Below are 55431 nucleotides of genomic sequence, written 5' to 3'. Positions count from 1 at the left end.
GATGCCACCGTCGATCAGCAGCCTGCCGTCGCGCATGACCGGGCGGAACACGGCGGGTATGGCCGCTGACGCCGCCAGTGCCGAGTGCAGGTCGCCATCGTCGAAGACGGCCAGCTTGTGGCCGAAATAGTCCGTCGCCGTCACCTTCAGCGGAATTTTGAGCTCGGCAAAAGTTTCGGGAATGGCTTCGGGCAGGAAGGCCTTCAGGATGCGTTCGACGTTGAACTGGCTGACGCGGACCTGCATGGCTTCGGCGATCGTGCCCGGCCTCGCCCGCCACATGCGGCTCGCCACCTGGGCGCGGCGGCCGAGGATCGCGCGGGCATAGTCGTGGATGTCCTTGCCGGTCATTCCAGCGGCCATGCCGGCGCCCATGATGGCGCCGATCGACGAGCCGGCAATCGCCACGGGCCTGATGCCCAGTTCGTCCAGCGCCTCGATGACATGGATATGCGCCAGCCCGCGCGCACCGCCGCCGCCGAAGGCGATGCCGAAGGTCGGGCTCATCCCTTGCCGGCCCCTGCCAGTTTCGGGCCGATGACCATGATGGTCGGCTCTGCGGTCAGCAGCTTTTTCGCCGCCGCCTTGACCTGGTCGAGCGTCACCGCGTTGATGTAGCTCGCGCGGCGCTGCATGTAGTCGATGCCGAGACCGTCGAGCTGCAGCTCGACCAGCGTCGAGGCAATGGCACTCGACGAATCCAGGTTGTTGATGGCGTAGGCGCCGATCATGTATTTCTTGGTCGCCGCCAACTCCGCTTCGGTCGGGCCTTCATCAGCGAGTTGCTCGACCACATCGCGGACGACACCCAGCGTCTCGGCCGCCCGGTCCGAGCGGGTCCCGGTGCTGACGATCAGCGCATTGGCGTGGTCCTGGTTGATCAGCGAGGAGTTGACGCTATAGGCCAGCCCCCGCTTTTCGCGCACCTCCTGGAACAGGCGCGAGGTGAAGGTGCCGCCGCCGAGGATCTCGTTCATCAGCACGGCGGGAAAGAAATCCGCCGCCTTGCGCTTCACTCCGGGATAGGCGAGTTGCAGGGAGGTCTGGGGCAGGTCGTAGTCGACCTCGACATGCTGCGCCAGCTTGGGGTCGATATCGGCCACGGGAGCGAGCGCCTGGTTTTGCGGCAGGCCGCCAAACACCATGTCGAGTTTCTTCTTCAGCGTCTCGGGGTCGATGGCGCCAACCACGGCGACATGCAGGCCGCCGCGCGCGAACACCGCCCTGTGCAGGGCTTTCAGGTCGTCCGGCTTGATGGTGGCGATGCTCTCCCTGGTGCCCTCGTCCGAGCGGGAATAGGGATGGTCGCCGTAGAGTGCCCGCGCCCATTTGCTCTGCGCTACCGTATCGGGGTCGTTCTCGCCGGCGATGATGCCGGACAGTATCTGAGCCCGGATGCGGTCGATCGGCAACTGGTCGAAGCGCGGCTCGTTGACCGCCAGCCGCAGGAGGTCGAACGCCTCGTCGCGCTGCTCGGCCAGCATGCGCATCGAGCCGTAGGTGCCGTCGCGGCTCTCTTCGAAACTCATCTCGGCACCGGCATCGTCGAGCTTGATCTGGAAGTCTTCCGAGTCCAGCGGCCCGGCGCCTTCGTCGAACAGGCCGGTCATCAGGTTGGCCAACCCTTCCTTGCCCGGCGGATCCTGCGTCGAGCCACCGCCGAAGACGAAACGGATGGCGACGACCGGCACGGAATAGTCCTCCACCAGCCAAGCGGTGATGCCCTTTGGCGAGGTGACGGACTGGATGTCCATCGCGCGCGCCGTGAGTGCCGGCAGGATCAGGAAGACGATGGAGAGGAAGAGGGTTACGAGGGCGGCGAGCGCTCTTCCTTCTCCTCTTGTGGGAGAAGGTAAGGGCGCGCCGGCGTGCATCGCGTTCGTGTTCGTCATCAAATCAATTCCCCGCCTGTTGCTGCGGCAAGAGATAACCGGTCGTCGACCGGGCAAGCACCAGATAGCGCGCGGCGACGGCCTTGACGTCTTGGGCGGTGACCTTGCCGATGCGATCCGGCCATTGCTGGACGTCCTGCACATTGCCGCCGGTGGCCAGCGTCGAGCCGTAGATGTTGGCCATGGAATCCTGCTTGTCGCGGGCAAAGACCATCGACCTGATATAGCGGTCCTTGGCCTTTGCCAGTTCCGAGGGCGTCACGCCATCCCTGACGATGCGAGCCACTTCGGCATCGACCGCCGCCTCGATATCGACGAGCTTGGCATCGCCGCGCGGCGAGCCGTAGATGGTGAAATTGGTGTCGTCGAGCATGGTGCCCTGGAAATAGGCGCCGGCGTTGGAGGCGATGCCTTGCTGCACGACGAGTGCCTGGTAGAGCCGGCTGCGGTTGCCGCCGCCGAGGATTTCCGCCAGCAGATCGAGCGCTTCCGCCTCGCCCGGCTTGCCCGAATGATAGGACGGCACCACCCATTGGGTGGAAAAGCTCGGCACGCTGACGCGGGCATCGGCGAGCGTTACCGTGCGCCTGGTGTTCTGCTCCGGTTCCACCGGGCGGATGCGCGGCGGCAAATCGGGGCCGCGCGCGACCTTGCCATAGGTCTTTTCGGCAAGCGCCCGCACCGTGTCAGGTTCGACATCGCCGGCCACGATCAGCACGGCGTTGTTGGGCCGGTAGTATTTGTCATAGAAGGCGGTGGCGTCGGTGCGGTTCAGCTGCTGCATTTCCTGCATCCAGCCGATGACCGGAATGCGATAGGGCTGGTTCTGCCACAGCGTGGCGTCGACCTCCTCGTCCAGCACCGCCTCGGGATTGTTGTCGATGCGCGAGCGGCGCTCCTCGAGGATGACGTCGCGCTCGGTCTTGATGACATCGTCGGTAAGGATGAGGTTGCGCATGCGGTCGGCCTCGAAGCTCATCATCAGCTCGAGCGCCGACGGCACAACCGTCTCATGGAAGGCCGTGTAGTCGTAAGAGGTGAAGGCGTTGTTGGAGCCGCCGATGTCTGAGACGGCGCGGTCGAACTCGCCGGCCGCATGATGGGTCGTCGCCTTGAACATCAGGTGCTCGAAGAAATGGGCAATGCCGGACTTGCCCGGCGGCTCGTCGGCGCTGCCGATCTTGTACCAGACCATATGGGTGACGATCGGCGCGCGGTGGTCGGGAATGACGACGACCTCCAAGCCGTTGTCGAGCAGGAAATCCGTGACCTTGAACGTGGCTGGAATCGTATCGGGCAAGACGAGGCTCTCGGCCAGCGCCGGACCGGTCATGACGAAAGCCAGCGAGGTCGCCAGCAGAGTCCCGCGCAGCCATTCAGCTCTAGATGTCATCAATGCTCCGATTTCCTTGGCAGACGATAGGCAGGGTATGGACCACAAGCAAAGTGAATTGTTGGCCATCTTGCCGTCAAAGGCGGCGGCAAAGAGGCCGGGCGTCAAAAGCTATCAGCCCGCCTCGATGAAGCGGATCACGGTCTCGCCATAACTGCGCTCATCCAGCACGGAAAAGCCGGGGCCTGGCTCGAAGGGCGCCACTGCGGCCTCCTCGACCACGCACAGCGCGCCGGGACGGAGCCAGCCGCCGGCCTTGGCCGACTGCAGGGCACGCTCGCCAAGACCCTTGCCGTAGGGCGGGTCGGCGAAGACGAGGCCGAAGGGCGCAAGCGTGCCGGCCTCGCCGAGGCCGGTGGCATCACGGCGGAAGATCTTGGTACGGCCGGTCAGGCCGAAGGCCTCGACATTGTCGCGGATCAGGCCGCGGCCTTCGGCCGATTCCTCGATGAAGACGCCGTAAGACGCACCTCGCGACAGTGCTTCCAGCCCGAGCGCACCGGTGCCGGCGAACAGGTCGAGCACGCGCGCTCCGTCCAGTTTCTCCGCGAAGCGATGCGCCAGCACATTGAAGACGGCCTCGCGGGTGCGATCGGTCGTCGGACGGATGGCGCTTGAGCGAGGCGTCGCCAAGGGACGCCCGCGAAACTCACCGCCGACGATTCTCATCTCGCTTTGGGCCTCATTTCGTTCTGGGACCCTTCGGGCCGCCGCGCGGCCGCTCGTCGCCGCCCGGCTCGCCTCTCGGCTTGCCGAATGGTTTTGCGCCGGCCGGGTTGCCGTAGGACGGCTTGAACGACGCCTTGCGCGCCTTGGCGTCAGCGGCCTTGGCGGCGTCGGCTTCAGCCCTGCCCTTGCCGATCGGCCGCGCGCCCGGCGCCATCCAGACATTGGCCTTGCGCTGGCCGGGCGGCTCGATCGGCCGCTGCTCGCGCTCGGATTTCTTGCCACCGGGCTTGCCGCCAAAAGCACCACGCGGTTTGTCGCCAAAGCCGCCGCGCGGCTTGTCGCCAAAATTGCCGCGGGGCTTGTCGCCAAAGCTGCGCTCGGGCCGCGGGCCGCGTTCGCCGAAACTCTTTTCCGGTCCGGAGCTTCTGTCGGGACTGGTCGACAGTTTGCCCAATGCCTCGTCGCGGCTGCCTTCGCGGCGTTTGCGGTTCTTGATCAAACCGCCCTCGCCGATCGGACGGCGCTCGCCGTCACGGGTGAATTTTGGCCGTTCCGGCTCCGGCTCGCGGATTTCGGTGCGACGCACCGGCTTGTTGGAAAACGGCTTGGTAACCTCGGCGTCGAAATTGGCGCCGGATTCCTCGACCAGGCGCTCGCCAAGCTGGTCGCGCAGCACCCTGCCCTTGATCTCCAGCACATGGCCCTCGGCGAGGTCATCGAGCTGGAACGGACCGTAGGAGATGCGGATCAGCCGCGTCACATCAAGGCCGAGCGAGCCGAGGATGTTCCTGACCTCGCGGTTCTTGCCCTCGCGCAGGCCGATCGTCAGCCAGGCATTGGTACCCTGCTCACGGTCGAGCGTCGCTTCGATGGCGCCGTAAAAGACGCCGTCGACGGCAATGCCTTCGCGCAGGCCGGCAAGCGCGCTCTCCTCGACCTTGCCGTGGACGCGCACGCGGTAGCGGCGCAGCCAGCCGGTGGCCGGCAGTTCGAGCACGCGCGAAAGGCCGCCATCATTGGTAAGCAGCAGCAGCCCTTCGGTGTTGATGTCGAGCCGGCCGATGGTCATCAGCCGCGGCAGTTCGGCCGGCAGCACGTCGAAGACGGTCTTGCGACCCTCGGGATCGCGGTTGGTGGTGACCACGCCTGCCGGCTTGTGGAACAGGAACAGGCGGGTGCGCTCGATCGGCGGGATTTCCATGCCGTCGAGATGGATGATGTCATCAGGCATCACATTGAAGGCCGGCGACGTCAGGGCGCGGCCATTGACCTTGACGCGACCGGCGGCGATCAGCTCCTCGGCATCACGGCGCGAGGCCAGGCCGGCGCGCGCCAGCCGTTTGGCGATGCGTTCGCCTGCCTCTTCCGTCGCTTCCGCGGAATGCGGGCGCGGCCTGAAGCCGGCGCCGGATGCAGTTTGCGGCCGATTGCTGAAGTCGCGCTTGGGACGATCGCTGAAATCGCGCTTGGGGCGATCAGCGAAATCGCGCTTCGGTCGATCGGCGGCGTCGCGCGGCGCACGGTCGCCAAAATCGCGCTTGGGACGGTCGAAGCGCTTTTCGCCGCCTGCCCCTGCAGCCGGGCGGTCGCCACGAGGCGCATAGGGTTTGCGTGGCCCTTCGCGCTTCTCATAGGGCTTGCCTTCGGGGCGCGGGCCTTTGTGGAATGGTCTCTCACCGCGCGGAGCGTCACCCTCACCGGCTTCGCGCGGCTTGTAGTCGCGCTTCGGCCGTTCGCCTTCAGCCGCCATCGGCCGGCCGCCGCGCGGTGCGTAGGGCTTGCGTGGTCCTTCGCGCTTTTCATACGGCTTGCGCTCGCCTTCAGTCGCCATCGGACGGTCGCCACGCGGTGCGTAGGGCTTGCGTGGTCCCTCACGCTTCTCAAAAGGCTTGCCTTCGGGACGCGGTCCTTTGCTGAATGGCCTGTCGCCGCCCTTGAAGTCGCGCTTCGGCCGCTCGCCCTCGGCAGCCGTCGGCCGATCGCCGCGGGGAGCGTAAGGTTTCTTGGCACCAAAGGACGGCTTGCCGCCCTTGCCGGCGGCGCCATCACGGCCGCGGGGTCCCGCCGCTTTCGAGCCGCTCCTGGCCGGACCCTTTTTGGGTCGGAATTTCTTGTCGTTGTCGTCCATGTGGCCTTTGTCCGTTTGCGCTGCTACAGCGTGGCGCATCCTCTCGGGCGCGCAACGAACGCTGTAGCACTTTGATTTGGCGCATGATCATTTCCGAAAATCGAGTCCGATTTTCGGGTTGATGCGCTCAATAACAGGATCATCAGAGTTTGTCAGGGAAAAGTGGAGACCGGTTTTCCGGCAAGACAAACGAAAACCAAAAGCCTGGGGTGGCGAGGAGATAATCGGATTGGACACCGAGTGAAGCGACCGGATTTCATGGCGATGGCGCTGAAAGAGGCGGAAGCGGCAGCCTTGCGCGGCGAAGTGCCGGTCGGCGCCGTCATCGCCAACGGCGGCACGGTCATTGCCAGTGCCGGCAACCGCACCCGCGAGCTTGCCGACCCCACGGCGCATGCCGAGATGCTGGTCATCCGCGAAGCCTGCCGCAAGCTGTCAGCCGAGCGGCTGACCGGCCATGATCTCTATGTAACGCTGGAGCCGTGCGCCATGTGCGCCGGCGCTATTTCCTTTGCCCGGCTGCGCCGGCTTTATTTCGGCGCCGCCGATGACAAAGGCGGCGCGGTGGTCAATGGCGTGCGCTTCTTCGCCTCGCCAACCTGCCACCACACGCCCGACATCTATCCAGGCATCGGCGAGACCGAAGCGGCCCTATTGCTCAAAGGATTTTTCGAGGAACGGCGCGGCTGAACCGGGCGCAAGGCCCGTCAGCGGCAGGCAACGCAGACCGTCCGTTTTTAGAGCGACGGCAGCCAGTCGAACCAGCCACTGCCCTTCTTGCCCTCCGCCTCTTTCTTCAGGCGGCGTTCCTTCTTGTACTCGTCCTCGCCAAGCTCGTTCTGCGGCGCCGTGCCGGCTGCGACACGATACTGCACCGGCGGTTCGCTCAGATATTTGCGGGTGTTCGGGTCGCCCTGCTTGCTGTCGGCAAGCCGGCGCTGGATCTCGGCGGCGCGACCCTTGTCTGAATCGGCTGGGCTCCACGCCGGCGGGTGGCTCGAGCCTGAATCCGCCATTGCCTTCTTCACCGAGGCCGGGTCGGTCTGCACATCGTCGACGATCTCCGACTGGTAAGCCGGGTCGTTCTGGTGGGCGGTGGCGTCGGCGCGCAAGCGGGCGCGGCGCTGCTCGGGCGATTCGGGCCATTCGGCGCTCGCCGTCTCGATGTTGTCCTGCGGCGCCGGCAGCGCTTCCTTCTGGCCTGGCACCGGTTTCACCAGCGTCGGACGCGGCTTGTAATCGATCTGTTCCTTGTGCTTCGGCGCGATCGAAAAGGCGCCGGTCAGATCGCCAGCCAGCTGTTCGCCGGCGGTCTTGTCGGTGCCATAGGTCGGAGAGCCCATGCAGCCGGACAAAGCCAGGCCCGATGCGACAAGCGGCGCCAGCAGCGCCAGGCGCGCTTTATATCTCTCGGTCATGCCAAAAAGTCCCACTCTAGACAGCCTCTCGATTGCCACCGGCGTTATGACCGGTCCCCATCGTCCAAGCACTTGCGACTGAAATCCGGCGACAATTTGTCTTCCGGAGTTTCGCGTGTTTACCTCAACCAGTCGTTAAGGGCAACGCGCGGGCGGTTTTCGCCCGCCCGGCGTGGCATTTGTGCACACATCAACCTGGCTGGCCGGCCTGTTAAAGCCGGCCAAGCGCCTTCAATTCGTGCAGCACCGCCGCATCGCGCGCCGAAACGTCGGGGAATTCCGGATCCTGACCGACATCCGCGGTGTAGCGCCAGGAGCGTGCGCATTTCACCAGGCCGCGATCCTCGGCCTTTTCGACCACCACGGCGACACCCCTGACGTCGTCAAGCGTGAAGGCTCCCGCAGGCGCTTGGCCATGAGCGATTACCAGATCGCTGGTGATCGCCATCTCGGCCATGTCGACATCCGATATCGCCGCTTCGAGTGCCGCATCGTTGATGGTGACGACCGGCACCGCCTCCAGCGACGACCCAATCACCTTCTGGGCGCGCGCGATCTCCAGCGCGCCGGTGACGACGCGTCGCACCTGCCGCACCTTGCGCCACTTTTCGGCCAGCGCCTCGTTCTTCCAGTCCGCCGGGATTTGCGGGAACTGGTCGAGATGCAGCGAGACGGCGTCAGGATGACGGTCAAGCCAGGCCTCTTCCATGGTGAAGGGCAGCATCGGAGCCAGCCATTTCGCCAGACAGTCGAAGAGATGGCGCACCACTTGCACCGAAGCCTTACGCTTCACGCTCGACGGCGCGTCGCAGTAGAGCGCGTCCTTGCGGATGTCGAAGTAGAAGGCCGACAGTTCGACCACCATGAAATCGAGCAGTGCGCGGGTGATGCGCTTGAATTCGAAGGCGTCATAGCCCGCGCGCACGATCTCATCCAGCTCGGAGAGCCGGTGCAGCATCAGCCGCTCCAGCTCCGGCATTTTCTCCAGCGGCACCTCCGCGCCATCGTCATGGGCAAGCGTGCCCAGCATCCAGCGGATGGTGTTGCGCAGCTTGCGGTAGGCGTCGATGTTGGTCTGCAGCACATTCTTGCCGAGGCGCTGATCCTCCCAATAGTCCGTCGTCACCACCCACAAGCGCAGGATGTCGGCGCCCGACTGCTTGATGACGTCCTGCGGCACCACGGTGTTGCCAAGCGACTTGGACATCTTGCGGCCGTCCTCGTCCATGGTGAAGCCATGGGTGACGACGGTGTCGTAAGGCGCCCTGCCCCTGGTGCCGCAGCTTTCCAGCAGCGAGGAGTGGAACCAGCCGCGATGCTGGTCGGAGCCTTCGAGATAGACGTCGGCCGGCCATTTCAGATCCGGACGATCCTCCAGCGTGAACGCGTGGGTCGAGCCCGAATCGAACCAGACGTCCAGGATGTCCATCACCTGCATCCACCTGGAAGCATCGTGATTGCCGAGGAAGCGTTCCCTGGCGCCGGCGGCGAACCAGGCGTCGGCACCCTCCTTCTCGAATGCGTCCATGATGCGCTGGTTGACCGCCTCGTCCTTCAGCACATTGCCGTCGGCATCTGCGAAGACGGCGATCGGCACGCCCCAGGCGCGCTGGCGCGACAGCACCCAGTCGGGGCGCTCCTCGATCATTGCGCGGATGCGGTTCTGGCCGGCGGCGGGCACGAAACGGGTGTCGTCGATCGCTTTCAGCGCGCGGCTGCGCAGCGTCGAGCCGTCGCCGAGATCCTTGTCCATATAGACGAACCATTGCGGCGTGTTGCGGAAGATGATCGGCTTCTTCGACCGCCAGGAATGCGGGTAGGAGTGTTTCATTCGGCCGCGCGCGAACAGCGCATTGCGCTTGATCAGCTCGTCGATGACGGCCTGGTTGGCATTGCCCTTCTTGCCGTTGTCGTCGATGACGCGCGCCGGTCCACCCTCGCGGTCCGGTCCGAAACCCGGCGCGTCCTTGGTGAAGAAGCCGCCGTCGTCGACGGTGAACGGGATGGCGCTGTCGATGCCGCGTGCGCGCAGATCCACCGCCGCATCCATCCAGGCGTCAAAGTCCTCGCGGCCGTGACCGGGAGCTGTGTGGACGAAGCCGGTGCCGGCGTCGTCGGTGACATGGTCGCCGACGAGCATCGGCACGGCAAATTCGTAGCCGCCGCCAAGCCCCTTGAACGGATGCGAAAGCGTAAGGCTTCCAAGCTCTTGCGCCGAAACGCTGCGAAATCGATCCAGGGTGACCTTGGCCTTGGCCGAGGAGTCTTCGGCCAATGCATCGGCAAAAATCAGCTTTTCACCCGGCTGCGGGCCGAACGCGTTCTCGGCCGCCGTTACCTCGTAGAGGCCGTAGCTGATGCGCGGCGAATAGTTGACTGCCCGGTTGCCCGGGATCGTCCACGGCGTCGTCGTCCAGATGACGACATGGGCCTGCAGCAGATCGAGCGCTCCTTCCGTCAGTTTGGTCTCGCCCCCTTCGATTGGGCGGACGAGGCTGGCGACCGGAAACTTCACCCAGATCGTGTCGGACTCATAGTCTTGATACTCGACCTCGGCTTCGGCAAGCGCCGTGCGCTCGACCACGCTCCACATCACGGGCTTCGAGCCGCGATAGAGCTGGCCCGACATGGCGAATTTCAACAGCTCGCCGGCGATGCGCGCCTCGGCGTGGAATGCCATCGTCGTATAGGGATTCTTGAAGTCGCCGATGACGCCGAGCCGCTGGAACTCACCGCCCTGCACCGAAATCCAATGCGCGGCGAATTCACGGCATTCCTTGCGGAATTCGTTGACCGGCACCTCGTCCTTGTTCTTGCCCTTGGCGCGATACTGCTCCTCGATCTTCCATTCGATCGGCAGACCGTGGCAATCCCAGCCGGGCACATAGTTCGAGTCATAGCCGCGCATCTGGAACGAGCGGGTGATGACGTCCTTGAGGATCTTGTTCAGCGCGTGGCCGATATGGATGTTGCCGTTGGCGTAGGGCGGGCCGTCATGCAGCACGTATTTCGTGCGGCCGGCAGCACTTTCGCGCAGCTTGCGGTAGAGGTCCATATCCTGCCAGCGCTTGACCAGCAGCGGCTCCTTCTCCGGCAAGCCGGCGCGCATCGGGAAATCCGTTTGCGGCAGATAAAGCGTCTTGGAATAATCGATCGTTTCTTTGGTGTCGGTCATCGCTGTATCGGTCATTGGTCTGCCATGTGCATTTGCCCGGCAGCAAAGGAGCTCGGGCGTTGAACTATACTTTTTGCGCATGTCGTTTTCCCAAAACCGGGGCCACTTTTGGGCGACATGCCTTATGATCTGGAAAAAGCGCGAGAGGCCGCGCGCAACATTCCCGGCGGCTCCGGCGACCGTTCAGGCCGCCCGGAACACCGGGCTCATAATTCGTATCGTCAGCCTGCAAAGGCGCGAAAAGCTCGTCATGCCCCGGCTTTTAGCGGAGATGAGCGCAGGAATAAAGCGTCTCGTTCGATTCACTTACATCGTGAAATCGAAGCGATAGGTGGTCGACACGCCGATCATGAACTGATTGCGGTCGCCGCGTTCCTTGACCAGGCTGGAATCGGCGGCCGGTCCCATCAGGCGCGAATATTCGCCAAACAGGCTGGCGGTCATCGGCTCGGTCACCTTCCAGGTTATGGCGCCGCCGAGGCCGGTCGATTTCAGGCCGCCACCGGGGTGATATTCGCTAAGGCCCGAGGCCACGGCTTCCTGCGCATTGACGCCATAATAGGCGTCGAAATAGTTGGCCGAGGCGAAGGAAACGCGCGGACCGCCCGAAATCCTGAGGGTTGGCGTCACATCGTAGAAGGCGTCGGCAGCGATGTCGGCGACAAAGCCGTTGTGAGCGCGAATGCCGTGGCGAAGTTCGGCGCGGGCACGCAGCCAATCGGTCGGATAGAATTCGAAGAAGCCGCCAGCCTCGCCGCCCCAGCGCACCGGATCGAGGCCCTTCAGTTCATCGGCGTTGTCATCGTCACGGGAAAACAGGAACTTGCCGGTCAGGCCGGCACGGACACTGCCATCGTCGACCAGCGCCAGCGAGATGTTGTCGTTGCGCGAGGTGAAGCGTGCCGCCGGTCCGGCCTTGCCCAACGAGATGATCGGAGAAGCGCTGAGCAGGTACTTCTTGCCGCCCTCGAAGTTCGGCGCCACCATGCCCGTGGCGCCAACTGTCAGATACCAGTCACCGGACAACCAGTTGCCCTCGCCCGCATTGGCAGTGCCCGCCCAACCGAGCAGCGCTGCGGCCAACACCAGAGAGATTTTTCCGACCGGACTCATGGCCACTCCACTAACACGACGCACACCGTTACCGATGACAGCTTTGACGGCCGTTTGGTAAAATTTGATTTAAACCCGAGACATCGGCTGGGTTTGCGACGATCCCTCACTGCCGGCCATCGACTGGACGCTGACCGGCGCCGGGACTAACGTCCGGCAGCATCCCGCAGCCCTTGGTGGAGACCGCGACAATGACCCTGAATGGCGACGCCTTGAAAATCGCGATCGAACAGACCCGGACAAAATGGGGGTGGTTTGTCGCGCTCGGCGTGCTGCTGCTCATCTTCGGCGGCATTGCATTCGGCAATCTGTTCATCGCCACTGTGGCTTCGGTCTATGTCGTGGGATGGCTGATGCTGGTGGCGGGCGTCATCGAGATCGTGCATGCGTTCGGGGTCAAGACGTGGGGCCGCTTCTTCTATTGGCTGCTCAGCGGATTGCTCTATGCCGTCGCAGGCTTCTTCGCTTTCAACAATCCGCTGCTTGCCTCGGCGGTGCTCACGTTCCTGCTGGCGATCGCGCTGGTCGCGTCAGGCGTGCTCAGGGCATGGGTCGGCTACAGCCACCGGCCGCAACGCGGCTGGGGCTGGGTCGTTGCGGCCGGTGTCGTCAGCGCACTTGCCGGCCTGATCATCGCCATGGGCTGGCCGGTCAACAGCCTGTGGGTGCTCGGGCTCTTCCTGGCGATCGACCTGATCTTCCAAGGCTGGACCTTTATTGCCGTCGGTTTGGCGCTGAAAAGGTAGTGTCCCGTTTGCGCATGATCTGGTCCGAAAACTGGCTCCCACTTTTCGGGATCATGCTTCAAAAGGCTATGGCTGCGTCAAGGTCGGAGAGCGGTTTGACGCCGGCAAGCAGCGTGCGCGCCTCGGCTTCATCGCGCTTCATCTGCGCGACCAGCGCGTCGAGCCCTTCGAACTTCACCTCGGGGCGCAGGAACCCGAAGAAGGAAACTCGGCAGATCTCGCCATAGAGATCCCCGGAGAAATCAAAGACGAAGGTTTCCAGCAGCGGCGCACCATTGTCGTCAACCGTCGGGCGACGGCCGAAGCTGGCGACACCATCGTGAAGCGTGCCATCAGCGCGGCGAAAGCTGACGGCATAGATGCCCTCCTTGAGGGCGGCTTCGGCTGACAGCCTCATATTCGCGGTCGGAAAGCCAAGTGTGCGGCCGAGTTGCTGGCCGCCGACCACCTCGCTTTCGACGGTGAAGCGATAGCCGAGCAGTCCGGCAGCCTCGGCCACCTCGCCCTCGCTCAGCAACCCGCGGATGCGGCTGGACGAGATCACCTCGGCGCCCTCGTCACGGAAGGCGTCGACGAGCGTTACGCCGAAGCCGTGACGCTCGCCGGCTGCCATCAGGTAGGCCGGACCGCCTTGACGATCCTTGCCGAAATGGAAATCGAACCCGGTCACGGAGTGGGTTATGCCAAGGTTCTTTTCCAGCACATCGGTCACGAATGCTTCTGCCGACAGCGAGGCGAAGTCGCGTGTGAACGGCTGTTCGACGAGCGCGGCAAAACCCAGCAGGGACAGGAGCCGCGCTTTCATCGGCGGCGGCGTCAGCACGAACAACGGTATATCAGGCCTGAAAATCTTGCGCGGGTGCGGTTCAAATGTCAGCACCAGGGCCGGCACCCCGCGCCGCCCGGCTTCAGTCAATGCCCGCTCGAGCACCGCCTGATGACCGCGATGGACGCCATCGAAATTGCCGATCGCCACCACGCCGCCGCGCAGGTCGGCGGGCAGCGGTTCGGTTGCGAGAATGTGCTGGAAAGCTGCCATAGTCACCTACCGCAGTCTGGGAATGACGGCCACCGGACGATATCCATGCTTTTCCAGGAAGGCCGCCAGCCTTGCCGGATCCGGTTGCAGTGCATCGCCATAGTCACGGGCATGGATACCGCCGGAGACATAGAGAACGTCGAAGCCATTGTCGGCGGCGCCCTTCACATCCGTCATCATGCCGTCGCCGATGGCCAGCACCTGGCCGCGCTCGACCGGCCGGCCGAGAAGCTCCACAACCTCCTTCATGGCGACGTTGTAGATCGGCGCGTAGGGTTTTCCGGCGATCAATGTGCGGCCGCCGAGTTGGGCATAATCGCGTGCCAGCGCGCCGGCACACCAGATGAGGCGTTCGCCACGCTCGACCACGATGTCAGGATTTGCACAGATGAAGGGCAGGTTCCTGGCGCGCAGCCGCCGCAGAAGCTCGGCGTAATCCTCGGGCTTCTCAACCTCGTCATCGAATAGACCGGTGCAGACGACGCCGGACGCCTCGAATTCCTCGACAAGTTCGACGTCGAGACCTTCATAGAGGGTGAAGTCACGGTCGGCGCCGATATGGAAAATCTTGCGCGGGCCCTCGGCGATCAAATCTCGGGTCACGTCGCCTGACGTGACCACCCGGTCGTAGGCTGATAGTGGAACGCCGATCGCGTTCATCTGCGCCACGACATCGGCACTTCTGCGCGGCGAATTGGTGATCAGGACGACGGGGATTTCTACGTCTCGAGCCCTCGCAAGCGCCGAGGCCGCCACCGGGAAATGGCTCTCGCCATTGTGGACCACGCCCCAGACATCGCACAGGATTGCCGAATAGGTCTTCGACACGTCTTCGAGCGAGCCGATGATTTCAGGCGAATCCGCCATGCCATTTCCTTCAGTCATGATCACCACGAGCACCACGGCCGACGGTTCGCCGCAGCCGGTTCGGATTAGCCGAACCGCCCCGGCCTGTCACCCGCTTTCAGCGTGGCCGCGGGAGCGGTAGCGGATGCCTCGCACAAAGGAGCGCGGCGCCAATGTTTTCGCCGCTTCAGAGAGCTGTCACGGCGGCGCATTATTGCGCCGTCGGAGCCGGCATGGTTAACGAACCATCAAAAAGCTGGCCGGCCTTTGAGACATCCAGCAACATGAAATTTAGCATTTTGTCAGCATTGTCATGCCGAAAACTGGCTTCTGGGCAGGGATGCTGAAGGCGATGATCCTCAGATTCGCGCGCGACAGGCGCGGCAACTTTGCCTTGGCGACCGCCATAGCGATGCTGCCGATAATGATCAGCGTGGCCGGCATCATGGATCTGGTGGGCACGAGCGACGACGCCGCGGTATTGCAGAACTCACTGGACGCGGCTGGGCTCGCAGTCGGCACGAAGTACTCGCCCGGCATGACGGCAAGTAATGTCCGGGCGCTCGGGCTGACATTTTTCTCGGCCAACATGAGCGCCGCCGACCAGCAAGAATATTCGGGCAGCGTCTCCAACTTTTCGGCGGCAGCCAGCGGGGACGCGAGCGCCTACTACATTTCGGTTTCCTCCAGCATCAGCCGAGCAAGCTTTATCCGCGGCGCGCCGTCCTGGCCGGCTCACCGCTCCGCCTCGGTCAAACTGGAACCCGGCGCGCAAGCCTGCGTGCTGGCGCTCGATCCGCAGGCATCGGCCGCCGTGAGCCTGCAGGGCTCGACCAATGTCTCGATGACCAACTGCGTGATCGCGGCAAACTCCGATGCGTCCGATGCTGTGAACAGAGGCGGTTCCGCGCTGGTTTCAGCGGGCTGCGTCTCGACCGTCGGCGGCACTTCCGGCCTTTCGTTACCCAACGCCAATCTCACCTGTGGAACGCCGCTCGAACATCAATATGCGTCGTTTGATCCTTTGGCCGACGTCGTCCCTCCTCCCTTCACATTGTGTCTGCCGGTCCCGAACGGGAACGGCAAGACCTACAGGCTGTCGCCCGGCACCTATTGCGACAAAACATTGTCGGGAAACATCACACTTGATCCGGGCGTCTACATCCTGCGCGGCACCGCCATCAAGCCCGGAGGCAACGGTAGCCTGACCGGCCAGGGCGTGACTATATTCCTCATGGAGGGCGCACAGATCTACATAAACGCCAATGAGCAGGTGAACCTTTCCCCGCCGACCAGCGGCCCTTACGCCGGCATCACCATTTTCGAGGATCGCGGGAACACGTCCGCCCTGACGCTGAATGGCGGCGCAAATTCCGTGATCAGCGGTTTCATCTATGCGCCTGACGCTCCCATTTCCTACGCCGGCAACTCGGATATGAGCGGCCAAGGCGACTGCCTGAGGCTTGTTGGCAAGACCGTGCAGATGACGGGAAACTCATCCGTCAGAACGGATTGCACGGCCGCTCTTGGAAATCGCGAGATGTATGCCAGCCGCCGCATTACTCTCGCGAAATGAGAGGCGCCTCCGAACGTTTGAGCGACATCGTCGGCTGATCCAGAGGCATCGGCAACCAACTGGCGCAACGGCTGGCGCAGCCATGCTCTTGCGCGCGCCTGCCGGGACAGGCACATGTTGACCGCTCGCGGGATCACGTACCCACGGCAGGGGAACGAACCAATGCCCGAAACCGCCAATCATCTCGCCTTCGCGCTGGTCTGCCTCGGCATGGTGCTGACGCCAGGCCCCAATATGATCTATCTGATCTCGCGTTCCCTGTCGCAGGGGCCGAAGGCCGGGCTGATCTCGCTCGGTGGCGTGGCGCTCGGCTTTCTCTTCTATGTGCTGGCGGCGGCCTTCGGCATCACCGCGCTGTTGCTCGCCGTGCCCTATGCCTATGACGCGCTGCGTTTTGCCGGTGTGCTCTATCTCCTTTGGCTTGCCTGGCAGGCGGTGAAGCCGGGCGGGCGTTCGCCATTCCAGGTGCGCGAACTGCCAAGGGATAGGCCGCGCAAGCTGTTCGCGATGGGCCTGATGACCAACCTGCTCAACCCGAAGGTGGCCGTGCTGTATCTGTCGCTGCTGCCGCAGTTCATCAGCCCGGGCAAAGGCCATGTCCTGTCGCAGCTTCTGGTGCTGGGCGCCACGCAGATCACGATCAGCCTCACCGTCAATGCCATCATCGCGGTGACGGCCGGTTCGATCGCCACCTTCCTCTCCGGACGGCCCTTGTGGCTGGTCATCCAGCGCTGGATGATGGGCACCGTGCTGGCGGCACTGGCGCTGAAGATGGCGACCGACGCGCAGCGCTGAGAGCGCTTCGTTACATCGGCCTCTTAGGCTGCTGCGCGCGCTCCGGCTCGACCACCTTGCGGTAGAGATGCCAGGTGGCATGGCCGAGCACCGGCATGACCACCGCGAGCCCGGCAAACAGCGGGATCGAGCCGATCACCAGAAGCACGGCGACCATCAGCCCCCATAGCGCCATCTGCAGCGGATTGGTCATGACCGCCCGCGCTGAGGTCTCGATGGCCGAAACGGCGCCGACATCGCGGTCGAGCAGCAGCGGGAAGGCAATCACGGTGGTGGCCAGCACGACCGCGGCGAAGACAAAACCCGCAGCGTTGCCGGCAAGGATCAGCGTCCAGCCCTTGCTGGTCGTCAGCACCTCGCGGACGAAGTCTCCGATCGAGGACGGGGGCCGATCGCCAAACAGGCCAGTGTAGATCGACTGGGCGGTGTACAGCCACAATAGGAACAGCGCGACCAGCATTACCCCGATCACCACGATCGACGGAATCGCCGGCGAGCGGCGCACGTCAAGGGCATGCCACCAGGAGGTGTCCATGCCGAGCTCGCGCCGGCGGCTGATCTCGTAAAGGCCGATCGCGGCAAACGGTCCAACCAGCGCGAAACCCGACATCAGGGGGTAGATGAGCTGGATGGCATTGGCGCCAGACGACGTCCACCGCGTCAGGATCAGGCCGACGATGGGATAGATCAGGCACAGGAACACGTAATGCGACGGCTTTGCCCAGAAATCCTCGGCGCCGAGGCGCAGTGCATCCCAAAGGTCCGACGTGGTAATGCGCCGCACTGCTGGCTGCACGTGCATTCCACGTGCGTCCGCCATGACATGAAAGCCGGCCATAACCTTCCTCCCGTATATCGGGGCGGTCACCGCCAGGATGGCCGCCCGGAGCTGCCACTTTTCGTTCAAACGCTATTCTAGTCGATTTAGAGCCGCTTGTCGCCAAGTCCATGGATCGGGTTGGGTTGATTCCGGTTCTCTCCCGGATCGGTACCGCCTTTGCAACCGCGCGGCGCATGGCATATCGGCGCTGCGCGGTTGAAAATACCTGAAGCGCGTCAGGCAGCGAAGCGATCGATCACCTCGGCCAGCGGCACATGGCCAAGGCAGGCGCCCGAACCAGCAGGGCTTTCGCCATCCTCGACAGCTAGGGCATATCGCACCACCGGTTCGGCCTCGATGCGTCGGCGCAACGCGGCCAGCCTGGGATAGGCAGCGCCGTCGATCGCCTGGTGGAACTCCGCCCATCGGGCCACGCCAATCAGCGTGGTATCCGCCAGCGTCAGCCGATCGCCGACCAGAAAGTCCGTATCGGTGATCATCGCTTCAAGGCGGCCGTGGCGTTCGGTGACGGCCTTGCGGCCGAAGTCGCGCAAAGTCGCCTTCAGAGCCGGTTCATCCGCGGCCATTTCCAATGCTACCCAGAGCGGGCTGAAAGCGGCGGTGAACCCGGTGTTCACGAAGGCCATCAGCTGATGCATGCGGTCGGCTTGCGGCGTGCGCGGGTCGAAGCTGATGCGACGTTGCGTGTCGCGGGCTTCGAGCCACGCGGCGATGGCCATGGTCTCGGTCAGCACCGCGCCTTCGTCGGTGATCAAAACCGGTGTTTCCTGACGGCCGTTGATGCTGGCATAGGCATCGTTCTTCATCTCGGTGAGCATATCGACACGACACAGGCGATAGGGTTGCCCGACGCGTTCAAAGGCAGCGACGAGCCCCATCGAGCTTCCCGCCGGGAAGCCATAAAGGAGGATAGGTTCCATTTGTTTTCTTCCATGATTCAAGGGATCACGCCGCGCAGCGAAACTTGACCCTAAACGCTGGTCGCCCCATGTAAATTACGCACAATTCTGTAACCAGGGACTACCCATGAAAGATGTCGTCTCACGCTGCCCGATCGAAGAGACCATGCGCGTGCTCAGCGGCCGCTGGCCCACCTTGCTGCTCTATTATCTGAAGGACGGGACCAAGCGGTTCAGTGACCTGAGGCGCGACAACCCAACCGTCTCGCATCGCATCCTGGCGCTGGAACTGCGCAAGCTGGAGGACGCCGGTATCGTGCGGCGGACGGTGTATCCGGGCTATCCGTTGCGCGTCGATTACGATCTCACGGCGCCCGGCCGCAAGCTTGTGCCGCTGATCGATGCACTCGGCGCCTGGTGGGTGCATACGGAGAACGATCGGGTCGGCGGTTCCACGGAATCAAATCTCGATACCGCCGCCTAGGATCACCGATTCTACCGCGGTTTTCGCCGCCCTGCCCGGCAAAAGCCATGATCGCCACTATCTCAGGTGGGCATGACCGTTGCGAAAATCGAAGACCATCCGACCCCGAACCTGAACAGGCGCATGCTGCTTAAGGGCGCTGGCCTCGCAGCCCTGGCCGGGCTCGCCGCCTGCAGCACCGTTTCGCTGCCGGCCGGCGGAGGCGCCGGGGTTTCCTCATCCGCCACCGGCACGCTGGCCGGCATCCGCGCTTCGGCCGGACTCGCGGCGCTGGTCCCCGACCGGCAGCTCGAACAGGCCGCACTGCAGCAGGCCGGCTACATGGCGCAACGCCGTCGCATGAGCCACACCACCGGATGGGGCAAGGATTTTGCCTCGCGCGTCAAAGACAATGGCATTGCGGGTGCGGCCGCGGAGAACATCGCCGAGGGCCGTTTCGACCTGCAGAAGCTGTTCGATATCTGGGTGCATTCAGCCGGCCATCGCCGCAACATGCTAGACCCGCGCTTCACCCGTTTCGGCCTTGCCTATGCGCGCGATGGCAGCGACAGCAACCTCCGTTACTGGAGCCTCGTGCTCGGGAAATAGCAGCAGGCGTATCGCCGTCGGCCGCCGGCTTCTTCGTCAAGCTGCGCGGCGGACCAATGGCTGAGCCGTCAATCCTTGGGGTTGAGCAAGGTCTCGATGTCCCGTGCGGAGACCGGTTTGCTGAAGTGATATCCCTGCATTTCATCGCAATTGTTTTTGAGCAGGAAAGCCACTTGATCGTCGGTTTCGACGCCTTCGGCGATAACCCTCATGTTCAATTTTTGACCCAACGAAATCACGGCGCTCGCAACAGCCTGATCGTTTTCGTCATCGGCGACGTCGTTGATGAAAGATTTGTCGATCTTTAGCCGCGCAACTGGAAACGTCTTGAGTGCGCTGAGGCTGGAATAGCCCGTCCCGAAATCGTCGATCGAGATCTGAACGCCAAGATGTTGCAGTTCGTTCATCGTCGCGACGGCCAAATCTGTGTCCTGCATGATGAGGCTTTCGGTCAACTCCAGCTCCAGGTAGCTTGCCTCAAGGCCGCTCTCCTGGAGTGCATTGACGACACGTCCGATCAGGTTCTTTTCCCTGAATTGCCGAGCCGACACATTCACGCAAACCGTCATCGGCGGTAGACCCGCATCCTGCCAGGCTTTGTTCTGTCGACAGGCTTCGTGCAGGACCCAATCGCCGATCGGCACGATCAGACCTGTCTCCTCGGCCGCAGGAATGAAGCTGGTCGGCGCTACCAGGCCCAGTGTTGGGTGGTTCCAGCGTATCAACGCTTCCACCGCAAAGACACGCCCCGAGCGAAGATCAACTTGCGGCTGGTAGACCAGCGCGAATTCCGAGGCGGCCAAGGCGTTTCGCAATTCCTCTTGAAGCACGAATTTTTCATGAGCCCTTGAGTTGAATTCGGGAGCGTAGAACTGGAAATTGTCGCGGCCGAACTCTTTCGCGCGATACATGGCTGCATCGGCATTGGCCAGGAGTGTTTCCGGGCTCGCTCCATCCTTGGGATAGTTCGCGATGCCGATACTGGCGGTCGTTCGTAGCTGATGCTCTCCGAGATGAACCGGCTCCGCGATCGCGGCCCGGATCTTCTGCAAGCTCTGGGAGATGAGATCGACATCCGTGGGCTGGTCGAACAGGACGATCACAAATTCATCGCCGCCAAGTCGCACAACGGTGTCGGTCGCCCTTACGCATTCGACCATACGGCTGGCGACGGTCTTCAAGAGCTCGTCTCCGGCATTGTGGCCGAGCGTATCGTTGACGAGCTTGAAATTGTCGAGATCGATGAACACCAGCGTCACCCAGCGATCGTATCGCTGCGCGTACAAGATGGCTTGAGAAAGCCGGTCCTCCAGCAAGGCGCGATTAGGAAGCCCGGTAAGCACGTCATGATTTGCCATGAAGTGGATTTGGTCTTCAGCCAGTTTGCGCTCGATCGCTATACCGGCGATGCGGGTCGTGAAATCAATCAGCCGGGTCTCGGCCTCGACCGGTTCACGCACCGTCATCGAATACATTGCAAAGACACCCAAAACCGCGCCCTGATGCGACAGGATCGGGGTCGACCAGCAAGAACGATATCCGTATACCGCCACCAGTTCGCGGTAATCCTCCCACAGCGGATCTTGTATGACGTCGGCGACAATGACTGGCTCCCGCCGATAGACGGCGGTCCCACAGGATCCGACCTTGGGACCGATGGCGATGCCATCGATGGCGTTCGTATAGCCTTTCACCAAGCTCGGCGCCGCACCGTGCCGCAAATGGCTGCCATGCTTGTCGAGGAGCAAGACGGAACCGAATATGCCTGTCAGCTGGGATTCCACGAGACGCATGAGGCGGTCGAGCACGTCCTCGAGCGGAGCACTCATCGCGATCATTTCCAGGATTTGCGCTTGCCCGTCACGCAGGACGTCGGCTTGCTTGCGGGCAGTGATGTCGTGGGCGATGCCAATTAGACCGAATATCTCATTTTTAACATTGCGTAGCGGAACCTTCGTCGACGAGAACCACTTGCCGGCGCCGGACGCATCGACAACAAACTCCTCCTCGTCGATCATCGGCTGTCCGCCGGTGAGGACGTTCTGTTCGATCAGGCGAAATTTCTGCGCAAGTTCGGGAGCATGGAGATCAAAGTCGGTCAAGCCGATCATGTCGCTTGTCTTGTCCCGGCCACTGTCGGACGCAAGGGCCCTGTTGACCACGACGAAACGGCTTTCGGTGTCCTTGACCCACAGATAGCCGGGCACCCAGTCGATCAGCGTTTGCAGCGAGATGCGTTCATCGACAAACTGGCGATTGGCCGCGAGTTCCGTAATATCCTCATGCGTGGAAACCCAGCCGCCGTCGGGCATAGGTTGGTGGCAGACCTGAATTGTCCGGCCATCGGCCAGGTTGGCGGTCCAGATTCTCGACGTAACACTCGAATTGACCGACCGGGCCAATGCTAGATAGGCGTCGGCAGCCATGGCGGATGTTCCGGCCGCGACGCGTCGCTCGACGATTTCACCCAGTGTCAGGCCCGGCTGCAATTGCTCCACCGCAATGCGGTAGATTTCCGCATAGCGACGGTTGGACAAGATCAGACGTTCATCGGCGTCGAAAAAGCAAATGCCTTGCGATATATTGTCGATCACCGTCTTGAACCGGAGCGCCTGGCCCTCGAGTTCGACGATCGTCGCTCGAAGCTCGTGCTCTAGGGTTTCGTAGGAAGCCGTGGCCAATTTTGCCAGTACGGCCAGACCGCTCGACTCGGGCACCTCGATGGCTAGCCTGGATGATTTCGTGACCAAACAGAGTTCCTCCGATTTGGCGTCTGGCAAAAATGTCACTCGCCTGGACGGAAAGTCCGCCTATAGTATTAGGGACATACTAATGACAGATGAACCGGATCGAAATCGGCGCCGCGTGGCCTGAATACCTGAAGCCAAGGGCTGTCCTCGAACCCTCCATCTAGCTCCCGGACCCGGTATTCTTCAACATCAGGACGAACTTGGTCGACACCGCCCGGAGCGATCGCCACTGCGCCATCCGCTACTGGAATAGTTGAGAATGCAAGCTGCATATTCATAAATCTCCAGACTGGTTGCCATGGAGACTTACAACCTCAAGCGCAACGGCATCTAACGCATGTCGCTCAAAAAGTAGCCCCGGCTTGAGACAACGACATGCATAGCAACCAGACACCTAAAACGCGTCACATGAATCCGTTTCGACGCGATGCGCTTCAGTCCATATGCGCGGCTGGTGCGCCACCGGCCGGCGCCTGCTTTGGCTTGCGCAGCAGGAACACAAACGGGATGGCAAGCAGCGTCATCACCATGAGTATTTTGAAGTCGTTGACGTAAGAGATCATCATCGCCTGAAGATTGACCACACGATCGACCTGCGAAAGCGCCATTGGATCGCCGCTTGCGGCTGCCGGAGAGGCGGCCCAGAGATTTGGGTTGAACGGGTTGATGAAGGCCGAAAGCTCGGTGTGATTGACCTGCGTGTTGCGCACCATCAGAACCGTCACCACCGACACGCCGATGGACGAGCCGAGATTGCGCACCAGGCTGAACAAGGCTGTGGCATCTGTGCGGAACCGCACGTCAAGCGTGGCGAAGGCGACGGTCGACAGCGGCACGAACACCATTCCCATGCCCAGGCCCTGGATGACGCCGGAGCTGAGGATCAGCCAGTTGTCCATCTGCGGCGTGAAGCTGGACATGGTGTAGAGTGACTGCGCGGTCAGCAGAAAGCCGATGACGACAAGAATCCTGGCGTCGATCCTGCTCATCAGCCGCCCGACGACAAGCATCGAAATCATCGTGCCGACACCGCGCGGCCCCAAGACGACACCGATGGTGACGGTCGGATAGCCGAAGATGGTCGACAGCATCGGCGGCAGCAGCGACATCGAGGCCAGGATCAGCACGCCCATGACGAAGATGAATGCCAGCCCGGTCACGAAATTGCGGTCGAGGAAGATCTTCGGATCGATGAAAGGACGTTCCGCCGTCAGCGTGTGGATGATGAACACCCAGAATCCGGTGATCGAAAGAGCAAGCTCGATCCAGATCTCGACCGAAGAAAACCAGTCGACCTCGCCGCCGCGGTCGAGCAGCAGCTGCAGCGCACCGACACCGAGCGATAACATGGCGAAGCCGAAGAAATCGAAGCTGCGCACCCGCCGGGCAACCGCCGGCAGATAGGCGGCCATGCCGAGGAAGGCGATGATGCCGACCGGCAAATTGATGAAGAACACCCAGCGCCAGTTGAAATTCTCGGTCAGCCAGCCGCCGAGCGTCGGGCCCAGGATTGGCCCCAGCATGATGCCGGCTCCCCAGATGGCCATTGCCTGGCCGTGGCGTTCCCTGGGGTTGATGTCGAGCAGGAAGGTTTGCGACAGTGGCACGGGTCCGTGCCGAAGATTTCAGATTCCGATCAAGCCGCGCGGCGGCTTCGCCCAGACGCTGATCCTTCCCACTCCTCCATCAGACCGATCCTGCTACTCGCTTCCACCCGCAGGTCCCCGCGGGATTCCGCTGACTTTACTGCGCGGCCTCGCCTGCCGTGGCGTGGCCGAAGATCGACGGCAGGCCACGTGCCACGCCGGTGTCGACGGTGACGGTGGCGCTCATGCCGGTGCGCAACGCCATCTTGGCGTCTGCATCGATCAGTTCGAGGCGCACCGGAATGCGTTGCGTGACCTTGACCCAGTTGCCGGTGGCATTCTGGGCCGGCAGCAGCGAGAATTCGGCTCCCGTGCCGGCGCCAATCGCCTTGACCGTCGCCTCGAAGGTGCGCCCCGGGTAGGTGTCGACCACGATATCGGCCTTCTGCCCGGGCTTCATGTGGGTGAGCTGCGTTTCCTTGAAATTGGCGGCGATCCAGGTGTCGCCGGTCTCGACCAGCGAGAACAGCGGCGTGCCGGAACCGACATACTGACCGACCTTGAATGAGGAAGCCTGGCTGATGACGCCGTCGGCCGGCGCCTTGACCGTGGTCTGCGCCAGGTCATAGGCCGCCTTGTCACGCGCGGCGAGCGCGGCCATCACGGTCGGATGCTTGTCGGTCTCGATGTCGGGATTGCCGCCAAGGGCTGCCTTGGCGCTGATGATGCCTTGCTCGGCAACGGCGAGCTGCTGCCTGGCCTTGTCGAGATCGTTCTTGGCTTCGTCCAGCGACGACTTGGCGTTGATGCCCTTCTGGGCAAGGTCGGCGGCGCGGTCGAACTGCGACTGGGCGAAGGCGACTTGGCTGGTGTCGGACTTTTGCTGAGCCATCGACTGACCATAAGCCGCGCGCAGCTGCTCGACATTGAGACGCGCTCCCGCAACCGCCGCGTCGGCCTGGGCCAGGGCGATCCGGTAGGGCTCGGGGTCAATGGCAAACAGCACGTCACCCTGCTTGACCAGCTGGTTGTCGGCGATGTCGACCTGAACGATACGCCCGGCCGTGTCGGAAGCGATCGATACCTTGGCCTGCTGCAGATTGGCGTTCTCCGTCTCCTGGTAGCGGCCGCCGGTGACCCAGACGTAACCGCCGCCGACAGCCAGTGCCGCAGGCAGCGCGACCATCAGCAAGAGACGGCCCAGCCGACGCTTTTTCTTCACTGGCGCCAGGGCCGGCTGCACCGGGGGAGCAACCGTCACCGGGGCCGCGGCCGGCTTCTCCGGCGCTTCCATTTCCAGCTCGGTCACTTTCTCGTCTATCTTGGCTACCGCGTTCATGCTGCTGTGCCTTCTGTAGTCTTCACTTTTTCAATGGATGGCGTCTCGTCGTCGGTCAGGTTCCGGACCATCGCCTCAAGCCCCTCTATGAGGACACGACGGGCTTCCGGCTTCACGCCGACGAGCGATTCCTCGTAGACTTCCCCGGCAATGCTCTTGATCACGGCGTAGGCATCGCTCGCCTTGGGCGTCAGGAAGATCATGCGGACACGGCGATCGGCAGCGTCGGGACGACGCTCGATCCAGCCGCCCTCCTCCATGCGATCGACCAGGCGAGAAACACTGATCGGCTCGATTTCGAGAAGTTCGGCCAGCCGCGCCTGCGCGACGCCGTCTTCCTTGGCAACGCGGACCAGAAGCCGCCATTGCGCCGAAGAAAGCCCCAAGCCACTGGCCCTCGCCTCGAAGCGCTTGCGCATCAGGCGCTGCACGTCGTGGATCAAGAAGCCCAATCTGTCGATGCCATCGGAAACCATGAGCGGGATATATAATAAGCGTGCTTACTATTCAAGATGCCGCGTTGCACAAGAAGCTGGCAAATGTGCATGACAGCCACGCGATGCAGTCATGGTTAGCGATTGGTGAGCGCCTGGTCGCCATGCCAGTCGGCATAGCCGCTCCGCCATGTCATGCTGGTCGTGTCCGACATATTGATGTACAGCCGTTGGTCAGGATCGGGGGATCACGAAAATGCCGACGCTTTACGCTCTCAAGCCGGCTTTCCAGGGAAGGCTGCGGCCGCTGGTCAACCGACTGGCGGCGATCGGGGTCACCGCAAACAGCATAACCATCCTGGCGGCCGTGATGTCGATCGCGGCCGGTATGGCCATCGCGATCTTGCATGAATGGCGCTGGCTGCTGTTGCTTGTTCCCGCAGTGATGTTCGTGCGGATGGCGCTGAATGCCGTGGATGGCATGCTGGCGCGGGAACACGGACAGGCCTCGACCCTCGGCATGTATCTGAACGAGTTTTGCGACGTCGTTTCGGACCTCGCGTTGACACTCCCTTTTGCCGTCTTTCCGGAATTTGGCGCATGGGGCGTCATCGCCTTCGCGATATCGGCCGTGCTGACCGAGTTCGCCGGTGTGCTCGGCATCGCCGCCAAGGTCGGGCGAAACTATGCCGGGCCGTTCGGCAAGAGCGACAGGGCATTGGCGCTGGGCGTGGTCGCGGTGCTGTGCGCGGCCGGGCTCTGGCCGGCATCCATCGCGCCATTTGTGTTTCCGGCGATGGCAACGCTTTCGCTGCTGACCGCCATAAACCGGATACGCGCCGGCCTTATTGGCAGCGCCAGCTGAGCATCGGGGCTCGCCATGCCGCCAAAGGGAAAGACCATGATGCACGAACCGATCGCCGCGGCCACGGAAAGCTTTGAGCGGCAAGCGCAGGAGCGGGTCTTCCGCAGCCATGACGGGACGGAGATCTTCTACCGGTTCTGGCCGGCGGCTTCCGCCGATGCCAAGGGAGCGGTGGTGCTCTTCCATCGCGGTCATGAGCATGGCGGCCGCATGGCCCATCTGGTCGACGAATTGCAGATGCCGGACCATGCTTTCTATGCCTGGGATGCCCGCGGCAATGGCCGCTCGTCCGGCGAGCGCGGCTATGCCCCATCCTTCTCGGCCCTGGTGCGCGACATCGACTGCTTCATGCGCGAGATTGCCGCCAGGGATGGCTTCGCCACGCAGGATATCGCGCTGATCGCGCAGTCCTTCGGCGCCGTGCTCGCGGCAGCCTGGGTGCACGACTATGCGCCGAAGCTGCGCGCCATGGTGCTGGCCTCACCGGCCTTTTCGGTAAAACTCTACGTGCCCTTCGCTAGGGAAGGCATCGCGTTGTGGCAGAAGATCAAGGGTCGCTTCTTCGTCAATTCCTATGTCAAGGCGAAATTCCTGACCCATGATCCCGTGCGCATCGCCTCCTTCGAGAGCGATCCGCTGATCACCCGGCCGATCGCCTCCAACATCCTGGTCGAGCTCTACCAGCACGCCGCCCGGATTGTCGCTGACGCCCGCGCCATCACCGTGCCGACGCAGCTGCTGCTCTCGGGCAGCGACTGGGTGGTGCGCCACGGCCCGCAGCACCAGTTCTTCGTCAATCTCGGCAGCCGTACCAAGGAACGCCATGTGTTGCCGGGTTTCTTCCACGATACGCTGGGCGAGCGCGACCGCGCGCAGGCCCTCGACCTGATCCGGCCGTTCCTGGCCAGGCAGTTCGCAGCACCGGATGCGCCGGCCGACCTGAAGCAGGCGGATATTGCCGGCTACACCCGCGACGAGGCCGACAGGCTTGCCTCGCCGCTCGATCTGTTGTCGCCCAAAGGCCTCTATTGGGCATTCAGCCGTGCCTCCATCCGCATGGGCGCCTGGGTCTCCCAGGGCATGAAGACCGGCATCGACACCGGCTTCGATTCCGGCTCGACGCTGGATTACGTCTACGAGAACGACGCGCGGGGTCTCACACCCCTTGGCCGCGTCGTCGACCGGGTCTTCCTGGAGGCCATCGGCTGGCGCGGCATCCGGCAGCGCAAATTGCATCTCGAAGAGCTGATCGGCGCTTGCCTGGCGACGCACAAGGCGACCGGGCGTCCAGCGCACATCCTCGACATCGCCGCCGGCCACGGCCGCTATGTTCTCGATGCCATCATGAAGAGCCCCGACCAGCCGACGAGCGTGCGCCTGCAGGACTATTCCGACCTCAACGTCCAGCTTGGCCGCAAGCTGATCGCCGAACGGCAATTGCCGGCTGATGTCTCGTTCCAGCGCGCCGACGCCTTTGATGCCGACATGCTCGCCAAAGCCGATCCGGCGCCCGACCTCGCCATCGTCTCCGGCCTCTACGAGCTGTTCTCCGACAATGCGATGATCGGCCGCTCGCTCGGTGGATTGGCCCGCGCCATGCAGCCGGGCAGCCTGTTGCTCTATACCAACCAGCCCTGGCACCCGCAGCTCGAGATGATCGCCCGCAGCCTGACCTCGCATCGCGGCGGCGAGGCCTGGGTTATGCGCCGGCGCACGCAAGGCGAGATGGACCAGCTTGTCGAAGCCGCCGGTTTCGACAAGCTCGACCAGCGCATCGACCAGTGGGGCATCTTCACCGTCTCGGTCGCACGGCGACGCTGAACAGGATGGTGTCATTGCTTGCATCCACAGCGCGCACCGAACCTTATGTACGGGTGGTCGTCAGGGCAGTCGTTTGGCTGGGCTTCCTGGCGCCGTTCTTCTACCTCAGCTACGGCTTCGCCAACTGGCTGGCGTCGCGGCGCGACGATGTCGGCAGCATCGTGTTCTCGTGGGAACACAGCATCCCGTTCCTCGCCTGGACCATCGTGCCCTACTGGTCGATCAACGTGTTCTACGGCCTGTCGCTGCTGCTCAACGACAACAGGCAAGGGGTCGACCGCCTGGCCGGACGTTATCTCATGGCGCAGATCGTCGCCGTTGCCTGCTTCATCCTGTTCCCGCTGACCGCGACGTTCGTGCGGCCCGCAACGACCGGGCTGCCGGGCTTCCTGTTTGCTGTGCTCGGCGGCTTCGACAAACCGTTCAACCAAGCGCCGTCGCTGCACATCGCCCTGCTGGTCATCATCTGGGATCATTGGCGCCACCGGCTCAGCGGCTTTCTCCTGCCGCTCTGGCATGGCTGGTGCTTTCTGATCGGTGCCTCGGTGCTGACGACCTGGCAGCATCATTTCATCGACATCCCGACCGGAGCACTGCTCGGTTTTTTTGCGCTGTGGCTGTTTCCGTGCAGCGGCGTATTGCCGTTTTCAGGCTTCCGGCTGACCAGCGATGCGAAGGCGCGGCGGCTGGCGCTGTACTATGCGCTGGGCGGCACCCTTGCGGTGGCCAGTGCCGCGCTCGGCGCCTTCTTTTGGGCCGTCGCGCTTCTCCTGCTTTGGCCGGCGCTGGCGCTGTCCATCGTCGCCTGTGCTTATGCCGGGTCCGGCTCAAAGGTGTTCCAGAAATCCGCCGATGGCGGCATCACGCTTGCAAGCCGTATCCTGCTCTTGCCCTACCGTCTCGGCGCCTGGGCAAACATCTGGGCCTGGACGCGCAATCTTCCTCCCCAGGTGGCGGTTGCCAACGGTGTCTTTCTCGGGCGCTTTCCCACCGCAAGCGAGGCCAACGGCTTCGGCACGGTCATCGACCTCGCCGCCGAACTTGAGAAGCCGGCGGGAGCCGATTGCCGCTGGATCAGCTTTCCGATGATCGACCTGTTGCCGCCCGAAATGGCGATACAGCAACAGGCAACCAGCGCGCTGGAGAGCGCGCGCCGCGACGGCACCGTGCTGGTGTGCTGTGCGCTCGGCTTCCAGCGGAGCGCCGGCGTCGTCGCCGAATGGCTGGTGGCGACCGGCAGAGCCGAAACACCGACGCTTGCCCGCGAGAAGCTGATCGCCGTCGGCCGGCCAGTTCATCTTGCCGAGACCACGGAGCGGACTGCGCCATGACCGGCAGTGCCTACCAGGACCGCGTCGACCGCTTCGCCCGCATGCTGATGCAGCAGGCCGCATGGCCGGCCGCACTCGTTGTGGCCGCAAATATCCTTGCGCCCCTTGCCGCTTCGGCGCGCGGCGCCTTCGAGACCTTGCCTGCAGCCCTCGCGCTGTCCACCACCGCCGCAACCGCTGTCGCCGTGCTGGCGCTGTCGGCACTGCTGGCGTTCGATGCGCTGCTGTTCCGGCTGATGGGCAGCCACAATGACGAAGCTTCCGGTGGCGCCGCGGTGGACGACATGCTGGCGCGCATGCGCCTGAAACCCGCCGCGTCCACGACACGGACGCTCGAAGACCGCATGGCCGGCACAGGCCGCTTGCTGTTCAAGCAGCGCACGGCCCTGGCGTTATTTGCCGTAGCGCTTCTGGCGGCGGGATTCTGGGCGCCACGATGAACAGGCTTTCGCTGAAAACCTTCACCTTGCTGCAGACGGTAACCTCCGTCGGCCTCTCGGCGCTGGCCTGGATGGTGACCGGCGTGCGTCCGATCTGGAGCGGCAGCCTGCCATCCGACCGGCAGCGCATCTATTTCGCCAACCACACCAGCCATGGCGACTTCATCCTGCTGTCGGCGTGCCTCAGTGAAAGGGAGCGCGCGATCACGCATGCGGTTGCCGCCGGCGAATATTGGGGAAAGTCGCGGCTGCGCCGCTTCATCGCGCAGGACATGCTGTCGTCCGTGCTCATCAACCGGCAATGGACGAAGCCTGAGGAAAATCCGATCGAGATCATGCTGTCGGTTCTCGACCAGGGCCACTCGCTGATCCTGTTTCCCGAGGGCACCCGCAACATGACCGAGGAGCCGCTGCTGGCGTTCCGCTCCGGGCTCTACAATCTGTCGATGGCGCGGCCGCAGGTCGAGCTGATCCCGTGCTGGATCGAGAACATGTCACGTGTGCTGCCCAAGGGACAGTTCCTGCCGGTGCCGCTGCTGTGCCGCGTCGTCTTCGGCGCACCGGTGGCGGTTGGCGCGGGCGAAGAACGCCGTGCCTTTCTCGAGCGTGCCCACGCCACGCTCCTGGCGCTCAACCCGCGTCCCGAGCGAGACGATTGATGCGCTACGATATCTCCATCCTGATTATCGGCCTGCTGGCCGTTTTGACCACCGCCAGCACCGTCGCCGCCATACTCTCGGCGCGGGCGCCGAAGCCGCTGAGTTCGACGCTGGTCAACCTCACCCAGCGCATCAACTCCTGGTGGGTGATGGTGGCGATGATGACGGTCGCCTTCTTCTTCGGCCGCTACGGCATGACCATCCTGTTCGCGCTGATTTCGTTCGCCGCGCTGCGCGAATTCGTGACGCTGACGCATACGCGCCGCAGCGACCATTGGGTGCTGCTTGGCATGTTCGGCATCATCATACCGTTTCAATACTGGCTGGTGTGGACCGCCTGGTACGGGCTCTTCGTCATCTTCATTCCGGTCTATTGCTTCCTGTTGATGCCGGCGATCACGGCGCTGCATGGCGACACCGAACGCTTCCTCGAGCGGATCGCCGCGCAGCAATGGGCGGTGATGATCGCGGTCTATTGCGTCAGCCATGTCCCTGCCCTGCTGACACTCGACGTGCCGGGCTTCGAAGGTCGCACCCTGTTGCTGATCGCCTTCCTGATCATCGTCGTGCAAGGCAGCGACGTGCTGCAGTACATCTTCGGCAAGCTCTTTGGAAAACACCGCTTTTCGCCGAACGTCTCGCCATCGAAAACCTGGGAAGGCCTGATCGGCGGACTGGTGTCGGCGAGCCTGCTCGGCGCGCTGCTGTCGTTCGTGACGCCGTTTTCGCCGTTGCAGGCGGCGGCCGTGGCCTTCGTCGCCTGCTCGATGGGATTTCTGGGCGGTCTGGTCGCCTCGGCCATCAAGCGCGACCAGGGCGTCAAGGACTGGGGCCATCTGATCGAGGGCCATGGCGGCATGATGGACCGCACCGACAGCCTGGTCTTCGCCGCCCCGGTCTTCTTTCACATCGTGCGCTATTTCTGGACGGTCTGAGTGAGCCGTCTGTAGCCGCCTCTCCAGAGTGAGCCTAAGCGTCTTCCGGCCGGTAGCTTACGACCGGCCGGAAAAACGCCTTGATGCACTTTGCGGACATGGTCTTCTCAAAATCTGTTTCGCCGTTTGCACCAGCCTCATCTTCGGAGGCCATCTGTTTCAGCCATTGCTCGTTCATTTCCGAAGCGCGATCAGAACACTCATCCATACCGCTGGATAGCGGTCCCACCACCTCACTGACCTTCGGGCCGACATAGGTGACAAGCCACAGCTTGTTGTCTGATTTAGCTTCAGGTTGAGGCAGATGCCAAACTTCGGGGAGTCCCCAAAACCAGCCAATTCCTACGAAGATCGACACCGGCACCATCGGGTACAGCACCCGAAAAGCAAGTGACAGCGGATGATATTTTGGCCGCATAGGATAAAACCTCCACTCATCTATTTCTACTTGTACCTTCTCTGCGATATGCGACTCTTGTTAAGATTCCACAAAACGACTTTGGTATTTTGACTCAATTTCTGGAATACTTTTCTAATTTATACATACTTATCTACATTAGGAGATGCTTAGGTGTCTGTCTCGAAGCTGCGAACCAGCGCCGCCATCCCGATGCAGTGGCAGCGCTTCGGCCCCTATATCGGCAACATTCCGGGCGAGACAGGCGACGTCGCCTATGGCGTCTGCGTCAACGGCGACGATTCCGGCAATTTCGACTACATCGCCGGCGTCGAGGTGTCGGACTTTTCCAACCTGCCGAAGGAATTCAGCCGGGTGCGGGTGCCGGCACAGAAATATGCGGTGTTCGCCCATCGCGAGCACATCTCGACCATCCGCCGTACGGTCAACACGATCTGGAACAAATGGCTGCCGGCGTCCGGCCATGAGATATCGGATGCGACGGAATTCGAACGCTACGGCCCCGAATTCGATCCGCTCAGCGGCGATGGCGGGCTGGAGATCTGGATGCCGGTGAAAGCGTAAGCGATCACGCCAGCGGCAGTGCCGGCCAGCGATCGATTATCCTGCCGCCGGAGAACACCGCGATCGACCCGAACTGCTGCAGCACGGCCTCGCTCTGCGTCGGGCGCAGGAAGGCGTGGTCGCCGGGCCTTGGGGTAGCGTCAGCCGGCAAGCCCATGAATTGCTGATTGGAGGACAGGCCGAGCAGGCCGTTCGTCTGCATGCCTTCGGGGAACGCCGGCTCGGCCATCCACTTGCCGCCATAGAGATAGCAGCCCTTGCGCGGAAACCGGCCGAGTGCCTGTAGCAGGCGGGTGACGGCCAGCGGGCCGGGCAGCATCGGCTCGACGACTTTCAGGATCGGCGTCGCGATGAAGGCACCCGGTTGGAAGCCCTCAAGGCCGGGCGTGGCGAAATCGCTGGGCAGCACGAAGGCCGAGCCCATCGACACTTCATTGGCGACGCTGCCATGATGGAGCAGTGCGGTCTTGCTGCCGCCGATATTCAAGATGCGGCGCTGGTCGGCGCCGAGACAAGCGACGAACGCCGTGGCCTGCGCCGACGCCTTTGCCAACGCTTTCACCGGCCCGCCGAACAGGCCGGGAATGTGCGGCGCGTGCGCCTCGTAGGCCATGACGCCTTCGCAACGCAGGCGTTTGTGGGATGGCAGTGCGCTCAGTGCCTGCGACAACGCCTCCGGGCTGGCAAAGCCGCCGCGATGCAATCCGACGTCGATCTCGAAGGCGATGCGCAGCTCGATCTCGAGTTCGTCGGCGAGTGCGCCATATTCCGCCAGTCGGTCCTGCGTATCGATCAGCCAGCAGACACGCGTCCAGTCGGCCTCGCCGTTCATCAGCGCCGCCCTTGCCGCGCCGACCGGCATCGGCTTACCGTACAGCAGATCGGCATCGGGAAACGCCTTCAGCACGGCCTCGCTGATCGGCGGATGGAAGGTCATGACGTGATTGGTGCCAAGCGCCTTGCCGATATGGGCGAGCAGGGGCAGGCAGGCGAGCGACTTGTCGACCAACCGCACGGCAAGGCCGGGATCAAGCCGCTCTTTCACCAGCGCGATGTTGCGGTCCAGCCGGTCGATATCCAGCACCAGACAGGGCTGCAAGATGCCGGCTTCCTTCAGTGCGTCCGACAGGGCGGAAAAATAGGCGCTCATCGTTCGCTGCCAGAAGGACTGGGCTCGATGCCGAACAGGCCGGCCATGTAGGGCGAGACCAAGCGGTTTTGCGGATCGATATCGCGGCGCACCGCCATGGCGTCGTCCCAGCGCGGATAGAGCTTTTTCAGCTCCGCCGCCTTCAGGCTGTGCATCTTGCCCCAATGCGGCCTGCCGCTGTATTTGCGGAAGATCGGCTCGGCCGCCCGCATGAACGGCAGCGGATCGTTTGCCGCGTCATGGTGGATGGCGATCGAGCAGGTCGGCCTCCTGTAGAATGGCGACAGCCAGAATTCGTCGGGGGCAACGGTGCGCACCTCCATCGGAAAATAAACCTCCGGAAAATGCTTCTCCGTCAGCTCGATGATTCCGGCCAACGCCTTCGGGCCCGCCTCGAAAGGCAAATGATATTCCATCTCGTTGAACTTGGTCTGGCGGTCGCTGGCATAGACGTTCAGCCAGTCCTGCACGTAGTCCTCGGCCGGGAATTTGGCGACCGCCGAGCGGATCAGGCGGCCGCGCAGCGACGGCAGCCAGGCGAGCGCGGTGCGCAGCCGACGCAGCGTCCTCAACCCAGCCTCATCCGCTTCGGGCGGTCGCGGGGTCGGAGCTGCGTCGCTGAGATCGCTGGCGATGAACTGCGCATAGCCGGAAAACGGAATGTAATAGAATTCGGCCGAGCGATGCGCGGCCATCATCGTCTCGAACTCGCGCAGCATATCGGCGATCGGCAGCACCCATTTGCGGCGGCGCAGCCGGTAGGTCGGGATGTTGTTGAGCGTCACTTCGGTCATCACGCCGAAGGCGCCGAGCGCGACGCCGATGGCGTGGATCATCTCCTGGTCCCCTGCCCGCCTGAAGTCACGCAACTTGCCAAGGCCGTCGACGATCTGCACCGTCTCCAGCTGCGTGTGATAGGCGCCGAGCGTCGGTCCCGAGCCGTGCGTGGCTGTGCCCAGCGCACCACCAATCGCCTGGCGGTCGATGTCGCCCATATTGGGCAGGCCCTGGCCAATGCCTTGCAGGATGTGCATCAGCGGGCCGAGCCGGGTCCCTGTCCGCACCCGCGCCTGATGTTTTTCGGCGTCGTGCGAGACCAGCCCTTCCAGTCTCTCCAGGGACAGGATGGTACCTTCGGATTTCACCAACGGCGTGAAGGAATGACCGGCGCCGACGACGCGCACCGGGCCGGGCGCGGTGCGCACGAGATCACCAAGTTCGCCGGCATCGGCGGGACTGGCGATAAGCTTCGGCTCGGCGCGCACGAAACCGGACCAGTTGCTCCAATTGCTCGACATGGCGCTCCCGCTCAGGCAACGGCGCGGCGACGCCGCGTCACCAGGATGAACAGACCGAGCAGAAGCACGCTCGCAACGGCGCTGGCGGCGGCGAATTCCGGCACCGGCCGGAAATCCTTGCCGTCGATCAGCAGCGACGCGGCGATCGGCCCGATCGCCAGGCCGAACAGCTGGGCTGCCGGCACCAAGAGCACGGCGGTGCGCGTCTCGTCGGCGGTGATCGCCAGCCGGATCTGGTAGGGCACGATGAACAAGAGGATGAAGCCCATGACCAGAGCGGCTATCCAGAATGTCGTGAGGCCGGGCCCGCTGGCGAGGATCAGCGAGCTGACAAGTGCGACGGCGCCGATCGTGGCGATGGCCAAGCGATAATCGATGCGCGCCTCGAAGATGGTTGCCGTCATCGCACCCAGGACCTGCACTGCCAGGCTCGCCGAGACGATCAGGCCGACGGTGCGGCCATCGATGCCGTATTGTGCGCCAAGCGGCTCCAGAAAGGCCCAGACCGCACCGAAGAACATGAAGTAGCAGAACACCGACAGCAGCGCGGTGAGCGAAGGTACCGTCAGCACACCGGCCAGATTCTCGTCCTTGGGCAGATCGGCATAGTCGCCGGGGACGGTGAAGGCGACCGCCAGCGACGCGATGCAGACGACGGCAAGCACGATGAAGCCGCCCGCCGATCCGGCTGCTGGAATGACATAGAGCGCCAGCAACAGGGCAGTCGCGCATTGCGCCAGCGTCTGCATGGTGACGAAATAGCCGCCGATGCGCTCGGCGCGCCGCGAGCGGGCGATCAACTCGGTGGCGACCGCCACCAGACCGCCCTCGGCAAGCCCGGCCAGCGCGCGGGCAGCGATCAGCGTGTTGGCGGTTGCGGCATAGGCCGTCCACACATTGGCCAGCGCCAGCAGCAGCAAAAGGACGGCACTTTTCCAGCGCATGTTATGCGCCGAAAGCAGCATCGCCAGGACAGCCGAACCGATGGCGATGGCGACCATCTCGGCGGTCGCAACCAGCGCCAGTTCATCGCCGCTGACATGCCCCTCGGTGTAGAGCGCGCCGAGCAGCACGGGCTGCAGCCCGAGGATGAGCAAGCCGACCGAGCCAACCCACAGTGCCGACGCAAGCTGTGCGCTGGTCGGATTGCCGACCAGCCAGTCGTCATCGCCTGCGTGGCCGGTATTTGTCGAAGCCAAAGGCGCCTCCCAAGTGCTTGCCGTGCGGTAAAAAAACTGACAACCTGTCAGCATTCTGGAAACTGATATTTGATCATATTTTTTGTCAACCGGAATCTGAAAAGCCCGCGCTAGAGATCGGTGCATGACGGAAGTGACGAAAACAGCCACCGAGCCCAGGCGCAGACCCAAGCAGGAACGCAGCCGCGAGCGCATCGACGCGATCCTGTCGACGACCATGCGGCTGATCGGCGAGAAGGGCATCGACGCCGTTACCATGAAGGAAGTCGGCCTGCTGGCGGGTGGGCCGATCGCCACCGTCTACCATTACTTCCCCAACAAATCGGCGATCCTGGCGATGCTCTATGAGCGGTTTTCAGAGGCCAGCCGTGCACGGCTGACCGCGATCATCGCCGATGTCCGCGAGGCGAAGGACGTGATCGTGGCCGCCGACCGGCTGCTTGACGACTATCTCAGCCGCGTCGCCGGCGATCCGGCCATCCAGGATCTGCAGAACGCCATCCAGGCCGACAAGGCGCTCAAGAATCTCGACATCGCCGAAACCCGGCATCAGGCCAGGATGTTCTGCGACCATGTCGCCGCCTTGATCGAGCCGGGCAAGCGCGAGCAGTTCGAACGCATCGTTCTCCTGATCTTCCAGCTAGCCGGTGGCGTGGTGCGCCTGGCACTTGCCGAGGGCGACGCGGAACGCCGGCGGACAATCGCGGATTATCGTTCGATCATCCACACCCAGCTGCGGCTGTTTCTGTAAGCTTCAATCCGTAGAAAATTTCACGCTCCAGGTCAGCGCTACGCGCCTTGACTCTGGCAGGCCGCCAGCCTATTTCAGCGCCACGTTAGCACTCGCCATTGGTGAGTGCTAACTCATATGTCCGGCGCCGCCGGACGGAGGAACTGTTTCTCACCGTTCTCATCGAGGAAGAAAAAATGGCAAAGTCGAAGTTCCGCCCGCTTCATGACCGCGTGGTCGTTCGTCGGGTCGAATCCGAATCCAAGACCGCTGGCGGGATCATCATCCCCGACACGGCAAAGGAAAAGCCGCAGGAAGGCGAGATCATCGCCGTCGGCTCCGGCGCTCGTGACGAAGCTGGCAAGCTGGTTCCGCTGGATGTCAAGACCGGCGACCGCATCCTGTTCGGCAAGTGGTCGGGCACGGAAGTCAAGCTCAATGGCGAAGACCTTCTGATCATGAAGGAATCCGACATCATGGGCATCATCGGCTGATATCAGGCCTTTTCATCAACTGAATTCCCGGGCTCAATCTAAAGCCCCTGCCAGGAGCTAAAAATGGCTGCCAAAGACGTAAAATTTTCCCGTGATGCCCGCGAGCGCATGCTTCGCGGCGTCAACATCCTCGCCGACGCGGTGAAGGTCACGCTCGGCCCCAAGGGCCGCAACGTCGTCATCGACAAGTCGTTCGGCGCGCCGCGCATCACCAAGGACGGAGTCACCGTCGCCAAGGAAATCGAGCTTGAAGACAAGTTCGAGAACATGGGCGCGCAGATGGTCCGCGAAGTTGCTTCGAAGACCAACGACATCGCCGGCGACGGCACCACGACGGCGACCGTTCTGGCGCAGTCGATCGTCCAGGAAGGCCACAAGGCCGTTGCCGCCGGCATGAACCCGATGGACCTGAAGCGCGGCATCGACCTGGCCGTGACCGAAGTCGTCGGAGCGCTCGGCAAGGCTGCCAAGAAGATCAAGACCTCCGAGGAAGTTGCCCAGGTCGGCACGATCTCTGCCAATGGCGACGAGTCGGTCGGCAAGATGATCGCGGAAGCGATGCAGAAGGTCGGCAACGAAGGCGTCATCACGGTTGAGGAAGCCAAGACCGCCGAGACCGAACTCGAAGTCGTCGAAGGCATGCAGTTCGACCGCGGCTACCTCTCGCCCTACTTCGTCACCAACGCCGACAAGATGGTTGCCGAGCTCGAGGACGTCTACATCCTCCTGCACGAGAAGAAGCTCTCCAACCTCCAGGCGATGCTGCCGGTTCTCGAAGCCGTCGTGCAGACCTCGAAGCCGCTGCTCATCATCTCGGAAGACGTCGAAGGCGAGGCTCTGGCCACGCTGGTCGTCAACAAGCTGCGTGGCGGCCTGAAGATCGCCGCCGTGAAGGCGCCGGGCTTCGGTGATCGCCGCAAGGCCATGCTGGAAGACATCGCCATCCTCACCGGTGGCCAGGTCATCTCCGAAGACCTCGGCATCAAGCTCGAGAACGTCGGCCTCAACATGCTCGGCCGCGCCAAGAAGGTGTCGATCTCCAAGGAGAACACCACCATCGTCGACGGCGCCGGCAAGAAGGCCGAGATCCAGGGCCGCGTTGCCCAGATCAAGCAGCAGATCGAAGAGACCACTTCGGATTACGACAAGGAGAAGCTGCAGGAACGTCTCGCGAAGCTCGCGGGCGGCGTTGCGGTGATCCGCGTCGGCGGTGCGACGGAAGTCGAAGTCAAGGAAAAGAAGGACCGCGTCGATGACGCCCTCAACGCGACCCGCGCGGCTGTCGAAGAAGGCATCGTTGCTGGTGGTGGCGTAGCCCTGCTGCGCGCTTCGGCCAACATCAAGGCCACAGGCGTCAATGCCGACCAAGCCGCCGGCATCAACATCGTTCGTCGTGCGCTGCAGGCTCCGGCCCGCCAGATCGCGGCCAACGCCGGTGCGGAAGCATCGATCGTTGCCGGCAAGATCCTTGAGAACAAGGGCGCGACCTTCGGCTACAACGCCCAGACCGGCGAATATGGCGACATGATCGCCATGGGTATCGTCGATCCGGTCAAGGTCGTTCGTACCGCTCTCCAGGACGCGGCCTCGGTCGCCGGCCTGCTGGTCACCACCGAAGCCATGATCGCGGAGGCTCCGAAGAAGGAGTCGGCTGGCGGCGGCATGCCTGGCGGCATGGGCGGCGGCGGCATGGGCGGCATGGGCGGCATGGATTTCTAAGAAATCCATAAAGCACACCCATGAACTAACATTGCTCAAGCCCACAAGCGGGCTTGAGTGGCGGCATGGATTTCTAAGAAATCCATAAAGCACGCCCATCAACCAACATTGCTCAAGCCCGCAAGCGGGCTTGAGTGGCGGCATGGATTTCTAATCCAGCCTCATTCAGCCTTCAGATACGGAAAGGGCGCCGAAAGGCGCCCTTTTTGTTTTTGAGGTCGAACGGCTCAAGCTTGGAGGCCAGGCTAGATGACGGCATCCGCGCGCTGTCGTACCTCGCCAGCCAGCACCGCGGCTTCGATCAGCGCCGCGACCTCGTCGGCCACCGCCTGTAGCGGGGCGCGGTCGCGGGTGGCGCGGGCGATGACCATCAGCCCTTCCAGCGACGATTCGACCAGCAGCGCCAAGGCATGGGCACGGCGCTCGGACACCCCTGCCCTGACGAAGGCGTCGCGCAGCAGGCCTATCCACTGTTCGAAGGCCGAACGGCACAAATCCGCCAGTTCCGGCACGTCGGTCGGCGAATCCAGCACGACAGGCGCGATCGGACAGCCGAGCGAAAACTGGTTGTCCTCCAGCATGCGCCCCACCGACTGGTAGATATGATGGACGGCCACCGCCGGATCCCGCTCGGCGGCCAACGCCTCGCCCAACCGCGCCGTCACATCGGCGACGCTGGCACGCGTCACCTCGATGACCAGTTGGTCCTTGCCACCGGGAAAATGGAAGTAGAGCGAACCGCGGGGCGCGCCGCTGGCGCTCAAGATGTCGTTGAGCGAGGTGCCATGGTAGCCACGTTGCCGCAGCAGCAGCCCCGTCGTCTCGAGTATGCGGGTACGGGTGTCGTTCGCCATGTCAACCTCTGTCAGCAGTGAGCATTATAGGCCTTGCGTCGAATATGACAATCGGTCTACATAATATGTAGATCAGTCTATATATACGAGGTAGCCGAATGCAAACCTATCGCCTTGAAGGCTCCGGCGGGGCCGAATGCCTGGTGATGCGCGATGAGGCACAGCCGAAGCCGAAACCGCATGAGATCGTGGTGCGTATTCGCGCCACCTCACTCAACCGTCGCGACACGATGATCCTCAACGGCACCTACCCGCTGCCGCCGCGCCAGGGCGTCGTCCCACTGAGCGACGGAGCCGGTGAGATTGTCGCCATCGGCGATGCCGTCACCCGCTTTGCCGTCGGCGACCGTGTCACCGGCAGCTATTTCGCACGCTGGATCGACGGCCGCATCAATGCCGGGCTCATCGACCAGCTCGGCTGCACGCTGGACGGCATGCTGACCGAATACGCCGTTCTCGATGAACAATGGGCGGTGCGGCTGCCCGATCATCTCGATTGGCAGGAGGCCGCAACGCTGACCTGCGCCGGCCTGACCGCCTGGAATGCGGTCACGGGAGCCAGAATTCCGACACCCGGCCAATGGGTTCTGGTCATCGGCTCGGGCGGTGTCGCGCTTTTTGCACTGCAGTTCGCCAAGCTGCTCGGCTGCCGTGTCGTCGCCGTCACCTCGCGCGGGGAGAAAGCCGACAGGCTGCGCGCGCTGGGCGCCGACCTGGTGATCTCGACATCGGATATGCCGCAATGGGGTGCGACCGTCCGCGACCAGACCGGCGGCATCGATCTCGTCGTCGAGACGGGTGGCCCGGCGACCTTCGCGCAATCGCTGATCTCCAGCACGCTTTACGGACACATCGTGCTGCTGACGCTACAGGATGCGAAAGGCGGATCGATCCAGATGCCGACGGCACTCTACCAGCGCAGCCTCGCCACCATCAGCCGTCTCTTCGTCGGCAGCCGGACCAATCTCGAAGCCATGCTGCGCGCTATCTCACAGCACCGCCTGCGGCCCGTCATCGACAAGGTCTTTGCCTTCACCGAGGCCAGCGATGCCTACCACTATTTCCAGCAGGGCGACGTCTTCGGAAAGGTGATCGTCGACGGCGCCTGACCCACCGATTTTTTCAAACCAAGGGAGGACGACAATGACAATTCGTGAAGCATCGGCCGAGTGGCAAGGGACACTGAAGGAGGGCTCGGGCAGGCTGAGGCTCGGCAGCGGCGTGTTCGAAGGCGCCTACTCCTTCCCGTCGCGTTTCGAGAACGGTCCGGGCACCAATCCGGAAGAACTGATCGCCGCGGCGCATGCCGGCTGCTTCTCAATGGCGCTCAGTGCCAAACTGGGCACGGCCGGTCATATCCCCACAAGCATCAGCACCATCGCCAAGGTGCATCTCGGCACAACCGCCGCCGGGCCGACGATCACCCGCATCGAGATTGAGACGCAAGCCGAGATTCCGAGCCTTACCCCGGATGAATTCCAGAAACTCGCAGAGACGACGAAAACAGCATGCCTTGTCTCGCGTGCGCTGGCCGGCGTGGCAAACATCACGCTCAAGGCCGAGCTCGTCGCGACCGCCACGGATTACTGAAAGGAAGGAGCAATCCAGTGACACAGGAAATCATCATCGACAACGCAACGGCTCGGCGCTCCGCCGAAACGGCCGAGATCATGCGTCGCTTCAACGACGTGTTCCAACGCCACGACCCGTCAGCGCTGGACGGACTGGTGGCGGAAGACTGCGTCATCGAGAACACTACGCCGGCGCCGGACGGTGCCCGCCACGCCGGCAAGGCAGCCTGTATCGAACTGTGGTCGGCGATTGCGACCGGACCCGGCACGCATTTCGACCTAGAGGAGACCTTCGTCGCTGGAGACCGGGCGACGATCCGCTGGCGCTACTGCATGGCCGACGGCAATTCGCTGCGCGGCGTCAATTTGATGCGTGTCGCTGGCGGCCGGATCGTCGAGGCCAAGGGCTATGTGAAGAGGTAGCGCCGGCCGGCGCTACCGATCCGCCAGCGCCAGCTTGGCGCCGAAGGTGCGGCGCAACAGGTCGGCGCCATGCGTCGGTAAGCCTCCGCTAATCCAATTGATGCACGAGGACGCCCGACCACAGCCATATGAGTTAGTCCTAAACTATTTCAATCTGTGCTAGAACCGGGCGCGACCGCCATTCGACGATCGAGAAAACCCATGAGGGAGGACTCGTGCGATGAGCATTAGAACCGCCTGCTTTGGAGCACTCGCATTGGCTGTCTTCAGCGGCACGGCATTTGCCGGGGCGCTCGACTCGCCCAAGATGATGGAACCGTTCTTCACCGATTCGAGCATGAAGACGATGAAATCCGACAAAGAAATGAAGGCCGCTTGGGCAGCGATGTCCAAGGACGATCAGGCCATGATGATGAAGGAATGCCAGGACGCTGCGATGAGCAAACCACACGCACCGTTCTGCGAAAAATTGAAGGCTCTCGGCGGCGCCAACAAGTGATTGCCCGGAGTTGAAGAGCAGATGAAGGCGAGCTTGGGCTCGCCTTCTGACTATCTGGCAGGGATTTTGCGCAAAGACGACAGGACCCGCGAACCGGTTTCTACCGGTCGGCCAGCGCCAGCTTTGCGCCGAGCATGACGAAGGCTCCGGCGAAGGTTCGGCGCATCCAGGTCAGCACCATTGGCCGCGACACGACATGGCTGCGGATCGAGGCGGCGAAGACGCCGTAGCCGACGAAAACCACGAAGGTCAAAAGCATGAAGACGGAGCTGAGCTCCAGCATCTTCGACAACGCGTTGGGTTCGGTGGTGCTGACGAATTGCGGCAGGAAGGCGAAGAAGAAGATCGACAGTTTCGGATTGAGCACGTTGACGAGGATGCCGGTGGCAATCACCTTGCGGGCCGAGCGCGGCGTCACATCCTGTTCGACGCTCAGGCCACCCTTTTCCTTCAACGTGTTCCAAGCCATGTAGAGCAGGTAGGCGACGCCAAGATATTTCAGCGTCTCGAAGGCGACGGCACTTGTGTGCAGCAGTGCCGCAAGGCCGGTGATGGCGGCCGCCATATGCGGGATGATGCCGAGCGTGCACCCGAAGGCGGCGATGATCGAGGCCCGCGCGCCGCGCGACAGGCCGGCGCTCAGCGTGTAGAGAACGCCGGTGCCGGGCGAAGCCACGACGATCAGCGACGTCAACAGAAATTCGATGCTCATGAAATCCTCCGCTGCCCCGCCCGGCGGAAGGTATCGGGGCGGACAATGGCGCACAAGCGGCGGTGAGCTTAATCTCCCCCTTTGTGGGGTAGATTAGCAGCTACACCGGCAATCCGTGCGCCCGGCGCGCCATCAGGCAATCGTCGTCACCAGGCATGCAGGCGCGGCAGACGTCCGGGCGGAGTTCATAGATGCCGCATGCGGTCGACTTGCCGATCTCGCCGCACAGGGCAGAGCAGCGCACGCCCTCGCAGCGCATGCCGGACAGATTGGCGGCTACATATTTTTCTGGGATGCGGTCGAGCTGCGCATCGTCCTCGGTGGAAAAGCGCGGCCACTCGGCCGAGTAGCAACAGCAGGCGCCGCAGCTCTGGCAGTCGAACAGAGCAGCGGTGCCGCGCTGCGACGACAAAGGACTTGCAGCGGCCACCAGGGCAGACAGCCCCGGCGCGGCAGGATTGCGATCGGCGTCTTGCGGCAAGGGGCTATTTCTTCTTGCCTGTCATTTCTTCTTGCCTGTCATTTTTCTTGCCTGTCTTGCGCGACGACGCTTCGGCCGGCGACTTGAACAGATCGGTCGCGGTCTCGGCAGCTTCGCTGGCTTTCGGCGCGGCAACCGGCTTGGCCGGTTTTGCGGTGGCAGCCGGTGCTGCCGGCTGGTCCTTGGTGGAGAATTTTATGGCCATGTCAGTCCTCGTCGACGAAGCGCGATGTTGGTGCACGTGGATTGCGCAGGCGGCCGATCAACGCCGAAACCGCCGTGATGTTCATTTCCTCGGGCGACCAGTTTCTGACTTCCGCGATATGGTGCACAGCCAGCTCGCGATGCGTGCTGCCGCTGTAGGCGGCGTCCTGATGGGTCACGCGCTCATGGGTCTTGGCGTCTTCACGGACATATTCGATCAAATAGTTCGGGCATTCGGCGCGACCGCGCACGCCGACCCGCACCTGGGCATCGCCATGAGCGCGTTTGCAGCGCTCCAGCTTTTCCAGCACCCGGCGCACATATTCGACGGGCTTGTTGAGGCCATCGACCACGTCGGCGATGGTCGAATCGGCGGCGATCAGTCTCGGAGGCACGCGCTTGGTAGCCATCAGCGTCTTCCGGTTCGCTTCGGCAAAGCGGCGAGCGCCGCGGCGGCGGCCAACTCATCGGCCTCCTTCTCCAGGCGCAATTCGCGCAAGCGCGCGGTCTTGGCTTCACGCGCTTGGCTGACGGCATCGCGCTCGGAATTGATACGGTTGAGCGACATCGACTGGGTTTGCGTCTTGCTGAACAAGGACACGGCCTGTTCGGCTGTTGTCTTCGATTGAGCGGTCAAAATCTTTCTCCTGTCAGGAGCCCGTGACGATGGAGCAAGACCGGATCTTCGGTCGGGACCATGCACGAAGCCATACGGCAGCGGATTCAATTGCTGGAGCGTCCCATAGCACGTCCAGGTCGGCGCGCGGCGTATTTTCAGCGGCAAGACGCGCAAAATGAAAAAGGCCAGGCACCGCCTGACCTTCATGAGAGCGCCGCGCAACCAAGTGACATCCAAAAGGATGCACGGGGGATGCACGGGAACGCCCTTCTCATGCGCATGACATGCCGTGGAAACTCAGGTCTCCGCGGCCATGCGCTCGAATTCGCCACTCACCGGTGCCAGTACATCCGTGGTCACCGGGAGAGCTGAATTCTTTTTTCAGGCCGCCTTCAACTGGTCGGCGGACATCTTGCCCGACTTGTTGTCGCGGACCATCTCGTAGCCGAGCTTCTGGCCCTCGACGATGTCGCGCATGCCGGCGCGCTCTACGGCCGAGATGTGGACAAAAACGTCGGCAGAGCCGTCGTCAGGCTGAATAAAACCAAAACCTTTGGTGGCGTTGAACCATTTAACTGTGCCGGTGCTCATGACGAACCCTTTCCATGGCAAATATTCGTTCGACGCCATGCGGATGCATGACGTCGTTTGTCCCGATTTTTGATGTGGGAAGTTCGTCAAAGGCGCGCTCGAAAGCGCGGATAACAAAAGTCAGTCAAACAAATATCGACGAATTCCTTGTAGGCTTCTTTTGGCGGCGTGTCAATTTCTGGTTTTCTTCTCACCTGATTCGACGCAGACGCGCCTGGCGAGGATCCATTCGCCGGCGGCTCCGGGCACAGAAACCAAGGCGCCTGTTCCATCAAAAAAATAGCAGCATGCCGGGAACCAATTTCGCGCCCATGCATTTCATTGTGTCAGCAGTTTCAGAGAGCGATCTCAGGGACGCTGACACAAAGGACGCCTCCCGTACAATAAAACGTGCGAGGGGCGTTCTTGTATGGTGACGAACCGGCTGGCCGGTATCGAGCGGGGCTTTCCCTCCCTCCCCGGATTTCGCTGCGAAGGCGATGTCCGGTTGCGGCGCAAATGTCGCGCCAAGATCGACGTGGATAGCGGCCGGGGCTTGGGTGGTGTTGGCTTGGATGCTCCAGGTGAGTTTGGCAACTTCACTCTGGCAGAGCGCTGGTCGACTTCCATCCCGATAGGATCTTCGCGATAGGCCCCCAACCTCGTTCTCTTACCCGCTGAACCGGCGGCTTTTTTCAGTTGAAAGACCGCCGTGATTCTGAACTCGCGGCACTCTTCAGATCAACAGCACCCAGGACCAATACGCACCGATCACCATTTGCACGGCGAACGCGGTGAACCTGAGACTAACCGCGAGTTGGGTCGTGGAGACGAGGTGGATCATCGACTGCACTATCCGTGCACCTAACAGGGTATAGGCAAGCGGATTCGTGACATCTGTTCTTGCGATAATGATGGCGACGCCTAGCAGACCTCCGAAGATTGGAAGCCCTTCAATGCAGTTGGCGTGGGCGCGGGCCAGCCTCTGCATGAAGGGGGTGAGTGCTGCGTTATCTGGCGTGAAGCCGTTTGCCGCGACTTGCCCAGAGATCACCAGGTAGGTCCGGATGACTTCCATCACGATCAGCAGGCCCAGCGCCCATGAGATGAATCCAATCAATGCATAAGCACTCGCCGACATGTGCCGTCCCCGTTGTTCGCCCTTTGGTTCATTGTAAAGGATCAAGTGGTGTTGTGCTTCTGTTGCTCCGGCTTGGTGGGGACGCTTCTGGCCCGCAGCCATCTTGGCCAAGCGATACAGATTCGATCTGCATCTTCACACCAACCTACCCTGAAATCCTCCAGAATCTGAGCCAATCCAGCGCGCCGAGAAGCGTCATCACACGCTTTGGTTGAAGTTCGACTTCGCGCGATCGTAAATGGCAACAATGGTCGCGGTGTTGAGGCGCGAGGGGTAAGGGTCCCGTTGGGCACAGATGGGTGCTGGTGAAACGCCAGTGACCGCCGGCGTGCCGGGATCTGGCGCTGTGCCCTTATGTCTGAGTACGGATTGTGCGCAAAGCAAAGCCCTATGAGCAGGCCTTCACGATCGGGGTTTCCGTCAGCCGAGGAGGGTCGGCAATCGTTGGTTCTGCATGCTTCGAGAACCGTCCGGGCGACCAGGCGGGGAAGAAGCTCATTCGTCCGGGCCGGGTTCCGGCCATGTCTCCTTTGCCGCTTCCGCATACCAATGGCGCATCGCCGGGGTGGCAAGAACGGCGTCGACATAGGCGCGTGTGTCCGGCGCAAGCGTGCCGCCGTAGGTGTCGAAGCGGGTGACGACAGGCGCATACATGGCGTCGGCCGCGGTGAAATGGCCGAACAGGAACGGGCCGCCCTTGCCGTATTGTTCCCGGCACTCGCGCCAGATCGTCTCTATGCGCTCGCGCTGTAGTTCACCTTCGGCGTCGAGCTCTTTGTGGCCCTTCGGCCGTCGCAAATTCATCGGCCAGCCATAGCGGACCTCGCGAAAACCCGAATGCATTTCGGTCGCCACCGAGCGCGCCAGGGCGCGGGCGTCGATGTCGGCCGGCCAAAGCCTTTTGTCTGGAAACAGGTCAGCCAGATATTCGAGGATAGCAAGTGTTTCCCAGATGGTTTTGCCATTGTGATTCAGGACGGGCACCTGGCCGGTCGGCGACACTTTCGCCAGATTTGCGAAGGTCTCCGGCGTGCGCAGCCGTACGAAGCTCTCGTCGAACGGGATCTCCAGATGCCGCATCGCCACCCATGGCCGGAGCGACCACGAAGAGAAGCACTTGTTGCCGATGAAGGGCGTGAATTCAGCCATTTTTCTCCCCGCACGCATGACCCTTGGAATCCCTTGGTCGGCGCGTGCTCACAGCCTAGCCCGCCAAGCTTGCCTCGGGAGGCGGCGGCACGACCTGATCTGCTGCCCGGGCGACGCCTGGAACCCAACCGACGCCGGCTCGCTAGCCGCGCGCGGATGAATTGCTCCGAATTCAAGATTCCCAGAAGATACGGAAAAGGCGGCCGCGAGGGTCGCCTCTTCATGTACTCCAGCCCTTGCTGAAGGCATTGGTGAAAGCGACCTCGCCATGATCGCCGGTTGCCTCGCCCAGCACCACGTCCAAGCCGTTGCCGGTCACCCTGGCCAGCGCGAAACCTCCCATATAGGCAGCCTTCGGCTTGAACAGATCGAGACCATCCCTGCGATAGATCAGCGGCGGGTCGTGCTGGTGGCCATGGAAAATGCCGACGACATTGTAGCCCTTGAGCACCGCCAGCAGCGCCTGCCGGTCGGCCTCGCTCCACCAGTGCGGTGCACCGGAGCCGTCATCGTCGTAGTGCCTTTTGGCGGCATCCCAGCGTTCTATCGAGAAGGTGTCCCAGCCATAGTGCTGGAACAGGATGACCGGACGACCATCCGCCGCATAGGTCGCCAGATCCTGCTTCAGCCACGGCAGGCTGGAGACGGCGCCGTGACCGGTGTCGCCGGCAAAACGATGCGTCTGGATCAGATGCAGGCCGCCCCAGTCCCAGGAATAGCAGTCGGTGGCGACATCATAATCGGTGGCCGGCACCGGCGGCTTGAAGAAGACGCCGGCGCGATGATTGACCTCGACATAGTCGCGCAATTCGCGCCGGTACCAATTGACATGGCGCGGCGGCCCGTTCTGGTCGAGATCATGGTTGCCGAGCCCGACATAGACGGGCATGTGCACGCGATCGGGGCCGACGCCCTGCTGGTAGCGCTGGCTGAACTGGAGCAGTTGGGTGCCCTCGCTCGGCTGGGTGATCTGGCCGCCGCCATCGTCCGTGATGTCGCCGCCGACGACGAGGCCGAGCGGCCTGCCGATGCGGCCGCCCGCCGAGCGCAGGCCACTGGCGACACCGTTGATCTCGGTGGGCCAGTCCTTGTCGGCGAGACCGTTGAGCGCCGTCACGTTGCGCAGCAGGGCCGCGTCGGTCTTTCCTTCCTGCCGGCAGTTGGGGCTCAAGCCGCTCGCCATACGGCAGGCATGAACATCGGCGATGAACAGGAAGGTGGCGTCGATGGGCTGGATGCGTAGGCCGGTCTGGCTGAATGCCGGGCGCGACGATGCGCCGGCCGCGGCAAAACCTACGGCCTGCGCCAAAAAGCTGCGACGAGAAAACAATCCAGGCGAACGGCTATTCATCATGAGCTGAATTTCAGCATGGAGAGCGGCCGGCCGTCCAGCGCCTCTCCTTGCCGCCATTCGACATCGTGCCAAAGGCCTGCATCTCCGCCCTTCGAGAACCAGGCTGCCGAGGCGCTACGACGAAGGCGCAAGTTCCGAACGCTATGAGGCGATAAAGCCGCGGGCGCAGTAGCTAGAGCTGGCGCGCCAAGTCAACGCAGCGTGTTATCACTGTGACATCAAAGGGTTCTTGGTCGTGGCAGCACCCGGCGACGTCGCCTGGCTGCCAGTCCGCCTTGAGATGACGACAGCGCACTCCGCTCCAGTCCCGCCAAACAGTCCCGCAGCACGCTCGGATCCTGCGCCGTCTTGGCCATCGACATGGCGCCGGAATAGGTGGCGACCGCCAGCGCGGCAAAGCGCTCGGGATCTGTGCCCTCGTCCCTGCCCGCCCGCTGGTCGGCCCGCACCTTGTCCGAAATCGCCCGCCGCCAATCGGCAAAAATACCTGCAAGGGCAATCCGGAAATCGGGATCGGCGAGCGACAGCTCATGCGCCAAATTGTTGAGCGGGCAGCCACGCACGAAACCCTGCTGCTCCAGTTCCGCCGCCACCGCCTCGAACACGGCGCGCACGCCTTCGCGCACCGACGCAGCCGCCAGCAGCGGCGCGATCCATGTCTGTTCCACCGCTGCCGCCACACGCTCGTCAATTACCGCCAGCGCGAGCGCCTTCTTTGTCGGGAAATGGTGATGCAGTGCACCGCCGCTGACGCCCGCCGCCGCCATCAGGTCGCCGAGGCTGGAGGCGTGATAGCCGCACGCCTGGAACGCGTCCTCGGCGACATCGAGCACTTTCTTGCGCATGCCTTCAGGGTCGTTGATGCGTTTTCGTGGGCGCGGTTTTGATTGAACGTTCATCTCTGCTGACATTGCCGAACTCTAGCATATTGACAAAACAGGACAACCGGTCTGTTTTATAAACAGGATGATCACCCTGTTTTTGAGGAGAGTTGGATGAACATGCCCCTGAATGCCGCGCCGAAGCCATCGGTGCTCGCCTCGCCTGTCGTCGAGCTTCGGCAATACACGCTGAAGCCCGGACAGCGCGACACGCTTATCGACATTTTCGACGGCAAGCTGATCGAGGGCCAGGAGGACGTTGGAATGACCATCATCGGCCAGTTCCGGGATCTCGATCGCCCGGACATGTTCGTCTGGATGCGCGGCTTCGACGGCATGGATGCGCGGACAAATGCTCTCGCCGCCTTTTATGACGGCCCGGTCTGGGCGGCGCACAAACATGCGGCCAACGCGACAATGATCGATTCCGACGACGTGCTGCTGCTGAAGCCCGCATGGCCGGGCGCCGGCTTCGACCTTACGGGCGCGCAGCGTCCAAGCCTGGCCACCGACGAAAACTCAATTCAAGACAGGCCGCCGACTGGCCTCGTTGTCATTGAGATTCATCATTTGCAGCCCGGCATGGAGGTTGATTTCGGGAGGCACTTCGAGGCCGAAACGGCACCCCTGATGACGGCGTCTGGAGCAGACCTGCTCGCTGCTTTCGTCACCGAGCATGCCGAAAACAGTTTTCCGCGCCTGCCGGTACGGGCTGATGAAAACGTCTTCATGTCCGTCGCTGGCTTTGACAGCGCCGAGGCGTATGTCCGCCACAAAGCCGCGCTCGCCGCCTCGCTGGCATGGCAGGCCATTTGGCAGGCCGCGCAACTCAGCCTGACCAAGCCAATTGAGACCTTGCGCCTCTCGCCGACATCGCGTTCGCAACTTGGGAGATGATTGAGGCGATTCGAGTGCGGCACCTGCCGGAGCGCGCTTTGCCGGAGAGCCGGCGGGGGGCGTCCTGATCGTCGGCCGCGACACCGAAAAACTTGACGCTGCCCGCAGCCAGCATCGCGGTCTATCTCGCGAGCGACGAGGCGGCCTGGACAGTGACGGCCTTTGTCGATCGACGGTGGCCATGCGGTGGGGTGATCGATCCCTGCACCAGACTAGGCGCCGGCATTTTCAGTAGCCCCGCCTTCCACAAATCCGAGTGAGGCTATCGCCTCCAGGATCTGATCGCGAACCCAGCGATGAGGTGACTCGTCGTCGTGGCGCGCGTGCCAGTACATTCTGATTTCAGGAACGGCAATGGGGAGCGGCGGTTCAAAGATGACGAGCGGCAGGGTCCTCGCCGCCCAAACGGCGAACTGCCTGGGAACCGCTGCGAGGTGGTTTCCATTTGCCACTGCCAATGCGACAGCCTGAAAGTGCGGCAGTGTCAGGCTTACGCGACGCGTTCGTCCGATTTTGCGGAGCGCCTCGTCGGTGGCGCCCGACATCGAGCCATCAATAGAACGAAGAATATGGGGCAATTCGCAGAAAAGCTCGATCGGCAAAGGCTCGCCTTCGGCAGTACCCGCCTGCCTGATCGCAGCGTTGTCTTCCGCGGCGATGATGGCGAATGGTGAATGGAACAGAGGCGTGCTTGAGACCCAGTCGGAGACCTCCAGCGGACGCTCGAGCGCTACGTCGATTTCATCCTCCTGGAGCAGCCGCGAAACGTCGCCGCGCGCGCTATCGAGAAACCTTAACGACACGCGCGGCGCGGCGCCGGCGATGCGTGCCGCCAGGGTTGGCATCAGCAGCATGGAAAAGAAATCGGCACCCATGAACGTGAAGGTTCGCTCCAGCTCCGCCGGATCGAACGCCTTCGCCGAATGGAAGACGCGTTCGATTTCGCGAAGGGCCACGCGCAAGGGCTCGGCCAAGCTCTCGGCGCGCGGCGTCGGCATCATGTCATTGCCCCGCCGAACGAACAACTGATCGTTGAGGAGATGCCGCAAGCGATTGAGCGCGGCACTGACGGCAGGCTGGCTGAGGCCGATCTGCTCGCCGGCACGCGTAACGCTTCTCTCCCGCAGAAGGGCGTCGAACACCCTGACGAGATTGAGGTCGAGCGCATTCAAATTCATCGCATCAATTCGCCCCATATGATCATTCGATTTCCGCTGTGGGCATGTCCTTGGTTAGGTGGTCATCGGCACAGCAACAGAAGGATCAGACAGCCATGACAATGACCGCCCGGACGATCACAGGCAAGGAGCTCTTCTGGTTCAACAACACGCTCGTCGCGATCCACGTCTCGGCGGCCGCAGGAGAAGACGGCATCTGCGTCGTCGAGCATCGCATGCCCTATGGCGACTCTCCGCCACTGCATGTGCATCGCAGGGAAGACGAAGTTTTTCACCTCCTGGACGGGAGATTACGCTTTGAAATCGACGGCCACGAACGCATTGCAGACGCCGGCGAAACCGTCATTGCGCCGAAAGGCCTACCGCACACTTACCGGGTCGAATCTCCAAACGGTGCGCGAACCCTAACCATCACGCGCGGCTCCGACTTCGAGACGATGCTGCGTCAAGCGAGCCGTCCCGCCGAACAGCCAGAGCTGCCGCCGCAGATGGAACCGACACCGGAAATCATCGCGGTGCTGGTACAGCTCTGCGCAAAAAATGGCATCGACATTGTGGGGCCGCCGCTAGCCTGATTGGCCGTTCAGGACATTCGAGGCAAGCCGACACGCGCCTCCGCCTTTTTCCTTACGTGAGAAGGCGGAGGCGCACCTTCAACCGATTTGCATCATTGCCGCCCGCAATCTCCGCTTGAAGCCGTTTGTGCAACGCGATACGCCGTTGCCGACTTCGACAAGGAGAGACCCGTGACCGCTGCAGAGACCAGAACCGAAACCGACACGTTCGGCCCGATCGAAGTCGCCGCCGACCGTTATTGGGGCGCGCAGGCGCAGCGTTCTCTCGGCAACTTCAAGATAGGCTGGGAAAAGCAGCCGGCGTCGATCGTGCGCGCGCTGGGTATCGTCAAGCGGGCGGCGGCCGAGGCCAATATGGAGCTGAAGCGGCTTGATCCTTCGATCGGCAAGACGATTGTCGAGGCGGCGCAAGAGGTCATAGACGGCAAGCTCAACGACCATTTTCCGCTGGTGGTCTGGCAGACCGGCTCGGGCACGCAGTCCAACATGAACGCCAATGAGGTGATCTCCAACCGGGCGATCGAGATGCTGGGCGGCGTCATGGGCTCGAAGAAGCCGGTGCATCCCAACGACCACGTCAATATGAGCCAGTCGTCGAACGACACCTATCCGACGGCCATGCACATCGCCTGCGCCGAGCGCATCGTGCACGATTTGCTGCCGGCGCTGAAACATCTGCACAAGGCACTTGAAGCCAAGACCAAGGCCTTCGCGCACATCATCAAGATCGGCCGCACGCACACCCAGGATGCCACCCCCCTCACGCTTGGCCAGGAATTTTCGGGCTATGCCGCGCAGGTCGCCTCGTCGATCAAGCGCATCGAGCTGACGCTGCCCGGGCTGCAGGAACTGGCGCAGGGCGGCACCGCTGTCGGCACCGGCCTCAACGCGCCGGTCGGCTTTGCCGAAAAGGTGGCGGATCGCATCGCCGCCATCACCGGCATCGCCTTCGTCACCGCGCCGAACAAGTTCGAGGCGCTGGCGGCCCATGATTCCATGGTGTTCTCGCACGGCGCCATCAACGCGGCGGCGGCTGCGTTGTTCAAGATCGCCAACGACATCCGCTTCCTCGGTTCCGGCCCGCGTTCGGGCCTCGGCGAACTGTCGCTGCCGGAAAACGAACCGGGCTCGTCGATCATGCCGGGCAAGGTCAATCCAACCCAGTGCGAGGCGATGACGCAGGTCTGCGTTCAGGTGTTCGGAAACAATGCGGCGCTCACCTTCGCCGGCAGCCAGGGCCATTTCGAGCTCAATGTCTACAACCCGCTGATGGCCTACAACTTTCTCCAGTCGGTGCAGCTGCTCTCCGACGCTTCGGTCTCCTTCACCGACAATTGCGTCGTCGGCATCGAGGCGCGTGAAGACAACATCAAGGCGGCACTCGACCGCTCGCTGATGCTGGTGACGGCGCTGGCGCCGACCATCGGCTACGACAATGCGGCGAAGATCGCCAAGACCGCGCACAAGAAGGGCACCACGCTGCGCGAGGAAGCGCTCGCCACCGGGCTCGTCAGCGAAGCCGACTATGACCGGCTGGTGCGGCCGGAGGACATGACGTATCCGGGGTAGGACATTTCGCGAGGGGAGAATTTACTCCTGTCGCGTCCTGACCCGAGGCGAATTTTGCGCAGGTCGTCCGATCACGGAAATGTAAGCGCTGTGAACAATGTGTCGCCAGTCTGACGGCTTTGGTGAACAGTCCGCATGCTCTATCTCACCGGCATCAACCCCTTCCCGGAGAGAGCCAACATGTCCACCAACACTTCAGTCGCCGGTTCCGGCGCATCCAATGCCTCAACCACCATCCTTCTCGGCCGCGTCCTGCTTGCGGTCATCTTCCTGCTTTCAGGTTTCGGCAAGCTCACCGCCATCGCCGGCACGGCCGGCTATTTCGGCAGCCTCGGCCTGCCCTTGCCGACCGTAACGGCTATCATCGTCGGCTTGATCGAGCTTCTCGGTGGTGTCGCCATCCTCGTCGGCTTCCAGACCCGGGCCGCAGCCTGGGTGCTCGCTGTCTTCACCGTCGCCACCGGCTTGGTTGCCCACACCGGCTGGGCCGACCAGATGCAGATGATCCAGTTTCTCAAGAACCTCGCCATCACTGGCGGCTTCCTGCTGCTGGCTTCCTCCGGCGCCGGCGCCTATTCGATCGACGCAAAGCGCGGCTGATCCAAGCCTGGCGATAGCTCAACAAAAAAGCGGCGCGGAATTTTCCGCGCCGCTTTTTCGTTGTCGGTACAGACGTCTCAGCCGGTTGATTCCTGTTATGATCACGGCTTGGAATGGGCTAATCGCCCGGCTCGACCGACAACGGGAGGTGAACATGCCCCGCAACGCGCTGCTTCTGCTTTCCCGGCTGCTGCTCGCCGCCCTGTTCGTGCCCTCCGGTTTTCACGCGCTGAGCGACATTGCCGGCACGACAGGCTATTTCGCCGGCCTCGGCCTGCCGCTGCCGACGCTGGCCGCCTGGGGCACGGGACTGTTCGAACTCATCGCCGGATTGCTCATCCTGGTCGGCTTCCAGACCCGGATTGCGGCGCTGCTGCTCGCCGCCTTCTGCATTGTCGCCGGTTTCATCGGCCATTACGGCCAGGGTGGCGGCGATGCGATGCTCGCCTTCTTGCACCAGCAGATGCTGATGAAGGACATCGCCATATCAGGCGGCTTCCTGGCACTTGGCATGGCCGGCGCCGGGGTATGGTCGGTCGATGGGCGTGGCGCGGTTTGATATCGTCTCAAATCTAAGGGCAGCCCCGGACCAACCAGAGATATTGCCCCCGGTTGAACCCTCGACACCCAAGCCAGGTCGACCCCCACTCCGTCTCGGCTTCGCCGAGCCACCTCTCCCCCGATCGACGGGGTAGAGGAAGGGCGCGAACTGATTCTAGCCAACGCTCCTCACGCAGTTGTGTGCGTCAAGTTCTGCAAAAATGGCGTGGCGGTAGCTGTGACGTCGGCGTGTCCGCCGCGCAGCTCCCGTGTTTAGCGG

Annotated in this window: 55 protein-coding genes and 2 pseudogenes (1 of these 57 only partly in view); 25 read left to right on the top strand and 32 right to left on the bottom strand. The window is 62.7% G+C overall.

Features of this window, described 5'->3' with window-relative positions; all coding sequences use genetic code 11:
• The 5 genes from NKJ90_RS24580 to NKJ90_RS24560 form a co-directional block, all read right to left on the bottom strand.
• Positions 1 to 507, bottom strand: the 5' portion of a protein-coding gene (locus tag NKJ90_RS24580; protein WP_023762307.1) for a patatin-like phospholipase family protein. Its footprint begins 357 nt before the window's first position; 507 of the gene's 864 nt are visible here — the first part of the coding sequence; it begins with the start codon at positions 505 to 507; its stop codon lies off the left edge, out of view.
• Positions 504 to 1874 (bottom strand): M16 family metallopeptidase, encoded by a 1371-nt coding sequence (locus tag NKJ90_RS24575; protein WP_156938625.1) that lies wholly within the window; start codon positions 1872 to 1874, stop codon positions 504 to 506. The genes NKJ90_RS24580 and NKJ90_RS24575 overlap by 4 nt, the downstream gene beginning before the upstream one ends.
• A 22-nt stretch (positions 1875 to 1896) precedes the next feature.
• Positions 1897 to 3285 (bottom strand): M16 family metallopeptidase, encoded by a 1389-nt coding sequence (locus NKJ90_RS24570; RefSeq protein ID WP_031261128.1) that lies wholly within the window; start codon positions 3283 to 3285, stop codon positions 1897 to 1899.
• Positions 3286 to 3399: 114 nt separating this feature from the next.
• Complete coding sequence (gene rsmD, locus NKJ90_RS24565) at positions 3400 to 3954, bottom strand: 16S rRNA (guanine(966)-N(2))-methyltransferase RsmD (RefSeq protein WP_031261126.1); 555 nt, start codon at positions 3952 to 3954, stop codon at positions 3400 to 3402.
• Positions 3955 to 3967: 13 nt separating this feature from the next.
• On the bottom strand, positions 3968 to 6082 hold the full coding sequence (locus NKJ90_RS24560; RefSeq protein ID WP_023762303.1) for a pseudouridine synthase: 2115 nt from the start codon (positions 6080 to 6082) through the stop codon (positions 3968 to 3970).
• A gap of 240 nt (positions 6083 to 6322) precedes the next feature.
• On the opposite strand from NKJ90_RS24560, the gene NKJ90_RS24555 reads away from it, so the two are divergent.
• Positions 6323 to 6772, top strand: a complete 450-nt coding sequence (locus NKJ90_RS24555) for a nucleoside deaminase (RefSeq protein ID WP_031261124.1) — start codon at positions 6323 to 6325, stop codon at positions 6770 to 6772.
• A 47-nt stretch (positions 6773 to 6819) separates the two neighbouring features.
• Here NKJ90_RS24555 and NKJ90_RS24550 read toward each other — a convergent pair whose 3' ends face one another.
• From NKJ90_RS24550 to NKJ90_RS24540, 3 genes are all read right to left on the bottom strand, one after another.
• Positions 6820 to 7500 carry a hypothetical protein gene (locus NKJ90_RS24550; protein ID WP_023762301.1) on the bottom strand — a complete coding sequence of 227 codons (681 nt, stop codon included), beginning with the start codon at positions 7498 to 7500 and terminating at the stop codon, positions 6820 to 6822.
• Between the two features lie 211 nt (positions 7501 to 7711).
• Positions 7712 to 10675: an isoleucine--tRNA ligase gene (gene ileS / locus NKJ90_RS24545; RefSeq protein ID WP_031261123.1), complete on the bottom strand. Its 2964-nt coding sequence runs from the start codon at positions 10673 to 10675 to the stop codon at positions 7712 to 7714.
• Between the two features lie 306 nt (positions 10676 to 10981).
• Positions 10982 to 11788: a MipA/OmpV family protein gene (locus NKJ90_RS24540; protein WP_023762299.1), complete on the bottom strand. Its 807-nt coding sequence runs from the start codon at positions 11786 to 11788 to the stop codon at positions 10982 to 10984.
• Positions 11789 to 11979: 191 nt separating this feature from the next.
• Between NKJ90_RS24540 and NKJ90_RS24535 the strand changes: the two genes are divergently transcribed.
• Positions 11980 to 12534 carry an HdeD family acid-resistance protein gene (locus NKJ90_RS24535; RefSeq protein WP_023762298.1) on the top strand — a complete coding sequence of 185 codons (555 nt, stop codon included), beginning with the start codon at positions 11980 to 11982 and terminating at the stop codon, positions 12532 to 12534.
• A 58-nt stretch (positions 12535 to 12592) separates the two neighbouring features.
• Here NKJ90_RS24535 and NKJ90_RS24530 read toward each other — a convergent pair whose 3' ends face one another.
• Positions 12593 to 13573: a bifunctional riboflavin kinase/FAD synthetase gene (locus NKJ90_RS24530; protein ID WP_023762297.1), complete on the bottom strand. Its 981-nt coding sequence runs from the start codon at positions 13571 to 13573 to the stop codon at positions 12593 to 12595.
• Positions 13574 to 13579: 6 nt separating this feature from the next.
• Positions 13580 to 14440: a TIGR01459 family HAD-type hydrolase gene (locus NKJ90_RS24525; protein WP_031261120.1), complete on the bottom strand. Its 861-nt coding sequence runs from the start codon at positions 14438 to 14440 to the stop codon at positions 13580 to 13582.
• Between the two features lie 319 nt (positions 14441 to 14759).
• Here NKJ90_RS24525 and NKJ90_RS24520 point away from each other — a divergent pair, with 319 nt between their 5' ends.
• Both NKJ90_RS24520 and NKJ90_RS24515 read left to right on the top strand, forming a co-directional pair.
• On the top strand, positions 14760 to 15995 hold the full coding sequence (locus NKJ90_RS24520) for a TadE/TadG family type IV pilus assembly protein (protein WP_023762295.1): 1236 nt from the start codon (positions 14760 to 14762) through the stop codon (positions 15993 to 15995).
• A 162-nt stretch (positions 15996 to 16157) separates the two neighbouring features.
• Positions 16158 to 16790: a LysE family translocator gene (locus NKJ90_RS24515; protein ID WP_023762294.1), complete on the top strand. Its 633-nt coding sequence runs from the start codon at positions 16158 to 16160 to the stop codon at positions 16788 to 16790.
• A gap of 10 nt (positions 16791 to 16800) precedes the next feature.
• Here NKJ90_RS24515 and NKJ90_RS24510 read toward each other — a convergent pair whose 3' ends face one another.
• Both NKJ90_RS24510 and NKJ90_RS24505 read right to left on the bottom strand, forming a co-directional pair.
• Positions 16801 to 17628 (bottom strand): DUF2189 domain-containing protein, encoded by an 828-nt coding sequence (locus NKJ90_RS24510; protein WP_023762293.1) that lies wholly within the window; start codon positions 17626 to 17628, stop codon positions 16801 to 16803.
• 218 nt (positions 17629 to 17846) lie between these two features.
• On the bottom strand, positions 17847 to 18551 hold the full coding sequence (locus NKJ90_RS24505) for a glutathione S-transferase family protein (protein WP_023762292.1): 705 nt from the start codon (positions 18549 to 18551) through the stop codon (positions 17847 to 17849).
• Positions 18552 to 18657: 106 nt separating this feature from the next.
• Between NKJ90_RS24505 and NKJ90_RS24500 the strand changes: the two genes are divergently transcribed.
• Together NKJ90_RS24500 and NKJ90_RS24495 are read left to right on the top strand one after the other, a co-directional pair.
• Positions 18658 to 19014, top strand: a complete 357-nt coding sequence (locus NKJ90_RS24500) for a winged helix-turn-helix transcriptional regulator (RefSeq protein WP_023762291.1) — start codon at positions 18658 to 18660, stop codon at positions 19012 to 19014.
• 72 nt (positions 19015 to 19086) lie between these two features.
• On the top strand, positions 19087 to 19602 hold the full coding sequence (locus NKJ90_RS24495) for a CAP domain-containing protein (protein WP_023762290.1): 516 nt from the start codon (positions 19087 to 19089) through the stop codon (positions 19600 to 19602).
• A gap of 68 nt (positions 19603 to 19670) precedes the next feature.
• On the opposite strand, the gene NKJ90_RS24490 is transcribed toward NKJ90_RS24495, so the two are convergent.
• The 4 genes and pseudogenes from NKJ90_RS24490 to NKJ90_RS24475 form a co-directional block, all read right to left on the bottom strand.
• Positions 19671 to 22352: an EAL domain-containing protein gene (locus tag NKJ90_RS24490; protein WP_352487066.1), complete on the bottom strand. Its 2682-nt coding sequence runs from the start codon at positions 22350 to 22352 to the stop codon at positions 19671 to 19673.
• 434 nt (positions 22353 to 22786) lie between these two features.
• Positions 22787 to 23959: pseudogene (locus NKJ90_RS24485) on the bottom strand (DHA2 family efflux MFS transporter permease subunit); the annotation flags it as partial.
• Positions 23960 to 24095: 136 nt separating this feature from the next.
• Complete coding sequence (locus tag NKJ90_RS24480; protein WP_352487064.1) at positions 24096 to 25277, bottom strand: HlyD family secretion protein; 1182 nt, start codon at positions 25275 to 25277, stop codon at positions 24096 to 24098.
• Entirely contained in the window at positions 25274 to 25753 is a 480-nt protein-coding gene (locus NKJ90_RS24475; RefSeq protein WP_023762286.1) for a MarR family winged helix-turn-helix transcriptional regulator, read from the bottom strand. The genes NKJ90_RS24480 and NKJ90_RS24475 overlap by 4 nt, the downstream gene beginning before the upstream one ends.
• A gap of 214 nt (positions 25754 to 25967) precedes the next feature.
• Here NKJ90_RS24475 and NKJ90_RS24470 point away from each other — a divergent pair, with 214 nt between their 5' ends.
• The 6 genes from NKJ90_RS24470 to NKJ90_RS24445 are packed head-to-tail and all read left to right on the top strand — an operon-like array spanning position 25968 to position 31762.
• Positions 25968 to 26576 (top strand): CDP-alcohol phosphatidyltransferase family protein, encoded by a 609-nt coding sequence (locus tag NKJ90_RS24470; RefSeq protein WP_023762285.1) that lies wholly within the window; start codon positions 25968 to 25970, stop codon positions 26574 to 26576.
• Between the two features lie 36 nt (positions 26577 to 26612).
• Complete coding sequence (locus tag NKJ90_RS24465; protein WP_031261115.1) at positions 26613 to 28397, top strand: alpha/beta fold hydrolase; 1785 nt, start codon at positions 26613 to 26615, stop codon at positions 28395 to 28397.
• Between the two features lie 5 nt (positions 28398 to 28402).
• A complete protein-coding gene (locus NKJ90_RS24460) occupies positions 28403 to 29728 on the top strand; it encodes a phosphatase PAP2/dual specificity phosphatase family protein (protein WP_023762283.1) in 1326 nt (441 codons plus the stop codon).
• Positions 29725 to 30168 (top strand): hypothetical protein, encoded by a 444-nt coding sequence (locus NKJ90_RS24455; RefSeq protein ID WP_023762282.1) that lies wholly within the window; start codon positions 29725 to 29727, stop codon positions 30166 to 30168. Before NKJ90_RS24460 ends, NKJ90_RS24455 begins: the two co-directional genes overlap by 4 nt.
• The gene (locus tag NKJ90_RS24450; RefSeq protein WP_023762281.1) at positions 30165 to 30827 is read left to right on the top strand and encodes a lysophospholipid acyltransferase family protein; all 663 of its coding nucleotides are present in this window, start codon (positions 30165 to 30167) and stop codon (positions 30825 to 30827) included. Before NKJ90_RS24455 ends, NKJ90_RS24450 begins: the two co-directional genes overlap by 4 nt.
• A complete protein-coding gene (locus NKJ90_RS24445) occupies positions 30827 to 31762 on the top strand; it encodes a phosphatidate cytidylyltransferase (protein WP_023762280.1) in 936 nt (311 codons plus the stop codon). The genes NKJ90_RS24450 and NKJ90_RS24445 overlap by 1 nt, the downstream gene beginning before the upstream one ends.
• Positions 31763 to 31796: 34 nt before the next feature.
• On the opposite strand, the gene NKJ90_RS24440 is transcribed toward NKJ90_RS24445, so the two are convergent.
• A complete protein-coding gene (locus NKJ90_RS24440; RefSeq protein WP_023762279.1) occupies positions 31797 to 32180 on the bottom strand; it encodes a hypothetical protein in 384 nt (127 codons plus the stop codon).
• Between the two features lie 174 nt (positions 32181 to 32354).
• Here NKJ90_RS24440 and NKJ90_RS24435 point away from each other — a divergent pair.
• Positions 32355 to 32744 (top strand): annotated as a pseudogene (locus tag NKJ90_RS24435) (GyrI-like domain-containing protein); the annotation flags it as partial.
• 4 nt (positions 32745 to 32748) lie between these two features.
• On the opposite strand, the gene NKJ90_RS24430 reads toward NKJ90_RS24435, so the two are convergent.
• From NKJ90_RS24430 to NKJ90_RS24420, 3 genes are read right to left on the bottom strand one after another with little or no spacing between them, the layout of a single operon-like run.
• Complete coding sequence (locus NKJ90_RS24430; protein ID WP_352487063.1) at positions 32749 to 33894, bottom strand: DSD1 family PLP-dependent enzyme; 1146 nt, start codon at positions 33892 to 33894, stop codon at positions 32749 to 32751.
• Positions 33891 to 35192, bottom strand: coding sequence for a D-arabinono-1,4-lactone oxidase (locus tag NKJ90_RS24425; protein ID WP_023762276.1), 1302 nt, complete (start codon positions 35190 to 35192; stop codon positions 33891 to 33893). The genes NKJ90_RS24430 and NKJ90_RS24425 overlap by 4 nt, the downstream gene beginning before the upstream one ends.
• 11 nt (positions 35193 to 35203) lie before the next feature.
• Positions 35204 to 36391, bottom strand: coding sequence for an MFS transporter (locus NKJ90_RS24420; protein WP_023762275.1), 1188 nt, complete (start codon positions 36389 to 36391; stop codon positions 35204 to 35206).
• Between the two features lie 124 nt (positions 36392 to 36515).
• Here NKJ90_RS24420 and NKJ90_RS24415 point away from each other — a divergent pair, with 124 nt between their 5' ends.
• The 3 genes from NKJ90_RS24415 to groL all read left to right on the top strand — a co-directional run bounded on the left by NKJ90_RS24415 (position 36516) and on the right by groL (position 39334).
• Entirely contained in the window at positions 36516 to 37142 is a 627-nt protein-coding gene (locus tag NKJ90_RS24415; protein ID WP_352487061.1) for a TetR/AcrR family transcriptional regulator, read from the top strand.
• 176 nt (positions 37143 to 37318) lie between these two features.
• The gene (groES, locus tag NKJ90_RS24410; RefSeq protein WP_031261112.1) at positions 37319 to 37615 is read left to right on the top strand and encodes a co-chaperone GroES; all 297 of its coding nucleotides are present in this window, start codon (positions 37319 to 37321) and stop codon (positions 37613 to 37615) included.
• A 63-nt stretch (positions 37616 to 37678) separates the two neighbouring features.
• Complete coding sequence (gene groL, locus NKJ90_RS24405; RefSeq protein ID WP_352487060.1) at positions 37679 to 39334, top strand: chaperonin GroEL; 1656 nt, start codon at positions 37679 to 37681, stop codon at positions 39332 to 39334.
• A gap of 245 nt (positions 39335 to 39579) precedes the next feature.
• Here groL and NKJ90_RS24400 read toward each other — a convergent pair whose 3' ends face one another.
• Positions 39580 to 40188, bottom strand: coding sequence for a TetR/AcrR family transcriptional regulator (locus NKJ90_RS24400; RefSeq protein WP_023761975.1), 609 nt, complete (start codon positions 40186 to 40188; stop codon positions 39580 to 39582).
• A 98-nt stretch (positions 40189 to 40286) separates the two neighbouring features.
• Here NKJ90_RS24400 and NKJ90_RS24395 point away from each other — a divergent pair, with 98 nt between their 5' ends.
• From NKJ90_RS24395 to NKJ90_RS24380, 4 genes are all read left to right on the top strand, one after another.
• Positions 40287 to 41297, top strand: coding sequence for a zinc-dependent alcohol dehydrogenase family protein (locus tag NKJ90_RS24395; RefSeq protein ID WP_023761974.1), 1011 nt, complete (start codon positions 40287 to 40289; stop codon positions 41295 to 41297).
• 34 nt (positions 41298 to 41331) lie between these two features.
• Entirely contained in the window at positions 41332 to 41778 is a 447-nt protein-coding gene (locus NKJ90_RS24390; protein WP_023761973.1) for an OsmC family protein, read from the top strand.
• Between the two features lie 17 nt (positions 41779 to 41795).
• Positions 41796 to 42182, top strand: coding sequence for a nuclear transport factor 2 family protein (locus NKJ90_RS24385; RefSeq protein WP_023761972.1), 387 nt, complete (start codon positions 41796 to 41798; stop codon positions 42180 to 42182).
• A gap of 220 nt (positions 42183 to 42402) precedes the next feature.
• Positions 42403 to 42681 carry a hypothetical protein gene (locus NKJ90_RS24380; protein WP_023761971.1) on the top strand — a complete coding sequence of 93 codons (279 nt, stop codon included), beginning with the start codon at positions 42403 to 42405 and terminating at the stop codon, positions 42679 to 42681.
• A gap of 100 nt (positions 42682 to 42781) precedes the next feature.
• On the opposite strand, the gene NKJ90_RS24375 is transcribed toward NKJ90_RS24380, so the two are convergent.
• The 10 genes from NKJ90_RS24375 to NKJ90_RS24330 form a co-directional block, all read right to left on the bottom strand.
• Positions 42782 to 43393 carry a LysE family translocator gene (locus NKJ90_RS24375; RefSeq protein ID WP_023761970.1) on the bottom strand — a complete coding sequence of 204 codons (612 nt, stop codon included), beginning with the start codon at positions 43391 to 43393 and terminating at the stop codon, positions 42782 to 42784.
• 100 nt (positions 43394 to 43493) lie between these two features.
• On the bottom strand, positions 43494 to 43874 hold the full coding sequence (locus tag NKJ90_RS24370) for a YkgJ family cysteine cluster protein (RefSeq protein ID WP_023761969.1): 381 nt from the start codon (positions 43872 to 43874) through the stop codon (positions 43494 to 43496).
• A 4-nt stretch (positions 43875 to 43878) separates the two neighbouring features.
• Positions 43879 to 44079: a hypothetical protein gene (locus NKJ90_RS24365; protein ID WP_023761968.1), complete on the bottom strand. Its 201-nt coding sequence runs from the start codon at positions 44077 to 44079 to the stop codon at positions 43879 to 43881.
• A gap of 1 nt (position 44080) precedes the next feature.
• Entirely contained in the window at positions 44081 to 44488 is a 408-nt protein-coding gene (locus tag NKJ90_RS24360) for a hypothetical protein (RefSeq protein ID WP_023761967.1), read from the bottom strand.
• The gene (locus NKJ90_RS24355; protein ID WP_023761966.1) at positions 44488 to 44715 is read right to left on the bottom strand and encodes a hypothetical protein; all 228 of its coding nucleotides are present in this window, start codon (positions 44713 to 44715) and stop codon (positions 44488 to 44490) included. Before NKJ90_RS24355 ends, NKJ90_RS24360 begins: the two co-directional genes overlap by 1 nt.
• A gap of 363 nt (positions 44716 to 45078) precedes the next feature.
• On the bottom strand, positions 45079 to 45288 hold the full coding sequence (locus tag NKJ90_RS24350; protein WP_010915421.1) for a cold-shock protein: 210 nt from the start codon (positions 45286 to 45288) through the stop codon (positions 45079 to 45081).
• 715 nt (positions 45289 to 46003) lie between these two features.
• Positions 46004 to 46510: an MAPEG family protein gene (locus NKJ90_RS24345; protein ID WP_245266825.1), complete on the bottom strand. Its 507-nt coding sequence runs from the start codon at positions 46508 to 46510 to the stop codon at positions 46004 to 46006.
• Positions 46511 to 46903: 393 nt separating this feature from the next.
• Complete coding sequence (locus NKJ90_RS24340) at positions 46904 to 47557, bottom strand: glutathione S-transferase family protein (protein ID WP_352487059.1); 654 nt, start codon at positions 47555 to 47557, stop codon at positions 46904 to 46906.
• A gap of 220 nt (positions 47558 to 47777) precedes the next feature.
• Entirely contained in the window at positions 47778 to 48911 is a 1134-nt protein-coding gene (locus tag NKJ90_RS24335; RefSeq protein ID WP_023761963.1) for a metallophosphoesterase, read from the bottom strand.
• A 218-nt stretch (positions 48912 to 49129) separates the two neighbouring features.
• Positions 49130 to 49810 (bottom strand): TetR/AcrR family transcriptional regulator, encoded by a 681-nt coding sequence (locus tag NKJ90_RS24330; protein WP_023761962.1) that lies wholly within the window; start codon positions 49808 to 49810, stop codon positions 49130 to 49132.
• 96 nt (positions 49811 to 49906) lie between these two features.
• Here NKJ90_RS24330 and NKJ90_RS24325 point away from each other — a divergent pair, with 96 nt between their 5' ends.
• Positions 49907 to 50689: an NIPSNAP family protein gene (locus tag NKJ90_RS24325; RefSeq protein WP_023761961.1), complete on the top strand. Its 783-nt coding sequence runs from the start codon at positions 49907 to 49909 to the stop codon at positions 50687 to 50689.
• Positions 50690 to 50901: 212 nt separating this feature from the next.
• On the opposite strand, the gene NKJ90_RS24320 is transcribed toward NKJ90_RS24325, so the two are convergent.
• The gene (locus NKJ90_RS24320) at positions 50902 to 51885 is read right to left on the bottom strand and encodes a LysR family transcriptional regulator (RefSeq protein WP_245266823.1); all 984 of its coding nucleotides are present in this window, start codon (positions 51883 to 51885) and stop codon (positions 50902 to 50904) included.
• A 77-nt stretch (positions 51886 to 51962) separates the two neighbouring features.
• Here NKJ90_RS24320 and NKJ90_RS24315 point away from each other — a divergent pair, with 77 nt between their 5' ends.
• The 4 genes from NKJ90_RS24315 to NKJ90_RS24300 all read left to right on the top strand — a co-directional run bounded on the left by NKJ90_RS24315 (position 51963) and on the right by NKJ90_RS24300 (position 55170).
• Positions 51963 to 52442 (top strand): cupin domain-containing protein, encoded by a 480-nt coding sequence (locus NKJ90_RS24315; RefSeq protein ID WP_023761959.1) that lies wholly within the window; start codon positions 51963 to 51965, stop codon positions 52440 to 52442.
• A 171-nt stretch (positions 52443 to 52613) separates the two neighbouring features.
• Positions 52614 to 54011 (top strand): class II fumarate hydratase, encoded by a 1398-nt coding sequence (gene fumC, locus NKJ90_RS24310; RefSeq protein WP_023761958.1) that lies wholly within the window; start codon positions 52614 to 52616, stop codon positions 54009 to 54011.
• Positions 54012 to 54191: 180 nt separating this feature from the next.
• The gene (locus tag NKJ90_RS24305; RefSeq protein WP_023761957.1) at positions 54192 to 54611 is read left to right on the top strand and encodes a DoxX family protein; all 420 of its coding nucleotides are present in this window, start codon (positions 54192 to 54194) and stop codon (positions 54609 to 54611) included.
• Positions 54612 to 54765: 154 nt separating this feature from the next.
• Positions 54766 to 55170, top strand: a complete 405-nt coding sequence (locus NKJ90_RS24300; protein ID WP_023761956.1) for a DoxX family protein — start codon at positions 54766 to 54768, stop codon at positions 55168 to 55170.
• Positions 55171 to 55431: the final 261 nt, after the last annotated feature.

The sequence above is a fragment of the Mesorhizobium sp. M0051 genome (assembly GCF_040323235.1).
Taxonomy (GTDB): Bacteria; Pseudomonadota; Alphaproteobacteria; order Rhizobiales; family Rhizobiaceae; genus Mesorhizobium.
This window is presented reverse-complemented; position numbering and strand designations above follow the sequence as displayed.

Coding starts and splice junctions, on each gene's coding strand:
- NKJ90_RS24575 (WP_156938625.1), bottom strand. CDS start 1,874: ATGCACGCCGGCGCGCCCTTACCTTCTCCCACAAGAGGAGAAGGAAGA.
- NKJ90_RS24570 (WP_031261128.1), bottom strand. CDS start 3,285: ATGACATCTAGAGCTGAATGGCTGCGCGGGACTCTGCTGGCGACCTCG.
- rsmD (WP_031261126.1), bottom strand. CDS start 3,954: ATGAGAATCGTCGGCGGTGAGTTTCGCGGGCGTCCCTTGGCGACGCCT.
- NKJ90_RS24560 (WP_023762303.1), bottom strand. CDS start 6,082: ATGGACGACAACGACAAGAAATTCCGACCCAAAAAGGGTCCGGCCAGG.
- NKJ90_RS24550 (WP_023762301.1), bottom strand. CDS start 7,500: ATGACCGAGAGATATAAAGCGCGCCTGGCGCTGCTGGCGCCGCTTGTC.
- ileS (WP_031261123.1), bottom strand. CDS start 10,675: ATGACCGACACCAAAGAAACGATCGATTATTCCAAGACGCTTTATCTG.
- NKJ90_RS24540 (WP_023762299.1), bottom strand. CDS start 11,788: ATGAGTCCGGTCGGAAAAATCTCTCTGGTGTTGGCCGCAGCGCTGCTC.
- NKJ90_RS24535 (WP_023762298.1), top strand. CDS start 11,980: ATGACCCTGAATGGCGACGCCTTGAAAATCGCGATCGAACAGACCCGG.
- NKJ90_RS24530 (WP_023762297.1), bottom strand. CDS start 13,573: ATGGCAGCTTTCCAGCACATTCTCGCAACCGAACCGCTGCCCGCCGAC.
- NKJ90_RS24525 (WP_031261120.1), bottom strand. CDS start 14,440: ATGGCGGATTCGCCTGAAATCATCGGCTCGCTCGAAGACGTGTCGAAG.
- NKJ90_RS24520 (WP_023762295.1), top strand. CDS start 14,760: ATGCTGAAGGCGATGATCCTCAGATTCGCGCGCGACAGGCGCGGCAAC.
- NKJ90_RS24515 (WP_023762294.1), top strand. CDS start 16,158: ATGCCCGAAACCGCCAATCATCTCGCCTTCGCGCTGGTCTGCCTCGGC.
- NKJ90_RS24510 (WP_023762293.1), bottom strand. CDS start 17,628: ATGGCCGGCTTTCATGTCATGGCGGACGCACGTGGAATGCACGTGCAG.
- NKJ90_RS24505 (WP_023762292.1), bottom strand. CDS start 18,551: ATGGAACCTATCCTCCTTTATGGCTTCCCGGCGGGAAGCTCGATGGGG.
- NKJ90_RS24500 (WP_023762291.1), top strand. CDS start 18,658: ATGAAAGATGTCGTCTCACGCTGCCCGATCGAAGAGACCATGCGCGTG.
- NKJ90_RS24495 (WP_023762290.1), top strand. CDS start 19,087: ATGACCGTTGCGAAAATCGAAGACCATCCGACCCCGAACCTGAACAGG.
- NKJ90_RS24480 (WP_352487064.1), bottom strand. CDS start 25,277: ATGAACGCGGTAGCCAAGATAGACGAGAAAGTGACCGAGCTGGAAATG.
- NKJ90_RS24475 (WP_023762286.1), bottom strand. CDS start 25,753: ATGGTTTCCGATGGCATCGACAGATTGGGCTTCTTGATCCACGACGTG.
- NKJ90_RS24470 (WP_023762285.1), top strand. CDS start 25,968: ATGCCGACGCTTTACGCTCTCAAGCCGGCTTTCCAGGGAAGGCTGCGG.
- NKJ90_RS24465 (WP_031261115.1), top strand. CDS start 26,613: ATGATGCACGAACCGATCGCCGCGGCCACGGAAAGCTTTGAGCGGCAA.
- NKJ90_RS24460 (WP_023762283.1), top strand. CDS start 28,403: ATGGTGTCATTGCTTGCATCCACAGCGCGCACCGAACCTTATGTACGG.
- NKJ90_RS24455 (WP_023762282.1), top strand. CDS start 29,725: ATGACCGGCAGTGCCTACCAGGACCGCGTCGACCGCTTCGCCCGCATG.
- NKJ90_RS24450 (WP_023762281.1), top strand. CDS start 30,165: ATGAACAGGCTTTCGCTGAAAACCTTCACCTTGCTGCAGACGGTAACC.
- NKJ90_RS24445 (WP_023762280.1), top strand. CDS start 30,827: ATGCGCTACGATATCTCCATCCTGATTATCGGCCTGCTGGCCGTTTTG.
- NKJ90_RS24440 (WP_023762279.1), bottom strand. CDS start 32,180: ATGCGGCCAAAATATCATCCGCTGTCACTTGCTTTTCGGGTGCTGTAC.
- NKJ90_RS24430 (WP_352487063.1), bottom strand. CDS start 33,894: ATGAGCGCCTATTTTTCCGCCCTGTCGGACGCACTGAAGGAAGCCGGC.
- NKJ90_RS24425 (WP_023762276.1), bottom strand. CDS start 35,192: ATGTCGAGCAATTGGAGCAACTGGTCCGGTTTCGTGCGCGCCGAGCCG.
- NKJ90_RS24415 (WP_352487061.1), top strand. CDS start 36,516: ATGACGGAAGTGACGAAAACAGCCACCGAGCCCAGGCGCAGACCCAAG.
- groES (WP_031261112.1), top strand. CDS start 37,319: ATGGCAAAGTCGAAGTTCCGCCCGCTTCATGACCGCGTGGTCGTTCGT.
- groL (WP_352487060.1), top strand. CDS start 37,679: ATGGCTGCCAAAGACGTAAAATTTTCCCGTGATGCCCGCGAGCGCATG.
- NKJ90_RS24400 (WP_023761975.1), bottom strand. CDS start 40,188: ATGGCGAACGACACCCGTACCCGCATACTCGAGACGACGGGGCTGCTG.
- NKJ90_RS24395 (WP_023761974.1), top strand. CDS start 40,287: ATGCAAACCTATCGCCTTGAAGGCTCCGGCGGGGCCGAATGCCTGGTG.
- NKJ90_RS24390 (WP_023761973.1), top strand. CDS start 41,332: ATGACAATTCGTGAAGCATCGGCCGAGTGGCAAGGGACACTGAAGGAG.
- NKJ90_RS24380 (WP_023761971.1), top strand. CDS start 42,403: ATGAGCATTAGAACCGCCTGCTTTGGAGCACTCGCATTGGCTGTCTTC.
- NKJ90_RS24375 (WP_023761970.1), bottom strand. CDS start 43,393: ATGAGCATCGAATTTCTGTTGACGTCGCTGATCGTCGTGGCTTCGCCC.
- NKJ90_RS24365 (WP_023761968.1), bottom strand. CDS start 44,079: ATGGCCATAAAATTCTCCACCAAGGACCAGCCGGCAGCACCGGCTGCC.
- NKJ90_RS24360 (WP_023761967.1), bottom strand. CDS start 44,488: ATGGCTACCAAGCGCGTGCCTCCGAGACTGATCGCCGCCGATTCGACC.
- NKJ90_RS24350 (WP_010915421.1), bottom strand. CDS start 45,288: ATGAGCACCGGCACAGTTAAATGGTTCAACGCCACCAAAGGTTTTGGT.
- NKJ90_RS24345 (WP_245266825.1), bottom strand. CDS start 46,510: ATGGCTGCGGGCCAGAAGCGTCCCCACCAAGCCGGAGCAACAGAAGCA.
- NKJ90_RS24340 (WP_352487059.1), bottom strand. CDS start 47,557: ATGGCTGAATTCACGCCCTTCATCGGCAACAAGTGCTTCTCTTCGTGG.
- NKJ90_RS24335 (WP_023761963.1), bottom strand. CDS start 48,911: ATGATGAATAGCCGTTCGCCTGGATTGTTTTCTCGTCGCAGCTTTTTG.
- NKJ90_RS24330 (WP_023761962.1), bottom strand. CDS start 49,810: ATGAACGTTCAATCAAAACCGCGCCCACGAAAACGCATCAACGACCCT.
- NKJ90_RS24325 (WP_023761961.1), top strand. CDS start 49,907: ATGAACATGCCCCTGAATGCCGCGCCGAAGCCATCGGTGCTCGCCTCG.
- NKJ90_RS24320 (WP_245266823.1), bottom strand. CDS start 51,885: ATGGGGCGAATTGATGCGATGAATTTGAATGCGCTCGACCTCAATCTC.
- NKJ90_RS24315 (WP_023761959.1), top strand. CDS start 51,963: ATGACAATGACCGCCCGGACGATCACAGGCAAGGAGCTCTTCTGGTTC.
- NKJ90_RS24305 (WP_023761957.1), top strand. CDS start 54,192: ATGTCCACCAACACTTCAGTCGCCGGTTCCGGCGCATCCAATGCCTCA.
- NKJ90_RS24300 (WP_023761956.1), top strand. CDS start 54,766: ATGCCCCGCAACGCGCTGCTTCTGCTTTCCCGGCTGCTGCTCGCCGCC.